We start from the raw sequence: 57,671 nt of genomic DNA, 5'->3' as shown, positions 1-57,671 counted from the left end.
AGTGCCCGGTGGTCCTCCGGCTCGATCCGCCCCACACATGGGGCGGAGCACTTGTCGATGTATCCCAGCAGGCAGGGGCGTCCGCTGGCCTGCGCGCGCTTGAAGACGCCGGCGCTGCAGCTGCGGACCGGGAAGACCCGGAGCAGGGTGTCCATGGTTTCGCGGATGGCACCGGCAGTGTAGGGGCCGAAGTAGCGGGTGCCTTTGCGCTTGTCCCCCCGCATGACCTGTACCCGGGGGTACTTCTCGCTCATGGTCACGGCAAGGTAGGGATAGGTTTTGTCATCCCGGAACACCACATTGAAGCGCGGCTTGAATTCTTTGATCCAGGTGTATTCGAGCTGCAGCGACTCCAGTTCGCTGCCAACCACGGTCCACTCGACGCTGCTGGCCGCGTGGACCATGGCGTAGGTCTTGGGCAGCAGCCCGGCCGGGTTGGCGAAATAGGAGTTCAGCCGGGACCGGAGGCTTTTCGCTTTGCCGACATAGATGACCCGGCCGTGCGGATCACGGAACCGGTAGACGCCCGGGTTGGTGGGGATTTCACCGGTTTTGGGCCGGTAACTTGCTGGATTTGCCACCTATCAAGTCTACTGAGTCGCGCCGGGTCTCCCTGCCAGGCGGCTATTCTGCGGCCTTGCTCTGGTTGTAGCTGGTGGAGCGCTGCTGGCCGCTGAGTTCGGCAATGGCATCCATGATCCGGTCCGTGACTTCCCGGCGGGCAGGAAGGGAGTGGTCCGGCCCGGTCTTGTCGAAGTACAGCGGCTCCCCCACTTTCATGGTGAAGTGCTGCGGCCTGACCCCCTTTTCGCCGGCACGCTGGAGCTCCTCGGTGCCGATCAGGCCCACGGGAATCACGGGCGCCCCGGTGGTGAGCGCCAGCCAGCCGACCCCGGTGCGTCCCCGGTAGAGGATGCCGTCACGGGAACGGGTTCCCTCCGGGTAGATTCCGATGCCGCGGCCTGCTTCAAGGATGTCCAGGAGCGTCTTGAGCGCCTGGACACTGGCGGCCTGTTCGCCGCGCTCCACCGGGATGGAGCCCACGGATTCGAAGAACGCCTTCATGACCTTGCCCTTGACGCCGCCGGTGGTGAAGTATTCGGCTTTGGCAAAGAAAGCGACCGGTCTGGGCATCAGTGCCTGCACGATCACGCTGTCGAAGAAGGACAGGTGGTTGGGAGCCACGATGAAGGGGCCGTCGGAGGGGACGTTTTCCAGTCCGACGACGGTGGGCCGGCAGGTGCCGGCAATCAGGTTGCGCGTGGTCCAGCGGACGGCATCAAACATTTCCATCGTTGCTCACCCCGCTCATTGCCGCAGCGTGGACAGCCTGCAGCCGCTCGATGACGTCGACCAATTCCCCGTGGGTACTGACGACGGCCACAGAGCCGGCTTCCTCCAGTTCGCCGTCCGGCGCGAATCCCCATGCGACGCCGATGCAGTCCAGTCCGTTGGCGATTGCGCCGGACACGTCCTGGGCGCGGTCCCCCACCATGATGGCGTGCTGCGTGTCCAGGTCCCGCAGGGCGGCGGCGATGATTTGGGTCTTGCCCAGCGGGACGCCGTCCACTGCCGCTTCGTCATCGGCGGATCCGTGGATGCCGTGGAAGAATCCGTCGATGCCATGGTGTGCCAGTACTTTGTGCGCCAGGCGCTGGGGCTTTTGCGTGGCTACTGCCACAGGCTGTCCCGCGGCGGCGAAGGATTCAAGGATCGCGCGGATGCCCGGATACAGCCGGCTCTGGGCTATTCCCGTGGACACATAGTGCTCGCGGTACCGGCGGACCACCTCTTCCAGGCGGTCCGCCGGGACCTTTGCCACGTTGAGCAGGGAATCGCTCAGCTTGGGGCCGATCATCGCATCGAGCAGGTCCTGGCCGGGAACCGGGAGTCCCAGTCCACGGAGGGCTGAGGCAATTCCCTCGGTTATTCCACCTGCAGGGTCGACAAGAGTGCCGTCCAGGTCAAAGATCACGGGCACTGTTGTTGAAGTCACCGGGTTAGTTTCTCACGACAGCAGGAGTGCCTGAAACTCGCATTCCCCGGGAGGAATACTTCACCGGAATTTCCCCCGCTTAGCCGAGTATTTCGGCCAGGAATTTCCCCGTATGGCTGGTGCTGGACTTTGCCACCTGCTCCGGGGTGCCGGCGGCGACAATCTGGCCGCCGCCCGAACCGCCGTCGGGTCCCAGGTCAACCAGCCAGTCGGCACTCTTGATGACGTCGAGGTTGTGCTCGATGGTGATCACGGTATTGCCCTTGTCCACCAGCCCCTGCAGGACCATGAGCAGCTTGCGGATGTCCTCGAAGTGCAGGCCCGTGGTGGGCTCGTCCAGGACATAGATGCTGCGCCCGTTGGACCGCTTCTGGAGTTCCGCCGCGAGCTTGACGCGCTGGGCTTCACCGCCGGAGAGGGTGGTTGCAGGCTGTCCCAGGCGGACATATCCCAGTCCCACGTCAACCAGGGTATTCAGGTGCCGTGCGATGGGCGAGAATGCCGCGAAGAACTCGGCGCCCTCTTCGATGGGCATGTTGAGGACGTCGGCGATGGTCTTGCCCTTGTAGTGCACCTCGAGCGTCTCCCGGTTGTAGCGTGCGCCGTGGCACACTTCGCAGGGGACGTAGACGTCAGGGAGGAAGTTCATTTCGATCTTCAGCGTGCCGTCGCCGGAGCATGCTTCGCAGCGGCCGCCCTTGACGTTGAACGAGAAGCGGCCGGGCAGGTAGCCGCGGACCTTGGCCTCGGTGGTCTCGGCGAAGAGCTTGCGGATGTTGTCGAAGACGCCCGTATAGGTGGCTGGGTTGGAGCGGGGGGTGCGGCCGATGGGGCTTTGGTCCACGTGGACCACCTTGTCCAGGTGCTCCAGTCCCTGGACCGTCTTGTGCCGCCCGGCCACCTGCTTGGCGCCGTTGAGCTTGTTCGCCAGCACCTTGTAGAGAATTTCGTTGACGAGCGTTGACTTGCCCGAACCGCTTACGCCGGTCACCGCGGTGAAGAGCCCCAGCGGGAAGGCGGCGTCGACGTTGACGAGGTTGTTCTCCCGTGCGCCAACCACCTTGATCTCGCGCTTCTTGTCGTACTTGCGGCGCTTTTTGGGCACCGCGATGGCCTTGCGGCCGGACAGGTAGTCGCCGGTCAGTGATTCCCTGTTGTCCAGCAGTTCCTTGTACGTTCCCGAGTGGACCACCTGTCCACCGTGCTCGCCGGCGCCGGGCCCGATGTCGACGACCCAGTCCGCTACATGGATGGTGTCCTCGTCATGTTCGACCACGATGAGGGTGTTGCCCATGTCGCGGAGCCGGGTGAGGGTTTCGATGAGCCGGCGGTTGTCGCGCTGGTGCAGGCCAATGGAGGGTTCGTCGAGGACATAGAGGACGCCAACCAGGCCGGAACCGATCTGGGTGGCCAGCCGGATGCGCTGGGCTTCGCCGCCGGAGAGGGTGGCGGACGGGCGCTCGAGGTTGAGGTATTCGAGGCCCACGTCCAGCAGGAAGGTCAGGCGGGCCTGGATCTCCTTGAGGACCTGGTGGGCGATCTGCGCTTCGCGCCCGGTCAGGACCAGGTTGTTGAGGAACTCCGCGCAGTCCCGCATGGGCAGGGCCGCAACCTCGGCAATGGACTTGCCGTTGATCAGCACCGACAGGGATGCCGGGTTGAGCCGCGCGCCGTTGCAGGCGGGGCACGGAACCTGCCGCATGTATTCCTCGTACCGGTCGCGGGCCCAGTCGGAATCGGTCTCGCCATGCTTGCGGTGGACGTACTGGATGGCACCTTCAAAACCGGTGCTGTATTTGCGTTCGCGGCCGAAGCGGTTGCGGTACTGCACCACCACCTTGTGGTCCTTGCCGTGCAGGATGGTCTGGCGCACGTCCTTGCCCAGCTTCTCCCACGGCGTGGCCATGGAGAAGCCCACTTCCTTTGCCAGGCCTTCCAGGAGCCGGTTCCAGTACTCGGTGGTGGCGGTGCCCATTGACCAGGGCGCGATGGCGCCCTCCGACAGGGACAGCTCCGGGTTGGGAACGATGAGTTCCTCGTCCACCTCGAGGCGGGTGCCGATGCCGCTGCAGGCGGCGCAGGCGCCGAAGGGGTTGTTGAACGAGAAGGAGCGGGGCTCGATTTCGTCGATGGCGAGCGGGTGCTCGTTGGGGCATGCGAGGTTCTCGGAGAACGCCCGGATCCTTCCGGGGTCGTCGGCCTCAAGGTCGACGAACTCCGCCAGCACCCGGCCTTCAGCCAGTCCCAGGGCGGTCTCGATGGAATCGGTGAGCCGCTGGCTGATGCCTTCCTTGACTACAAGGCGGTCCACCACCACTTCGATGGTGTGCTTGAACTGCTTGCCCAGCTTGGGGGGATCGCTCAACTGGACCAGGTTGCCGTCCACCCGCGCGCGGGAGTATCCCTTTGCACTGAGTTCCTTGAAGAGGTCAACGAACTCGCCCTTGCGTCCGCGCACCACCGGCGCCAGGACCTGGAAGCGGGTTCCCTCGTCGAGTTCAAGAAGCTGGTCCACGATCTGCTGCGGTGTCTGCTTGGACACGGGTTCGCCACAGACGGGGCAGTGCGGCCTGCCGACACGGGCCCACAGCAGGCGCATGTAGTCGTAGATCTCGGTGATGGTGCCTACGGTGGACCGCGGGTTCTTGCTGGTGGATTTCTGGTCGATGGAGACCGCCGGGGAGAGGCCTTCGATGAAGTCGACGTCGGGCTTGTCCACCTGGCCAAGGAACTGCCGTGCATAGGCGGACAGCGATTCGACATAGCGTCTCTGGCCCTCGGCGAAGATCGTGTCGAACGCGAGCGAGGACTTGCCGGATCCGGACAGGCCGGTGAAGACGATCATGGCATCACGCGGCAGGTCGAGGTCCACGTTGCGCAGGTTGTGCTCCCGCGCGCCCTTCACCACGAGGCGGGAGAGGTCCGGGCGCTGCGGTGCGGCAGCGGAGGGGACAACGGGGGAAGCGGAGGGGGCAGGGGTTTCTTCAGCTACGGCTTTAGGCACCCCATTATGCTAATCGAAAACTTTTTCGAACACTTACGGTTCCGCCATCAGGGAACATCGTAGGCGGCCGCCAGGATCTTCACTGCCTCGGCGAAACTGGCCCCTTGGGATTTGGCGGCGGCGGCGTAGGCGGAAGCCGCGGCCGACAGGCCTCCCAGCCGCTCATCCCGTGCGGCGACCACCGTCCCGTTGCGGCCGCGGGTGGTAACGATGCCGGCAGCCTCCAGTTCCTTGTACGCCCTGGCCACGGTGTGCGGGGCGACGTCCAGCTTCTCCGCGAGGGCCCGCACGGCAGGCAGCCTGGTGCCCGGTGCCAGCGCGCCGCTGTCTGCCAGGTGGATGACCTGGAGCCGCAGCTGCTCAAACAACGCAACAGTGCTGGCCGGGTTGGGCCGCCAGGAACCGGGGAAGCCGGCGCCGTTACTCACAGGCCACCCTCCAGAACGCCGGCCCGGCCGTCACGTTCGGCGAACTGCGCGTTGTACAGCCTTGCGTAGTAGCTGTTGGCAGCAAGGAGGCTTCCATGCGTGCCTTGCTCGACGATGCGTCCATGGTCCATGACGAGAATTAGATCAGCGTTCCGGATGGTGGACAAACGGTGCGCAATCACGAAACTGGTCCGTCCTTGGCGGAGCCGCTGCATCGCCTGCCTGATGAGCAGCTCGGTCCTGGAATCCACGGAGCTGGTGGCTTCATCCAGGACCAGCACGCTGCGCCCGGCAAGCTGTGCCCTGGCGATGGTGATGAGCTGGCGCTGCCCCTGGCTGAGCGGCTCCCCGCTGTTCTCCAGCATCGTTGCGTAGCCGTGTGGCAGGGATCTGATGAAACGGTCCGCGTAGGTGGCTTCGGCGGCGGCAACGATGGCAGCATCCGTGGCACCGGTCAGGCCATAAGCGATGTTTTCCCGGATTGTCCCCGCAAAGAGCCAGGAATCCTGAAGCACTACGCCGAACCGGGCCCGCAGCTGGTCACGGGGAATGTCGGCGATGTCCCTCCCGCCCATGGTGATCCGTCCGGAGGAAGGTTCCAGGAACCGCATGAGCAGGTTCACCACAGTGCTCTTGCCCGCGCCGGTGTGTCCTACGATGGCCACTGCCTGGCCGGGCTCCACCGTGAAGGTGAGGTTGCGGACCGCCGGGACGGAGCCCGGGTAGCCGAACGTGACGTCGTGGAAGGCCATGCGCCCTGCTGCAGCCACGCCGGTTGCCTTGCCCGGGGGCTCCTGCGGGTCTTCGCCGGCGTCCAGGAGCACGAAAACCCGTGCTGCGGATGCGGCGCAGGACTGCATCACGTTCAGCAGCCCGCCGATCTGCCCCACCGGCTGGGTGAACAACCGGCTGAACTGAATGAATGCCTGGACTCCGCCAATGGTCATGGTTCCGGCGATGACCTGCAGCGCCCCCACCACGGCAACAGCAATGTAGTTAAGGTTGGACATCAGCACCATCAGCGGCTGGACCACCCCGGCTGAGTATTGGGCTTTGGCCGCTGCCCGGGCAAGGCGGCCGTTGCTGGCCCTGAACACCTCCGCCGCCTGTGCCTGCCGGCCAAAAGCCTTGATGACTTCATGCCCGCTGACGAATTCCTCCACGTGTGCGTTGAGCTCGCCCGTTTCCTTCCACTGCCTGGCGAAGTGCTCCTGGGACCGCCTGGCCACCAGGACGGTGATCCAGGTGGAGACCGGAACGCTGGCAATGGCAATGGCCGCCAGCAACGGCGAGATCCACAGCATCATGGCCAGGGAACCGCACAGCATCAGAACGGACACGATGAGCTGGGTCAGGACCTGGTTCAGGGCCTGTGCAATGTTGTCGATGTCATTCGTGGCCCTGCTCAGGACGTCACCACGGGAGCGTTGCCGGAAATAGGTCGAAGGGAGGCGGTGCAGCTTGTCCTCAACTGCTGCACGCAGGCCGTACATGAGTCCCTGGACTGCGCGTGCGGTCAGCGCGCCCTGGATCCAGTTAAACAGGGAGGCAAAGACGTACATGACGGCCACGGCGGCCAGCAGGATTCCGAGGCGCTGGTCAAGGCTTCCCTGGAAGATGCCATCCACCACCACGTCAGTGGCGTCGCCCAGGTACTTTGGGGCGGCAACGTTGAGAGTCGCGAAGGCGCAGGTTGCCGCCACCGCACCGAGCATCTGCAGTCGGAAGGGGCGCAGCAGTCCAAGGAGCCTGCCGGCCGTCGGCCAGAACCTGTGCTCCGTCTCCCCTGCTTCTTCCACCGCCGTCACGGCGTGCCGTCCAGCGCGAGCTGGGACTCGGCGATTTCCCGGTACGTGGCGGACGTTTCCAGCAGCTCCTGGTGCGTTCCCTGCGCCACCAGCCGGCCGTCGTCGAGCACCAGGATGCGGTCCGCGTCCTCCACGGCGGAAAGGCGCTCGGCAACAATGATGACCGTTGCGTCGGCGAGCCCCTGCTCCAGGGCCTGCCGCAGCCTCGTATCGGTGTCGTAGTCCAGTGCGGAGAAGCTGTCGTCAAAGAGGTACAGGGGTGCCTTTCGCAACAGGGCCCTTGCGATGCAGAGCCGCTGCCGCTGCCCGCCTGAGAGGCTGGCACCGCCCTGGCCCACCGGGGTTGCAAGTCCAAGCGGGAGGTCGCGCATGAACCGCATGGTCTGGGCCGCCTCCAGGACGGCCCAGAGTTCCCCATCCGTGGCGTCAGGGGCCGCCATCCTCAGGTTGTCTGCGATGGTTCCGGTAAACAGGTGGGAGTGCTGGGGCACGATGGCCATGGCAGCGCGGAGCTGGTCCAGGGGCAGGTCCCGGATGTCGTGGCCGGCCAGGGTGATGCTGCCTTTGGTCGCCTCAAGGAAACGTGGAATCAGGTTCAGCAGCGTGGTCTTGCCGCTTCCGGTGGAGCCAACGATTGCGGTGGTAGTGCCGGGAGCCGCGGTGAAGGTGATATCCGCCAGCACGGGCGCTTCTGCTCCCGGATAGGAGAAGGCAACACCCTGGAACGCCAGCGTTGCCGGCTGCTTTGGCAGGCCGGCCACGGGCTTCGCCGGCGCGGCGGCGCTGTGGCCGGCCGGACTGGGGACGGACGGCTCGGTCTCCAGGACCGCCTGGATGCGTTCGGCGCAGACTGCGGCACGCGGCGCCGTCATCAGGACGTACATGGACATCATGATCGCCAGCAGGATTTGCATAATATAGGCAATGAATGCCGTCAGCGCGCCAAGGTTCATCAGTCCAGCCTGGATGCGGTGCCCACCGAACCATACGATGGCAACCGAGCTGGTGTTGACCACCAGCATGATCATGGGCAACATCCCCGCCACCAGGAGCGCGGACTGCAGGTTGTTGGCGGTTAATCCCGCGTTGGTCTCCGCGAACCGCCGGATCTCATGGTCCTGGCGGACAAAGGCGCGGATGACGTCCGCACCGATGATCTGCTCGCGCAGGATCCCCCCCGACCGGTCGAGCAGGTCCTGGCCCTCACGATAGAGCGGAATCAGGCGCCGGACGATCAGGTACATGATCAGCAGGAGCAGGGGCACGATGACGATCACCACCAGGGACAACGCCATATCCTGCTGTACGGCCAGGGCGATGCCGCCGATGCCCATGGCGGGCCCTGCGAAGAGCATGGTGAAGACAAGTACAGCGAAAGCCTGGATCTGCTGCACATCGTTCGTTGCCCGGGTGGTCAGGCTTTGCGTTCCGAACAGGGCCACGTCCTGGGAGGACAGTGACTGGATCCGGGTGAAAACCTCGGCCCGCAGACGGTGCCCCGTCCTCATGGCCACCACCGCACCAAGGTAGCCCGCCGCAATGGCGGATGCCGCCTGCACCACGGCAATAACGGCCATGAGCACGCCAAGTCGCGCGATCACCTCCGGTTTGCCCGCAACGATCCCATCGTCGATGATGGCCGCGTTCACCGTGGGCAGCAGCAGGTTTGCCGCTGCCTGGACCAGCTGGAGGAAAACGATCGCCCCAACGTACGCGTATTGACCGGCAAGCTGCCGCCTCATGAGTCCGACCAGCAAAATACCCCCTGTAAATGCCTGGGCCGCAGAGGGGGCCAGCGGCTTGACCCCTAAACCACAGTCGTCATTGTAAGCCAGATCACTTTCCGCTGCTGTCACAGCCTGTGACCGGCTGGAAAACCATGCGGCGGGCTCGCGCTCAGCCCGCTTTGCGCCCCACGGCGAATATCCGGCGGAACGGAAAAACGGTGCCATGGACACCGCGGGGATAGGCATCCCGCAGGGCGGCCGCGTATTCGGCTTCGAAACGCGTGGCGTCGTTATCTTCGAGGACGGCCATGACGGGCCGCAGTGCCGTGCCCCGGACCCATTCCAGCACCGGGTCCGGCCCGGGCAGGACCTGATGGTAGGTGGTTTCCCACGCGTCCGCCGCACAGCCGGCGTCGAGCAGGATGCCCAGGTAGTCCCCCGGCTCCCCCACTGACTCGCCGCCCCGCAGCACCCCGTCCAGCTTCGCTGCCCACCGGTGCGACCCCGCGAGCTCCCGCATGAGCGAGTGCGAGGGGGCATTGAAGTTTCCGGGCACCTGCATGGCAAACCAGGCCCCCGGCCGTAGAACTTCCAGCCATTTCCGCATCATGTCCTGGTGGCCCGGAACCCACTGCAGGGCTGCATTGGTGACCACAACGTCCGTCTCCGGAGCCGGCATCCAGTCGGCAATGTCCGCCTGCTCGAACTGAAGGGAGGAACCTTCCTCCACCAGGGCTGCCGCCTTTGCCAGCATCTCCGCGGAGGAATCCACACCCAGGACCTGGGCGCCGGGCCAGCGTTCAGCCAGGGTGGCCGTGAGGTTCCCCGGTCCGCAGCCCAGGTCGACCACCCGTGCGGGAGCGTCGGCATGGATCCGGGCTGTGAGATCGAAGAACGGCCGGTTCCGGTAGTCGCCGAACTGGACGTACTTCGCGGGGTCCCATTTCATAAAATTCTCCAGCTTCTGACGCACACACGGGCAAGGCGTAGCCTAACCCGCAACGGACTCCTGATCCGCCCGCAACGTGGCACTAAGGTTGAAGTCAATGAAACTCGTTGACCAGCTGAGCGATCTGTCCGCCCCCGTCCAATCCGCCGCCGTCGACCCCGACGCCCTTTACACCCGGTTTGTGGAGTGGACGGAAAGCCGGGGCCTGTCGCTGTACCCGGCACAGGACGAGGCCATCATGGAGCTGGCGACGGGGGCGAACGTCATTCTGGCCACGCCCACCGGGTCAGGGAAATCCCTGGTGGCCATCGCGGCGCACTTCCAGGCGATGGCGCAGGGCCGGCGAAGCTACTACACGGCGCCGATCAAAGCCCTGGTGTCCGAAAAATTCTTCGCGCTCTGTGAGATCTTCGGAGCAGAGAACGTAGGCATGATCACCGGTGACTCCGGGGTGAACCAGGATGCTCCCATCATCTGCTGCACCGCAGAGATCCTTGCCAACATCGCGCTGCGCGAAGGTTCCGCAGCCGAACTGGGCGCCGTGATCATGGACGAGTTCCACTTCTACTCCGACCCGCAGCGGGGCTGGGCCTGGCAGGTCCCCCTGCTGGAGCTTCCACAGGCGCAGTTCCTGCTGATGTCCGCCACCCTGGGCGATGTCACCCGGTTCGAAACGGGGCTCACGGAGCTGACCGGCCGCGCCACCACTACCGTCAGCTCCGCCGAACGGCCCATTCCGCTGCATTACTACTACCACCAGACTCCCGTCCACGAGACGCTGGAGGAGTTGTTGTCCACCCGGCAGGTGCCCGTCTACGTGGTGCACTTCAGCCAGCTCGAAGCGATCGACCGCGCCCAGAACCTGATGAGCATCAACGTCTGCACCCGGGAGGAGAAGGACAGGATCGCGGAGCTGATTGCCAACTTCCGCTTCGCCGCCGGGTTCGGCAAGACGCTTAACCGCCTGGTGCGCCACGGGATCGGCGTGCACCACGCCGGAATGCTGCCCAAGTACCGCCGGCTGGTGGAGCAGCTGGCGCAGGCGGGGCTGCTGAAGGTTATTTGCGGCACGGACACGCTGGGGGTGGGGATCAACGTTCCCATCCGCACGGTGCTGCTCACGGCTTTGAGCAAGTACGACGGCGTCCGCACCCGCCTGCTCAACTCACGCGAGTTCCACCAGATTGCGGGCCGGGCCGGGCGGGCGGGCTACGACACCGCCGGGACGGTGGTGGTTCAGGCACCCGAGCATGTAATCGAGAACGTCAAGGCGATGGCCAAGGCCACCGCCAAGTTCGGGGACGATCAAAAGAAGCTGCGCCAGGTGGTGAAGAAGAAGCCGCCCGAGGGTTTTGTTTCCTGGGGTGAGCCGACGTTCAAGCGGCTGGTGGAATCGGTGCCGGATCCGCTGACGTCCAGCTTCACGGTGACACACGCCATGCTGATGAACCTGATGGAACGGCCGGGCGACCCGTTCGCGGCGGCACGGCGGCTGCTCACGGAGAACCACGAGCCGCGGTCCTCCCAGCTGCGGCTGATGAAGAAGGCCCTGGGCATTTACCGGGAACTGCTGGCCGCCGAGGTCATCGAACGGATCCCGCCGGAGGAACAGGGCACCGACGGCCGCACGGTCCGGCTGACCGTCCACCTGCAGCCGAACTTCGCCCTGAACCAGCCGCTCTCCCCCTTCGCACTTGCCGCACTGGAGCTCCTTGACCCGGAGTCGCCGTCGTACGCCCTGGACGTGGTGTCCGTGATCGAGGCGACCCTGGAGAAACCGCGGCAGATCCTGTCGGCCCAGCAGAAGAAGGCGCGCGGCGAGGCGGTGGCGGCCATGAAAGCCGACGGCATCGACTACGACCAGCGGATGGCCATGCTGGACGAGGTCACCTACCCCCAGCCGCTCGCCGGGATCCTGGGCGAAGCGTTCGAGGTGTACCGGAAGGCCGCGCCGTGGGTGGGAGACTTCGAACTCGCGCCCAAGTCGGTGGTCCGCGACATGTACGAGCGGGCCATGAACTTTGGCGAATTCGTCCAGTTCTACGGCCTGGCCCGGTCCGAAGGAATCGTGCTGCGGTACCTGGCCGATGCCTTCAAGGCGCTGCGCCAGACAGTCCCGCAGGACATGCTTCGTGAGGACCTGGCGGACCTGACGGCCTGGCTGGGTGAGCTGGTGCGGCAGGTGGACTCCAGCCTCCTGGACGAATGGGAGGAACTGGCTTCCGGGGCGGCGCCGACACCCCACGACGCACCGCCGCCTCCACCGCCGTCGCTCACCTCAAATATCCGTGCGTTCCGGGTGATGGTGCGCAACGAGATGTTCCGGCGCGTGGAACTTTTCGCGGACGAGGACGCCGCCGCCCTGGGAGAGCTCGACGGCGGTTCCGGCTGGGGTTCAGAACGCTGGGAAGACGCTTTGGACGACTACTTCGACGAACACGACGATATTGGGACAGGGCCGGATGCCCGCGGGCCGGGCCTGCTCATCATCACCGAGGAACCCGGATCCTGGAAGGTCCGCCAGATTTTCGATGACCCGGCGGCCAACCACGACTGGGGCATCTCGGCTGAGGTGGATCTTGCCGCATCCGATGCCACCGGAACAGCGGTGGTCAGGGTGACGGACGTCAACCGGCTCTGACGCCGGCGGTAAGCTCGAACAATGAGTGTAATCCGCCCCGCAACCCCGAATGACGTGCCCGCCATCCTCCGGATGATCCATGAACTGGCCCATTACGAGAAGGAACCCGACGCTGTCCGGAACACCCCGGAACGGCTGGAGCAGGTGCTCTTCGGCGAAAACCCCGCCGTCTTCGCGGCCATGGCCGAAAACGCGGGGGGCGAGGTGCAGGGCTTCGCACTGTGGTTCCTGAACTACTCCACCTGGGAGGGCGTGCACGGGATCTACCTCGAAGACCTGTACGTCAGTCCGGAAGCCCGCGGCGAAGGACACGGCAAGGCCCTGCTGCAGCACCTTGCGGCCATCGCCGTTGAGAACGGCTACGCACGGGTGGAATGGAGCGTGCTGGACTGGAACGAGCCTTCCATCAATTTCTATCGCCGCCTCGGCGCCCTCCCCATGGATGGCTGGTCCACCTTCAGGCTGACTGGAGAAGCGCTGGACCAGTTCGGCCGGGCACCGTCCCGCATGTCCCTTCCCGCTTCCTCCCGTGGCTGACGCGCGGCAGGGCCAGGCGATCGTGGCCGGGCATGAGATCAGGGCCCGGCATGAGTTCCGTGGCATGCGCACCGTGGAGCACTGCTTCACAGTCCCCCTGGACCATTTCGCTTCAGTGGACGGCTCCGCGGAAACCATCACCGTTTTTGCCCGGGAGTATGTCTCAGCTGCACACAGCGAGGAGGCCGCCTCACAGTTGCCGTGGCTCCTCTTCCTGCAGGGCGGCCCCGGCGGCCGCGGCAACAGATGGGGTTCCCTGGGCGGATGGGGCAAGGCGGCAGCACAGGACTTCCGCATCCTGATGCTTGACCAGCGCGGCACCGGGCTTTCCACGCCCCTCGACCGGACCACCCTGCCCGTCCGCGGAACCGCAGCGGAGCAGGCCGCCTACCTGCAGCACTTCCGGGCCGACTCGATCGTGGCGGACGCGGAACTGATCCGCCAGGCGCTGGAATCACCGCCCTGGACCATCTACGGCCAGAGCTACGGGGGCTTCTGCGCGCTCACCTACCTGTCCTTTGCGCCGGAGGGCCTGCGGGAAGTGCTGATCACGGGCGGGCTCGCCCCACTCACCGGCAGCGCGGATGACGTGTACCGCGCAACCTACCAGCGGGTGGCTGCCCGCAACGATGAGTACTTCCGCTGGTATCCCGAGGACAGGGAGGCTGTGGAGCGGATCGCCCGCCACCTCCGCTCCACGCCCGAATTCCTGCCCGACGGCGGGCCCCTCACCGTGGAACGGTTCCAGATGGCCGGCGCGTTCCTGGGCGGCAACACGCGCGTGGACAGCCTCCACTACCTGCTCGAGGACGCCTTTGTGGAAACGCCCGCAGGACCCCGGCTCTCCGACGCGTTCCTCGAGCAGCTCCACAGCGTGGTTTCCCGCCGCTCCAATCCGCTGTACGCGCTGATGCACGAATCCATCTACGGCCAGGGCGGGGCAACCAATTGGTCCGCCTGGCGGATGCTCGGCGAGAACCCGTGGTTCCGGCCGGACGCCGATCCCCTGCTGCTGACCGGCGAGATGGTGTACCCGTGGTTCTTCGAGCAGGACCCCGCCCTCCGGCCGCTGCGGGACGTGGCGGAACTGCTGGCCGCCAAGCAGGACTGGGCGCCGCTGTACAGCCCTGAGGCATTGACGGCGAACACTGTTCCCGTGGCAGCAGCGGTTTACTCAGACGACATCTACGTGGACCGGGACCTTTCCCTGCGGACTGCAGCGGCCGTGCGCGGGCTGCAGGTCTGGGAGACGGCCGACTTCCATCACGACGGAATCGCCGACGACGGTGAACGGATCTTTGCGCGCCTGCTGGGCATGGTGCGGTCAGGCGGCCGCTGACTGCCGGCGTGACAGGCGGGTGACGACCGCCGCGGCCAGGACCGCCGCCCCGATGGCTCCGCCCAACAGGTTCAGGCCAAGGTAGCCGGCGAAGCCCAGGACCAGCCCGGACAGGGCACCGCCAACCGCACCCGCGGCGCCCATCAGCATGTCGGAGACACCCTGGACCGCCACCCGGGCGTCCTGCCCCACGCTTTCGGCCAGCAGGGTGGAGCCTGAGATCGTTGCCGCGGACCAGCCCACGCCCAGCAGCACCAGCCCCACGGCAACTGCCGCAGTGGAGGACTGGCCGAACCCGGCAACAACCACGGCCGCGATCAGCACGGTGAAACCGATCATGATGGTCTCCACCCTGCCGGCCCTGTCGGTCAGCCAGCCCATGAGCGGGGAGAGCGCAAACATCCCGGCGATGTGCAGTGAAATGGTGAAGCCGATGATGACCAGCACGTCCCCTTCGGCAACGTGCCCTGCATGTGGTCCCGGTCCTTCCACCAGGTGCTGGAGGTGCAGCGGCGTCATGGACATCACGCCGACCATCACCGCATGCGCGGCCACGACGCCGGTCACCGCCAGCAGGGCTGTCCGCGAGCTCCGGATGGCGCGCAGGCCGCGGCTGAGCGAGCCCCGGGCAGCCGCCGCTGCGGGCACGGCGGCAGGGGCAGGGACGGCAGTGGCAGGGGCGGCAGGAACCCCGGCCGGCGCTCCTCCTGCGGGTGCTTGCCCTGCAAGCGGGACAACACCGGCAGCGTTGGTCCCGGCACGTTGGCGGGCCAGCAGCAGCGGGTCCGGGCGAAGGCCGGTGAACAGGATCACCGTTGCAATAAGGAGCCCGGCGCCGGAAATCACGAACGGGCCCGCGACCGGCGGCAGCCCCAGCGCTGCTCCCACGGCTGCACCTGGCTGGATCAGGTTGGGCCCGGCCACCGCGCCCACGGTCACCGCCCAGACCACGGTGGACAAGGCCCGCCCGCGGTGCTCGGCCGCGGCGAGGTCGACGGCGGCAAACCTTGCCTGAAGGCTGGCCGCCGTGCCCACGCCGATGCCCGCGGACCCCAGGAGCAACAGGACGAAGAGGCCGAACACAACAGCCAGCACCATCAGCACGGCGCCTGCCAAAGCCGCCGAGAGACCGGCCACCTGGCCGGCCCGGCGTCCACGCCGCTCGGCAAGCGACGCCAGGGGCAGCGCCGCCGCGGAGGCCCCAAGGGTCATGACCGTCGCCACGGCACCGGCCCACGCGCTGGAACCGGAAAGCTCCACGGCCAGGATCGAGCCGATGGACACCGTTGATCCAGTCCCAAGTCCACTGAAGACCTGGGCCACGCTCAAAAGCACGACAGTGCGCCGCTGCACGTGGCGCACGTCCTGCTCCAACACAAGGGTGCGGGCCATGTTCAGAGCATAGTCCCGCGGCGGCGGGCGCCACAGGGGGTTTGGTCCGCTGCCTCCTAAAGGGGTTTAAAAGGCGGGATCCCGGCCGCGCAGGCGGCCGGGATCTTCCGGATTGAATGAGCGGGGCGGGCGCCTACTCGGCGTCGCTGTGGCTCTTGCGCGCGTCTTCCTCGAGCCGGGGATCGATCTTGGCAGCCTGGGCCTTGGAGCTGAGCAGGCTGGCGACCACGGCGATGATGATGGTGCCCACGATCACGGCCAGGGAGACAAAGGTGGGGATCTCCGGAGCCCATTCGATGTGCTGTCCGCCGTTGATGAAGGGCAATTCGTTGACGTGCATGGCGTGCAGGACAAGCTTGACGCCGATGAACGCAAGGATGAAGGACAGTGCGTGCTTCAGGTAAATCAGCCGGTTCATCAGGCCGCCGAGCAGGAAGTACAGCTGCCGCAGGCCCATCAGGGCGAACAGGTTGGCCGTGAAGACAATGAAGGGGCTCTGGGTCAGGCCGAAGATGGCGGGAATGGAGTCCACCGCGAACAGCAGGTCCGTAAGGCCGATGGTGATGAAGACGATCACCATGGGAGTGAAGACCTTCTTGCCGTTGACCGTGGTGCGCAGTTTGCCGCCGTCGAACTTTTCGGACATGGGGATGACCTTGCGGATCCTGGCGATCAGCGGGTTCTCCCGGTCCTCTTCCTCTTCGCCTTCATCCTGGGCCTGCTTCCAGGCCGTCCACAGCAGGAACGCACCGAAGATGTAGAACACCCAGCTGAACTGCTCGATGACGATGGCGCCGAGCATGATGAAGATGCCGCGCAGGATCAGGGCGATGATGATTCCCACCATCAGCACTTCCTGCTGGTATTTCCGGGGGACCGAGAACCTGGCCATGATGATGATGAACACGAACAGGTTGTCGATGCTGAGGCTGTATTCCGTGACCCAGCCAGCCACGAACTGGCTGCCGAACTCCGGACCCGTGAAAGCAAACATGGCACCGGCGAAGGCCAGGGCCAAGGTGACGTAGAAGGCCACCCACAGACCGGCTTCCTTCATGGACGGTTCGTGCGGGCGCCGGACCACCAGGAGGAGATCGATCAGGAGAATCAGGCCGAGGACGACAAACGAGCCAACCTCGAACCAAACGGGCAAATCAAGCACAGGGCAGCCTTTCGCAGGGTACACAAGAATGGTGTAAGTCTCTCCGGCCAGCCTGTGCACTTGGTGCTGATGTGGCGGCCCGCTACGCCCGGCGGGGCAACTGTGCCCTGCGTGTTGACGATCGTAGCGCTTGGGATACTCCCCTACGTGGCTTTAACTGTACCCCAGCCAGGTGGCGGCACGCGCCCGGAGGTCCGGCAGGCACCGTGGCGCAACAGCTTGGATAACGTTTTCCCCCAAACCGTTGACGACCCGCAATTCCGGTTGGAATAATTTCGCTGGAGCCAGAAAACGCTTTCTCACTCTGTCAGATGTCCGTCCCAAAAATCAAGGTTGGTCAATGAAGACTCCTCATCGCACTGGCGTGGCGGTCAAAGCCCTCGCCACCGCCGCCGCGCTGGCCATGCTGGCCAGCGGCTGCTCATCCTCCCCGTCGGCCTCGGGCGACAGTGGAGGAAACGTCACCGTCCGCTTCACGTGGTGGGGGAACGACCTGCGGAACAAACAGACACAACAGGTGATTGATGCATTCCAGGCGTCGCACCCCAACATCAAGATCCAGGCTGAGCCCGGAGTCTGGAGCAGTTACTGGGACAAACTGGCCACCACCACCGCGGCCAACGATTCGCCCGACGTCATCCAGATGGACCAGGCCTACATCGCCGAGTACGGCGGCCGCGGCGCACTGCTGGACCTGTCGAAGCAGGGGAACATCGACACGTCCAAAATTGACCAGGACGCGCTCAAATCCGGTCAGGTCAGCGGCAAACAGTACGGCCTGAGTACCGGCCAGAATGCCAAGGCCGTGATGATCAACACCAAGATGTTCCAGGACTACGGAGTTCCAATCCCGGACGACAAGACCTGGACCTGGGACGACTACACGAGGACCGCCGCCCAGATCGCAGCGGCCGCGGGCAAGGCCGGCCAGACCAATTACGGCAGTTCCTACTCCTTGACCGACTCCGACCTGAACACCTGGGCCATGCAGCACGGCGAGTCACTGTACTCGGAGGACGGAGGCCTGGGCTTCAAGGAAGACACCGCCACGTCCTTCTTCCAGAACGTGCTGAACCTGCGCAACCAAAGTGCGGCCCCTCCGGCCAACATTGCCACCGAGGATATCAGCGCCCCCGTGGAACAGACCCTGTTCGCCACCGGCAAGACGGCCATGTCCTGGTGGTGGACCAACCAGGTGAACGCGCTCCAGTCAGCGTTGAAGACGGACGTAAAGATCCTCCGCGCGCCCAGCTCCACCGGCAGCGCCAAGGAGAACGGCATGTCCTACAAGCCGTCCATGTTCTGGTCGGTTTCCTCGCGCAGCAAGCACCCGAAGGAAGCCGCCGAAGTGGTCAATTACATGCTCAATAACCTGGACGCGGCCAAGACCATCCTGACCGAGCGCGGTTTCCCCACCAACTCTGAGGTCCAGACCGCGATCGACCCGCTGCTTACACCCGCGGACAAGGCGGCCGCGGCGTTCCTGAAGGACATCAAGCCGGATCTGAAGAGTGGTCCGCCGGTGCCTCCCACCGGTTCCTCCGGGGTGCAGGCGCTGATCCAGCGGTACAGCACCGATGTGCTGTTTGACCGTAAATCCCCCGCTGATGCAGCCAAGGGCCTGATGCAGGAAGCAAAGGGAATGATCGACTCGGCCAGGAAGTAAAGGCCGCAGCATCGCTGGGAAAAGCATGACGGCGGGCACCCGGGTGGGTGCCCGTCGTTATGCGACGCCGAGCCTGCGTGGAGATGCCGGGCCTGCGTGGAAGCGCACCGTCCCTAGGCGTGGCCGGCGGCCTGCATCTGGCGCAGTTCTTTCTTCAGTTCGCTGACTTCGTCGCGGATCCGGGCTGCCACTTCGAACTGCAGTTCGGCCGCGGCGCCATGCATCTGTTCCGTCAGCTGCTCGATCAGGCCCACCAGGTCCTCGGCCGGTGCGGCGGCGAGGCCATCGGCACGTACCTGTGCGCCGCCCTTCGCACCGGACTTGGCGCGTTTGGCACCCTTGGCCAGGCGGTTGTTCTTCAGCAGTTCCTGGGTGTCGGCGTCTTCCTTGGCCAGCTGGTCAGTGATGTCCGCGATCTTCTTCCGCAGCGGCTGCGGGTCCACGCCGTGTTCCTTGTTGTATGCCACCTGGATGGCGCGCCGCCGGTTGGTCTCGTCGATGGCGTTGGCCATGGAGTCGGTGATGCGGTCCGCGTACATGTGCACCTGGCCGGATACGTTGCGGGCGGCACGTCCGATGGTCTGGATGAGGGACGTGGACGAGCGCAGGAAGCCTTCCTTGTCCGCGTCCAGGATGCTGACCAGGGACACTTCGGGAAGATCGAGGCCCTCGCGGAGAAGGTTGATGCCTACCAGGACGTCGAAGGAACCCATGCGCAGTTCGCGCAGGAGCTCCACCCGCCGCAGGGTGTCCACGTCGGAGTGCAGGTATTCAACCTTGACGCCGTGGCCCAGCAGGTAGTCCGTGAGGTCCTCGGCCATGCGTTTGGTCAGCGTGGTCACCAGGACCCGTTCGTCCTTCTCCACCCGGGTCTTGATTTCACCGAGCAAATCGTCGATCTGGCCCTTGGTGGGCTTCACCACCACCTCCGGGTCAACCAGGCCGGTGGGGCGGATGATCTGCTGGACGAACCCGTCCGCCTTGCCCAACTCGTACTTGCCGGGCGTGGCGGAAAGGTAGACGGTCTGTCCCACCCGTTCCAGGAACTCGTCCCACTTCAGGGGCCGGTTGTCCATGGCGGACGGCAGGCGGAAGCCAAAGTCCACCAGGTTCCGTTTGCGGGACATGTCGCCTTCGTACATGGCGCCGATCTGGGGAATGGTCACGTGGGACTCATCCACCACCAGCAGGAAGTCGTCCGGGAAGTAGTCCAGGAGGCAATGGGGCGCGGTGCCAGGCCCGCGGCCATCGATGTGGGATGAATAATTCTCGATGCCGTTGCAGAAACCCATCTGCTGCATCATCTCGAGGTCATAGGTGGTGCGCATGCGCAGCCGCTGGGCCTCCACCAGCTTGTTCTGGCTTTCCAGCACCTTCAACCGGTCGGCCAGTTCATCCTCGATCCGCTTGATGGCCCGTGCCATCCGTTCCGGCCCGGCGACGTAGTGCGAGGCCGGGAACACGTACATCTCTTGTTCGTCCCGGATGACTTCGCCGGTCAGTGGATGGAGAGTCTGGATGTTCTCGATTTCGTCCCCGAAGAATTCAATCCGGATGGCCAGTTCCTCATACATGGGAATGATTTCCACGGTGTCGCCGCGTACCCGGAAGGTCCCGCGGTGGAAGTCCATGTCGTTGCGGGCGTACTGCATGGCGACGAACTTGCGGAGGAGGTGGTCCCGGTTCATCTCCGCGCCTTTTCGCAGGGTCACCATGCCCGCGATGTATTCTTCGGGGGTTCCCAGGCCGTAGATGCAGGAAACGGTGGCCACGACGATCACGTCGCGGCGCGTCAGCAGCGCGTTCGTGGCAGAGTGGCGGAGCCGTTCGACTTCCTCGTTGATGGAGGAGTCCTTCTCGATGAAGGTGTCCGTCTGGGCCACATACGCTTCGGGCTGGTAGTAGTCGTAGTAGGAGACGAAGTATTCCACCGCGTTATTGGGCAGCAGCTCGCGGAACTCGTTGGCCAGCTGGGCGGCGAGGGTCTTGTTCTGGACCATCACCAGGGTGGGGCGCTGCACCTGTTCGATGAGCCAGGCGGTGGTGGCACTCTTGCCGGTACCCGTGGCACCGAGCAGGACAACGTCCTTCTCACCGTTGTTGATGCGCTCCGTCAGCTCGGCGATGGCGGCCGGCTGGTCGCCCGCGGGCTTGAATTCGCTGATGACTTCGAAGGGCGCTACAACACGGTTGATCTCCTGCGCAAGGCTCATGGATCTAATCTACAGCCGGGCACCGACAGTGAACGGTCCCGTCCGTTACAGGCGAACAGCCGTCCGTCCAAGTTCCTGCTTCAGGAGGCGTACGACGGCGGCACCCACCCGGTTGCCTCCGCCCAGGCGGACATCCGCGGCCACGCCACGTCCGTGAACCAGGGTTCCTTGGCTTCGGCATATCCGTTCGTGGTGCCCGAACCGGCAAAGCGTGCTGCCAGCCCGGCCTTGTGTGCCGCGTAAAGCTTGAGCGCCGAGGGATCGCTCCGCAGCCAGTCCCGGAACATCAGGGCGTAACGCCAACCGGCCGAGCCGGCCGCCCGGACATGCACGTTCACGGCACGGCACGGGTCTGCGTTGGCGTGGAACCGCTTCAGCCATTCGGACTGATCGGCAGCGCTGGGTTTCGGGGTGTCGGATTCGATCCCCCGCACCGCGGGGAAACCGGCAGCTGCCAGGAGCGGTGCGATCCTGGCCGCTGCCTCCAGGTCCGGCACCGCCACCTGCAGGTCAATGACATCCTTGGCGGCCAGGCCCGGAACGGAGGTGGAGCCGATGTGGTCCACGGCCAGGATGAGTCCGGGTGCGGTCGCCGCCAGCCGGGCCGCGATCCTCGTGGCCTGCTGCGCCCATTCCGGCCGGTACGGCTCCAGCACCGGTCCCCCGTCCCGCGGGGCGCGGGACCCTGCCGCCAGGTTGCGGGCAAAAGGCACCAGCCGCCCGTCCCAAAGCCTGTCCACCTGGTCAAGCAGCTGCTGCACTGTCCCTAAGTTGTCTAGGACGATGTCGGCAGCGGCCAGCCGTGCCTCGCGCGTGGCCTGTGCGGCCATCCGTGAACGCGCCGCTTCCGCGGTCATGCCGCGCAGCTCCTGCATGCGCTTCAGCCGCACGTCTTCGGGGGCGTCCACTACCAGCACCAGGTGGAAGGCACTCCCCTGCCCCGTCTCCACCAACAGGGGGATGTCCTGGACCACAATCGCGTCGTCCGGCGCCGCTGCCGTGATGGCCGCGGCGCGGGCGCGGACCAGGGGGTGGACGATGGCGTTCAGCGCAGCCAGCCGATCCTGGTTGCCGAACACCGCCGCGCCGAGCCGTGCCCGGTCGAGCCGCCCGTCGCCGTCGAGCATCTCGGCGCCAAACTCCTCCACAATCCGGTGCAATCCCTCGGTTCCGGGCTCCACCACTTCCCGCGCCAGGGCATCAGCGTCCACCAGCACGGCGCCCCGTTCCTGCAACCGCGCGGCCACTACGGATTTCCCTGATGCGATCCCGCCCGTCAGTCCAATTTTCAGCACGCCGCCAGCCTACTAGCCCGGGCAGCCGTGTTCAGTGAAGGTGGGACAGGGTCCGGGTGGGCCTAGACTGGGGCGGATGCAAGAGCAAGACAGCCGGGCCACCTCGTACACCACGCTCGCGGCCGGCCAGGACTTCCGGCACGAACTCGAAATCAAACGCTCCCGGTTCATCACCGTCCTGCGCAGGGCCGGGACCGAGGAGGAGGCCCGTGACCTGGTGGCGGTGCTCCGCCGCGGATTCCACGACGCCCGCCATCACTGCTCGGCGTTCGTCATCGGGCCGGACCGCAGCATCCAGCGCTCCAGCGATGACGGTGAGCCCGCCGGGACCGCCGGCATCCCTATGCTCGAAGCCCTGCTGAAGCGTGAAACAGCGCCCGGGGTGACCGACCTTAGCGACATCAGTGCCGTCGTCGTGCGCTATTTCGGCGGCGTCCTGCTCGGCGCCGGCGGCCTGGTCCGGGCCTATTCCGAGTCGGTCTCCGCAGCCCTGGAGCTGGCACCCCTGGTGCGCCGCAGCCGGCTCCGGATCTGTTCGGCCGCCGTACCGCACGCGGCTGCGGGCCGGCTGGAGAACGATCTGCGTGCCGCGGGCCAAGTCATGGCAGAAACCAGTTACCAGGACCGGCACACGGTGCTGCGCATTGCCGTGCCGGACCATGCTGCCGCGATTGCCGCCGCAAGCGACCGCATCCTGCAGCTCACTGCGGGGTCCGCTACGCTCACTCCCAATGAAACGGAATGGGTGGATGAACGCCTCACCTGATGTGAGCCTGGTGGACGTTGACGAAACTGTAGCGGACCAACTGCTCCAGCTGGCCAAACGCGATGCCTCCCCGGATGAGGTGGCGCCCCCGCTGGGCGGCCCCGGCTGGAACCTGGAGCGCACCGCCTGGTTCTACAGCTACCACCACGCTGCCGCCGGCGGGCTGGACGGACCCGCTGCGGAAAAGTCCTGGGCCGTCTTCAGCGGCGGGCGGGTTGCCGGCTCGGTGCGACTCAAGCGCGTCACCAGTGCGGGCACCCCGTCCGCCGAGACTGGTATCTGGCTGGGCCGGAGCTTCCGGGCGCGCGGGATCGGAGGTGCAGCCCTGCATCTGGTGCTGGAAGAGGCCCGCAGGGCTGGCCTGTCCCGGGTAACCGCCCGCACTTTGGCGGGCAACGCCGGCGCCCAGCGCCTTCTCGCCTCAGCCGGCGCCCAGCTTATCTTCGACGACGACGGGACTGTTCGCGCCGTCGTCGAACTTTAAGGACAGACCGGCTGCAGCACGAAGCCGGCGCACCACATTAAACGCAACAGACCCCCTGCCAATGGCAGGGGGTCTGTTGCGTTGGCCCGGAATCCGGACCGGCGGCAATTAGTTGCCGGTCAGCTTCTCGCGCAGGGCAGCAAGTGCCTCGTCCGAAGCCAGGGTGCCGGCACCGGTGTCGGTGGCAGCAGGCTCGGAGGAGTAGCTGGTGGTGCCGGAATCGTTGTCGCCGGACGTTGCAGCTGCAGCGTCGTCGGCAGCATGCTGGGCAACCTGCTTCTTGTGGGCTTCCCAGCGGGCCTGGGCGTCAGCGTACTGCTGCTCCCAGGCTGCGCGCTGGTTCTCGTAGCCTTCAAGCCACTCGTTGGACTCGGGATCGAAGCCCTCGGGGTACTTGTAGTTGCCCTCTTCGTCGTACTCTGCGGCCATGCCGTACAGAGCCGGATCGAATTCGGTGCTGTCGGCGTCGACGCCCTCGTTGGCCTGCTTGAGGGACAGCGAGATGCGGCGGCGCTCCAGGTCGATGTCGATGACCTTGACGAACAGTTCGTCGCCAACGGAGACAACCTGCTCGGCCAGCTCCACGTGGCGGACAGCCAGCTCGGAGATGTGGACCAGGCCTTCGATGCCGTCTTCGACGCGGACGAACGCACCGAACGGAACCAGCTTGGTGACCTTACCCGGAACAACCTGGCCCAGGGCGTGGGTGCGGGCGAAGGTCTGCCACGGATCTTCCTGCGTAGCCTTGAGCGACAGGGAGACGCGCTCGCGGTCCAGGTCCACCTCGAGAACCTCGACGGTGACTTCCTGGCCAACTTCGACAACCTCGGACGGGTGGTCGATGTGCTTCCAGGACAGCTCGGAAACGTGAACCAGGCCGTCTACGCCGCCCAGGTCCACGAATGCACCGAAGTTGACGATGGAGGAAACAACGCCGGGACGGACCTGGCCCTTTTCCAGCTTGTTGAGGAAGGTGGAGCGGACCTCGGACTGGGTCTGCTCGAGCCATGCACGGCGGGACAGGACCACGTTGTTGCGGTTCTTGTCCAGCTCGATGATCTTGGCTTCGATCTGCTGGCCGATGTACGGAGCCAGGTCGCGCACACGGCGCATCTCGACGAGGGATGCGGGCAGGAAGCCGCGCAGGCCGATGTCGAGGATAAGACCACCCTTGACAACCTCGATGACGGTACCGGTGACGACACCGTCTTCTTCCTTGACCTTCTCGATGTCGCCCCAGGCGCGCTCGTACTGCGCGCGCTTCTTGGAGAGGATCAGACGGCCTTCTTTGTCTTCCTTGGTGAGCACCAGGGCTTCGACCTGATCGCCAACGGAGACAACGTCTCCGGGGTCAACGTCGTGCTTGATGGAAAGCTCGCGGGAGGGGATGACACCTTCGGTCTTGTAACCGATGTCGAGCAGGACTTCGTCGCGGTCGACCTTGACGACGGTACCTTCGACGAGGTCTCCGTCGTTGAAGTACTTGATGGTGGCGTCGACAGCTGCGAGGAAGTCCTCAGCGGTACCGATGTCGTTAATCGCGACTACGGGGGTACCGGGCTTCTCGGTGGAGGTGATGGTCATGTAGTAGGGGCTCCGTTGTGGATAGTTAGTCGGTCAGGCAAACCGGCGCGCCCGCGTTATGGAACGCAGGCGCGATTCGCGGTGAATCCGACGGATCCTCCGGGTCATCCTGATTTTGTGGATTGCTTTCAATGCAGCCCCTAAGGGGCCGCAAGTGCATGCACGTGGTACACGCCCGTTTATTCTAGTCGCTGCCCGCAATTCGGGTCAAAGCGGGCGTGCAGGACACGGGAGGAGATCAGAAGTGGGTCAGGCAGTGTGTTGCCCGTTCCACCGCGAACATCTGCTGCGCCTTGAATGCTGCGCCGGGAGTTGCCTCGCAGACCTTGCCTGCCGCCTTGAGCGTCACGGGGCTGATTCCGCCGAGGTAGATCGAGGACAGCGCCGAGACATCCAGCGCCAGGTCGGCCTTCTCTCCCGCGGCCACAGGTTCGACGGCGGCCTGGCCGCCTTTGACCTCCAGGGCGAAAGTTCCTGCCGTGAGGCCCAGCGGGTCCTCCACGTCGAGGACCAGCCGGCCGTCAACCGGGTAGTGCCGCGCCGAGAGGGCCTGCGGGACGTCCAGGATCCGGAGCCAGAGCATGTCGCGGCTGTCGGAGGCGTCGATGCAGCGTGGATCCACCAGCGCCCACGCCAGCGGATCATCCACCGGCGCTTCATTCCACGAAATGCGTTCAACGAGGTCGATGGCAGCCAAATACTGCCAGAGCTCCAAGTAGGCGTGATCCGTGGCAGCCAGGAGGTCCACCACTTCCACCGTGGCGGGCGTGGTGTCCCAGCCGGCGAACTTGTAGGAGACGTACCCGTCCACCCTGCCGTCCGGCCCGTAGTGGAGCGCTGCCTTGATGGCAGGGTCTTCCTTCCCGTCACGGCCCAGCGACCCCGATGCCAACTGCCGGTACCATTCCTGGCGGCCGAGGGATCCGGGAGTGTGGCGGTGCACCCGGGCGAAGACTGTGGGGGCAACGTCGAGCAGGACTTTGGGATCGGCCACCTCTACGGTCCCCGTGGCCTGGTGGCGCAGGTTGAACCGGGCCGTTGTGTCCACCTTGACAGTGCGTTCCATGCTGGCGACGCCATAGCCGAACCGTCCGTAGATGCTTCCCTCGGATGCAGTGAGCGCGGCCACTGCAATGCCGTCATCCTTGGCTGCCTGCAGGTCCCCGGTCATCATGCGGCGCAGCAGGCCTCGCCGGCGGTGGGAGGTCCGAACGGTAACGGCGGTGACCATTTGGGCTTCAAGCATCCGGCCAAACCCGATGTTAAGGGTCTTTCGGAACGTTCCGAAGGTGGCCACAGGAACCTCGGCCGGGAGCGAGTGCTGCGCTGGCGTTCCCGTCTGGTAGGCGCCCGTGAAGATCCTGCCGTCTGCCTCGTAGGTGGCCATTGAACGCGCCACATGCTCGGGAGTGCGGGTCGAGTCGTGGAAGCCGAAGGCAACTGCTCGCGCCCATGCCTCCGCCTCTGCGTACCCGTCCCTGCCTTTGGACACAGCGGGAAAGCGCCGGATTTCATAGTTTCCGCTCAGATCACCCATTTACCCGAGCCTAGTCAATGCATCCGGCCGCTGACCAGCATAAACGTCCTCTCTTCCCAAGAGCGCGCCGCCGAGCCTAGTGGCCGGCGTCGTACCAGCTGGGCCCGACGCCGATCTGGACTTCCAGGGGCACGCTGAGGTTGGCAGCCGCCGCCATCTGGTCGGTGACGAGTTTCTCCACCGCGGCCCGCTCCCCGGCGGCAACTTCCAGGACCAGTTCGTCGTGAACTTGGAGCAGCATCCGGGATTTCAGGCCCTGGGCCTGCAGTTCGGCGTGGACACCCAGCATGGCGCGCTTGATGATGTCCGCCGCGGAGCCCTGGATGGGGCTGTTGAGGGCAATGCGCTCTGCGTTCTCGCGCAGCTGGCGGTCCGTGCTGGTGAGGTCCGGAAGGTAGCGGCGGCGTCCCTCGATGGTGGCGGTATAGCCGTCCACCCTGGCCTGGTCCACCACGCCCCGGAGGTAGTCGCGGACGGCGCCGAAGCGGTCGAAGTAGTCCTTCATGAGGGTCCGGGCCTCGTCAACGGAGATCTCCAGCTGCTTGGACAGGCCGAAGGAGGTCAAACCGTAGGCAAGGCCGTAGGACATGGCCTTCACCTTTGAGCGCATGGCGCTGGTGACCTGGTCCGTGGGGACGTGGAAAATGTTGGAGCCGACGAAGCGGTGCAGGTCCTCGCCGTCCTTGTACGCCTGGATCAGGCCGGCGTCCCCGGAAAGGTGCGCCATGATGCGCATCTCGATCTGGGAGTAGTCGGCGGACAACAGGCATTCGTAGCCGTCGCTGACCACGAAGATGCCGCGAACGCGGCGGCCTTCCTCGCTGCGGATGGGGATGTTCTGCAGGTTGGGGTTGTTGGAGGAGATCCGGCCGGTGGCTGCCACGTTCTGTGCATAGGTGGTGTGGATCCGGCCGTCTTCCGCCACGGACTTCTTCAACGACTCGATCATCTGCCGCAGCTTGGCGGCCTCCCGGTGGGCCATGAGCTGCACCAGGAACTCGTGCCCGGTCTTTTCCAGGAGGTTCTTCAGGGACGCAGCGTCCGTGGTGTAGCCGGACTTGATCTTCTTGGTCTTGGGGAGCTGGAGTTCCTCGAACAGGACGGTCTGCAGCTGCTTGGGCGAGCCCAGGTTGACTTCGTGGCCGATGGCCGCGAACGCCTGTTCCTGCGCCTGGTCGATGACCCGGGCAAGGTCGGCAAGTTGCTCGTCCATTTTGTCCATGTCGATGGCGATGCCGGCGAGCTCCATGTCCGCAAGGACGCGGCTGACCGGCAGCTCGAGGGTGGACAGCAGTTCCTCCGCCCGGCGTTCCTTGAGCTCGTCCTCGAAGTAGCGGCTCAGGGCCAGCACCACCGCGCCTGCCTGGACCAGGGAGTCGGCGGCAGCGTTGTCGTCGCCGTCGAACGACAGTTCCAGCTGCCCGGCTTTCGCCGTGGCGGCCGGGATTCCCACACTGAGATGGTGCTGGGCAAGTTCTGCCAGTTCGTAGGTGCGGCGGTCCGGCTGGATGAGGTAGCCGGAGATGGAGGTGTCATCCACTACGCCTTCCAGCTCAAGGCCGCGGGCCGTAAGTGCCTTGAGCGCAGCCTTGAAGCCGTGCATCACTTTGGGTGCCTCGGGGTCGCGCAGCCAGGCGGCCAGCGCATTCTCGGTCTCCGCGTCCTGGCCGGCGAGGTCGACGTAGACAGCGGCATCACCGCGCACGATGGCCAGAGCGGCCGCGTCTTCACCGATCCGGCCGGGCACGAGGTCCACGGCGAGGGCGGTCCGCTGACCCGCACCGGCTGCCAGGAAAGCGGCAAGTTCCGCGGCAGTGGCCGGCGTGGTGTAGTCCGGGGTTTCGATGCTTTCGCGTTCGGCAGCGGGAGCGTCAGTGTCGCCGTAGAGGGCAAACAACCGGCCGCGGATGGCCTTGAATTCCAGCTGGTCGAAGAGATCTTCAATCGCGGCCTGGTCGGGGCGCGGCTGGTAGAGGTCCTCCAGCGTGACGGGCAGGTCCAGATCCGTGTGGAGCTGGTTCAGCCGACGGTTGCGTTTCACAGCGTCGACATTCTCCCGCAGGGCGTCGCCCACCTTGCCGCCGATGGAGTCAAGGTGTTCCAGGACGCCTTCCAGCCCGCCGTACTGGTTGATCCATTTGGCCGCGGTCTTGGGCCCGACACCGGGCACGCCGGGGAGGTTGTCCGCGGTCTCCCCCACCAGGGCCGCAAGGTCGGAGTAGCGGGACGGGCTGACGAAGTACTTCGCTTCAATGGCGGCAGCGTCCATCCGGGGGATGTCGCTGACGCCCTTCCGGGGGTAGAGCACGAACACGTTGTCCGTGATGAGCTGGAAGGCGTCCCGGTCGCCGGAGACCAGCAGGACCTCGAATCCGGCCTTCTCACCCATCGCGGCAAGGGTGGCCAGGATGTCGTCGGCCTCGTAGCCGGGCATCTTGATGGTCTTGATGCCCCAGGCCTCCATGACCTGCGCGATGAGGTCGATCTGGCCGCTCATCTCGCGGGGCGTTTCGTTCCGGCCGCCCTTGTACTCGCTGTACTCGGTCTTCCGGTGGGTGGATTCGTCCGAGACATCGAACGCAACAGCGACGTGGGTGGGCTGCTGCTCCTTGATGAGGTTGATCAACATGGAGGTGAAGCCATGGATGGCGTTGGTGTGCTGGCCGTTGGAGGTGGAGAACTTGTCCGCGGGCAGGGCGAAGAAGGCGCGGAACGCCATGGAGTGGCCGTCGAGGACCAGCAGCCGCGGCTGGCCGGTGATGGGAATGACGGGTGCTTCCGTGGCTGAAACAGACCCACCGGCAGCGGGGGCGGCGACCTTTGCAGCGGGCCGGGGCGTGGAGGACGAAAGCTGCGCGGCAGCCTCCTCTTCGATGGCCGAAGACGGGAAAGGGGCCGGTTTGGTTGTTTCACTCACAGGTGCCAGCCTAGTTGCCATGACAGACAATTTCACGCCGGGTGCTTTCGCCGAAGAGCTTGCAGCCGCCGGAATTCCCGACCACATGCACGGCTGGCTGGGGAGGTTTGGCGTCGGCGCCTTGGTGGTCAAGATGGGCATCCATTTCCTGGAGATGGGCCCGGAACGCACCGTTGCCACCATGCCCGTGGAGGGGAACACGCAGGTGGCAGGAATCCTGCATGGCGGGGCGCATGTGGTGCTGGCGGAGACGTTGGGCTCGTTCGCTGCGGGAATGCATGCGGGGCCAGGCCGGCACGCCGTAGGCATTGAGGTCAACGCGACCCACCACCGGTCCATCGCGAAGGGCCTGGTCACGGGTACCTGCACGGCGATCCATCTGGGGCGCACGCTGGCCACCCATGAGATCGTCATGACCGACGGCCAGGGACGGCGCCTGTCAACGGCACGGATCACCAACATGCTCAGGGACAACGCCGGCTGACGCGGCGGGCGTCAGGGCTGCGGACTTGTCCTTCCGGGCATCAGGTAGCGCAGCTCGACGATCCCCCTGCCCAGGGTGCTGGAGGCAGCCAACTCAAGCGGCGGCGTCGGGCCTTTCATCGGCAACAGCCGCTTCCCGCCGCCCAGCACCACCGGTATGACGGAGAGGATGATCTCATCCAGCAGCCCGGCGTCCGCGAACTGGGCGGCCAGGTTGCCGCCGCCCACCACCCAGATATTGCGGTCCGCGGCAGCGCTGCGGAAGTCCGTGACGAATTCCTGGATGTCGCCGCGGACGAACGTGATGTCCGCCCCGTCCGGGGCACGGTATTCGTGATGCGTGAAGACGTAGCTGGGCGTACCGGTGTAGGGCCACTTGCCGGGCTCATGTTCCATTAGCCAGGCGTAGGTTTCCCCGCCCATGACGATGCAGCCCACACCGGCCATAAACCCGTTGTAACTCTCTGCACCGCCCTCGAAGCCGTCGAACTGCAGGAGCCAGCCGAGGTCGTCGGTGGAGGTGGCGATGAAGCCATCTATGGACGCGGCCACAAAGTATTGGATGCGCGGCATGGCCCCAGCCTAGACAAGCGCCCCGGCCCAGCCAAGGGGCCAATCCCATCCAACAGCCCCGCACCTGCCCAGGCTGGACGGCCCGGAGCTGCTACTTGGAGAAGTACGGAATGATCAGGTACAGGCCCACCAGGACGGCCAGGCCGCACAGGCCGAAGCAGGCGTAGGCGAAGGAGCGCTTCAGGCCCGGAGAGGTCTGTTCCGCGTCACCGGCGATGGCCGTCAGCCGGACGCCGAGGGAGTAAAGGGTGACCACTGTTGCGGAAGCTATCAGGGTGGCGCCGGCAACGGCCAGGAGTTCCAACCACTTCATCGCCGATTCTCCTTGGGGTCGTTGGCTTTTGCATCGGCCTTGGCTTTTGCCTTGGCTTCGGCCCGGGCGCGGGCCATGGCCTTCTTCTTGGCGAACCGGACGGCCTGGCCGGCTTCCTCCACCTCGACGGCATTCTGGTGGCTCACCGAGGACTTGCGTGAGTAGAAGAACATGAAGAGCACTGCGCCGGTGCCGGCGATGGCGGCAATGAGGACGCCCACGACGCCTGTCATGACCAGCAGGGCGGTCAGGGCACCGACGATCCCGGCGGCCGGCAGGGTGAAGAGCCAGCCCAGGGCGATCTTGCCCACCATGTTCCAGCGGACTGTGGTTCCGCGGCGTCCCATTCCGGAGCCGATGACGGAACCGGAAGCCACCTGGGTGGTGGAAAGGGCGAAGCCCAGGTGGGATGAGGCGAGAATGGCTGAGGCTGTGCTGGACTCGGCTGCGAAACCCTGGGCGGGCTTGACCTCGGTCAGACCCGAACCCATGGTGCGGATGATCCGCCAGCCGCCGGCGTAGGTGCCGATGGCGATGGCCAGGGCGCAGGCGGTGATGACCCAGAGCTGCGGACCGGATCCGGGCGTCTGGGTTCCGGCGGCGATCAGGACCAGCGTGATGATGCCCATGGTCTTCTGGGCGTCATTGGTGCCGTGCGCCAGTGCCACAAGGCTGGACGTGAAGATCTGTCCGGTGCGGAAACCACCGCGCTTCTGGGTGAGCTTGCTGCCCGTCTCGGGGTCATGGCGTGAGGTGAGGGCGTAGGCAAGGCGTGTGCACACGTATGCGGCAAGGCCTGCAATAACCGGGGCGAAGATGGCCGGCAGAATGACCTTCTGCAGCAGCGTCTCAAGATTGACGGAGCTGAACCCGGCACCGACGATTGCGGCGCCGATCAATCCGCCGAACAGGGCGTGGGAAGAGCTGGACGGCAACCCCTTCAGCCACGTGATCATGTTCCACAGCACGGCTCCCATGAGACCGGCGAAGATGATCTCGGGAGTGATCTGGACACCGCCGGATCCCTCACGGATGATGCCGCCGGATACCGTCTTGGCCACCTCGGTGGAAAGGAAGGCGCCCACCAGGTTCAGGACGGCTGCCAGGGCCACCGCGGTTTTCGGTTTGATGGCGCCGGTCGCGATGGGCGTTGCCATGGCGTTCGCGGTGTCGTGGAAGCCGTTCGTGAAGTCGAAAAATAGTGCCAGTGCGATGACCAGCGCCACCATGAAGGTGATATCCACCTGTTGCCCAATCTGCAGAGTCGACGTTCAGCAGTTTCTCTTACCCGGCTGCCTTGCACAGCATAGTTCACCAGCTGTTTGCTTGGAATGACTTGCGGCGACGGCACAACCGGCGGGAAACCTTATCGATCGTACGCGTCCCGGGCATGAGGTCAAAACACGGACCGGGACAGGAAAGAGCGGAGCAGGCCCAGTTCTGCGGGCGTGATTCCCTGGCGCGGATGCGGTGACACCGTGAGGATGCGCCTGCCCAGGAAACGCGCCCATGATTGTGCTTCAGCCTCGAAGCCCAGCTGGTCGTCCACCCATGCGACGGCGTCGGGCCCGGTATTTTCGACGTCCTCCTGGATGGCCCGGAGCTTCCACCAGCCGGTCCCGCCGGCCGCCCCGTCCGCGGCAAGGTATGGCCAGCTGCTGCCTTTAATTCCGACGGCGGGGCAAAGGTATTGGGGCGCCAGCTCCTCCCAGCTGGTAAGCCAGACACAACGCAGCCCGGGCGTCAGGGCAAGGGAGTTGAGCCCGGCCACGAGTTCGGCGGCGAAAGTCACGGGCAGCAGTCCAGCGTCGGCGTGCTGCCAGGCGGACCCCCAGCCGGTGGTTCCGCCCGGGCCGAATGGACAGACCACGCCGTCGACATCCAGATAAAGCGTCCGCCCCACGCTGCACCTAAAAGGCTTCAGCCCTGGTGGAACTGCGGCGGCCTGGAGCCGGCACCCAGTTGCGGGGCTATTTTTTCCTCAAGGGCCGCAACGGTGGCGTCCGGCAGGACGATGAGCCCGTCCAGTTCGCGGCGTGCCCGCTTGTAGGCTGCCTGCCGTTCGGCCGGGGTAGCCGCGTGGTTCTCCGCAATCATCAGGAGTTTCCGCGCAGTGGCCAGCCGTTCGCGTTCGGGTCCGCTGAACGTGCTGTCCCTGATTCGCCTGGCTTCACGCTCGGCCACGTCCAGGGCCACCGCGAAGTTGTTGACCGCCTGCCGGTATGCGTCCAGGCCGGACAGCGATGTCAGGTGTTCGGCGGAAGGGGGGCGTTGCCCGTCGGCTTCCCGTTTGGCGCGCAGGAAGGCCACCGTGAGCGGTTCCCGCACGTCCGTCATCATGGGAAAATCGATGAGCTTGCCCACGTCGAGCTCATAATCAAGCCATCGCCGGTTGCTGGCGTCGTGGGTGTCCATCAGTGACTGCACCTCGGCCACCGATGCCCTTTCGGCTTCTCGTGCCTGGTTCCGGAGGTTGTCCAGTTCAGCCCTGCGCCGGTACCTGCGTTCGGCGCCGCGCCGCCAGCCGCCCGCCCAGCGGCCGGCCAGCGCCATCAGTGGGAACACCATCCACCATTTGTCGGACAGGAACTCCATAAGGGGCCTCACGCATTAATCCTCCCAGCCCGGAGGCCCGGCCTCAAGGCAAAGCGCAGATCCAGGCGGGCGGCCGGGAGGCAGGGCCCTGCCAAGCCGCAGGCCCCTCGCCGCTCAAGGTGCCGGCGCGGGCTGGGCCGCGTTGACGTTGACCAGCCACGCGACGCCGTACCGGTCGGTGCACATGCCAAAGACGTCACCCCACGGTGACTGTTCCATGGGGACAGTCACCGCTCCCCCATCAGCGGTCAACTTTTCGTAGTAGCCGCGCAGCTCCACCTCGTCATCACCGCTAACGGAGATGGAAATTGCGGAACCCGGGTGGTACTCCATGCTGTCGGGGGTGTCAGCGCCCATGATCACCAGGCCCTGGGTGGTGGTCAGCATGCCGTGCATGATCTTTTCCGCTTCCGCCGGATCCTCGCTGGCCTGGAAGTCGCCAAAAGTACTGAGTGTCAGCTCGCCGCCGAACACCGACTGGTAGAAGTTCATTGCCTCACGGGCATTGTCCCTGAAACTGATGTAGGGGTTGAGGATCGTTGGCATGGGGAGCTCTCCTTCACAGGGGCCGGAACTGCGCCGGCCGGAACGTGGGCAGACAACATCCTGCCCCATCCCGCGGCAACCCGGTAGGGGAAGTCTCCCCTGTTCACCCCGTATTTCAGGACGCCTGCCGTGGGCATATGGTGCGGCGGGGCGCGCGGGAACGTAGGCTCGGGGACATGGCCAGATTCTTTGACGTTCATCCCCAGGACCCCCAGCCGCGCGCCATCTCGCAGGCGGTGAACATCATCCGGGACGGCGGCCTGATCGCCTACCCCACGGATTCCTGCTACGCGTTAGGAGCGCAGATGGGCAACCGGGAGGCCCTGGACCGGATCAGGAGCATCCGGCACCTGGACGACAAGCACCACTTCACCCTGGTCTGCCGGGATTTCGCGCAGCTGGGCCAGTTCGTGAACATCGGCAATGATGTCTTCCGCAGCATCAAGGCCGTTACTCCGGGCAGCTATACCTTCATCCTGCCTGCCACCAGGGAGGTTCCCAAGCGCCTTCTCCACCCGAAGAAAAAGACTGTCGGAGTGCGGATTCCTGACAACCGCGTTGTCCAGGCGCTCCTGGCCGAACTGGGCGAGCCGCTGCTGTCCAGCACGCTGCTGCTGCCGGATGAGGAAGAGCCGCTGACTGTTGGCTGGGAGATCAAGGAGCGGCTGGACCACCAGGTGGACGCCGTGATCGATGCCGGAGACTGCGGCGCCGAGCCCACCACCGTGGTCGACTTCTCCAGCGGGGTGGCCGAGGTTGTCCGGCGCGGCATGGGCGATCCGTCCCGCTTCGAATAGCCCGCCCGCCTGCCCTGTCCGGGTCCGGGCCCCGGCTGGCCGTCACGGGGCACTTTGCGGCCGGCCGCCGTCGGGAATCACGACGACGGCCGGCGTGTCCGCGCCAAAGTGCCCCTTGTTGGGGCGCAATGGTGAGTCCTGCTTGGCTCAGTCCTGTTAGGTTCAGTCCTGTTTGCGGGCCCGGCTGGGCTGGACCCGGGGCGGCTCGCCCGGCATCTTCGGGTAGTCCGGTGGAAAAGGCATTTCCCCCAGGCCGGCTTTGCAGTCGCGGTCCCACCACTCCAGCAGGGTGTCGATGGTGCCCGGATGGGCGCTGAAATCCGCCCAGGGGTCCCCCACGGTCTTCAAGCGTTCGGGAACCGTCAGGATGGTGAAGTTCTTTGGATCGGCGTTCTCCAGCTCCTCCCACGTGATGGGGCAGGACACGGGAGCGTGAGGCAGCGCGCGGGGGCTGTAGGCGCCGGCGATGGTGCGGTCGCGGTTGGCCTGGTTGAAGTCCAGGAACACCCGCCGGCCGCGTTCTTCCTTCCACCATGCTGTGGTCACCTTGTCCGGGATGCGGCGCTCCACTTCCCTTGCCGCCGCGATCACTGCATGCCGGACGTCGAGGAACTCGCGCGTTGCTTCGATGGGTGCATAGACATGGAGTCCGCGGTTTCCGGAGGTCTTGATGAAGCAGGCCAGACCCGCCTCGGCCAGGACATCCTTAAGCACCAGCGCGGCGGGGACGGCGTCGTCGAAGTCGGTTCCCGGCTGCGGGTCAAGATCGATGCGCAGCTGGTCCGGGTTGTCCGTGTTTTCCGCCCGGGACGGCCAGGGGTGGAACACCACGGTGTTCATCTGCGCGGCCCAGACGGCTGCAGCAGGCTCGTCGAACACCAATTGCGGGTGTGACCGTGCGCTGGGGTAGACGACCTTAACGGAGCGGATGAAATCCGGCGTGCCCTTGGGCGGATTCTTGGAGAAGAACTGCTCACCCTCGATGGTGCCGGAGAACCTCTGCAGCGACACGGGCCGGTCCCCGTTGGCGGCGATGAACGCGTCCCCCACGTCGCAGATGTAGTTGACCAGGTCCAGCTTGGTAAGGCCCAGGTCCGGCCAGAGGACGCGGCTGGGACTGGAAATGCGCATGTCACGCGGCCCGTTGGGACCCTGCACTGTGATGGTGGTCTGTTCGCTCGCCATGGGGACAACGTACACCCAGCCACGGGCAGGAACCGGAACATCATGCCTGACTCCCGCGGACCAGGCAGGACTCCGGCATGATGGTTCCATGCCCGCAGCCGATCAGCAGTTCACCGTCACCGTTGGTGACACCACCTTTTCCGCCGCGTATGCCCGCCCCGCAGATCCCACCGCCACTGTGGTGGTGGCACACGGTGCGGGTGCAGGGATGGATCATCCGTTCCTCCGCGGATTCACTGATGCCCTGAACGGCCTGGGACTGGCCACGCTCCGCTTCAACTTTCCGTACCGTGAGGCAGGGCGGAAATTCCCTGACCGCCCTCCGGCCGCCATCGCCGCCTGGCGGGCTGCCATGGATACGGCCCGCGCCCGGGGCCGATGCGAACGGTGACAGCGGCCCGGTCTGGGCGGCGGGCAAGTCGTTCGGCGGCAGGATGGCGTCCATGGCTGTCGCCGACGGAATGGAGGCCTCCGGCCTGGTGTATCTGGGCTACCCCCTGCATGCCCCCGGAAAGCCGGAAAAGCTGCGTGATGAGCACCTGTACGGAATCACTACACCGATGCTGTTCCTGCAGGGAACCCGCGACACCTTTGCAACGCCCGGCATCCTGGCGGACGTCGTGGCCCGGATCGGGCCCAACGCCGTGCTGCAGTGGGTGGAGGGTGGTGACCACTCGTTCGCGGTGGCGGGGAAGAAGCGGGACGCCGATGAGGTGGGTGCGTCCCTGGCAGCCCCCGTGGCAGTGTTCATCGCAGCGCAGGCATCGAGTCGCTAGGCAGCGTCCTCGTGCCACCAGCCTTCCCAGGCAGCCGAGGTGAGCCGGCCTTCCGGAAATGAGCCCGTATCGCTGGTGCGGAAAGCAGCGGCGTCGCTGCGGTGCCCGTCCAGCAGGAGGTTGAGGCTGTTCAAGAGAAACATGGCGTACGTCCTTCCGTAGGTGGATGCGGACTGCGTCGTCCGCGTGGGAATGAGCCTAGGCCAGCGATGTTTCAGCACGTCGACAGGACGTTTCGGCCGTGTATCGGACTTTTCACTCCCGGGTCCAGCCACTGGGAAGAACGCCTATTTGCGCTGCTTGGTGCGTGCCGTGGCGGGGGCCGACAAAGGGTCCTCCGGCCACGGATGCCTGGGGTAGCGGCCCCGCATTTCCGCACGCACCTGCGTGTACGGGCCGGACCAGAACGAGGTCAGGTCATCCGTCACGGCGAGGGGCCGGCGCGCCGGGGACAGCAGGTGGAACAGGACCGGAACACGGCCGCCCACCAGTTTTGGGGACTCAGCCAGCCCGAAGCACTCCTGCAGTTTCACCGCAACCACGGGCGCTGCGGCGTCGTCCCCTGGTTCCGGATAGTCGATCCTGACCCGGGAACCGCTGGGGACCTTAAGGTTCTCCGGCGCAAGCTCGTCCAGCCGCCCAGCCTCGGGCCAGGGCAGCAGCCGGTGCAAAGGGTGCGCCAGGTCAACCGAGGTGACCGGTTTCCCGGCGGCAAGGTCCCCCAGCTCGGGTCCCAGCCACTCTTCCAGCCGGTCCAGCAGCACCACGTCCGACACATCAGGCCAAGGCGCTCCCAACTCCCGGTGCAGGAAGGCGAGGCGGCGCCGGAAGGACGCCGCCGCCGTCGACCATGACAAGACTGCAAGTCCGCCGGACTGCAGCGCAGCCGCCACCGCCCTCCTGCCCTGTCCAGCGCTGGGCCGCACTGGTGTGGTGGAAAGCACGATCGATCCCAGCCGCCTGGTCCTGCGCGCGCTGAGCCGGCCTCCAGTGAATCCCGCGTCCACGGTATCAGTCAGCAGATGCGATGCCGCCGTTTCGGCAATGCCAAGGGAAATGGGGGCGGCGGCACGGATGACGGCGCCGGTGCCGGCCGCGTCCCTGCCTTCCGCCCGGGTTACGTCGGCCACGGCGATCCACTCATGGCCTGACAGGGTGCTGCCCACCGGCAGGCCTGCCCTGGTCCCGGAGGACAGCAGGTACTGTTCCGCGCCGTCGCTGCCGGGGGCACGGCGGGCCACGCGGTCAGGAAAGGCGAGGGCGACGACGGCCCCAACAGCATCGCCTCCAGTGGCGGGAAGGGCGGGAACTGCCGCCGCGCCGTCCTGTTGCCGCCGTGCCAGTGCGGCCAGCCGTCTCGACTCCTCCGCCCACCGCTTTCCCGCCGCGCCTGTGTCGCCACGGAGCTGGGCCAGAAGGCGGGGCAGGTCCGCTCCGGGCGCCCGGTGGTCCCCGGACAGTGCGGCCACCACGTCGGCAGCAAACTGGTGGCCGGTGGCGGTGCCGCCGTCGAGCAAAGCTCTTGCAAGCCGCGGATCGGCGGGGATGCGGGCGAGGGCCCGGCCAGCTGCCGTCACCAAGCCTGCATCGGTGACGGCGCCCAGCTCCCGGAGCACCTCCACTGCGTCGTCCATGGCCTGGCGCGGCGGCGGGTCTGGCAAGGCGATCCCGTTCCCACCGGGTGCGCCCCAGCAGGCGAGGACCAGGGCGGCGCCGGTCAGGTCCGCCACGTTGATTTCCGGCGTTACGTGAGCGGGAGCCGCTCCATAGGCCTGCGGGGAATAGCAGCGCACCACGGTTCCCGGACCCTGCCGCGCGGCGCGCCCTGCGCGCTGGTCTGCGGAGGCCCGTGAGCAGGAGACGGTAACCAATCCGCTCATGCCCCGGCCGGCGTCCCGCCGCGGTTCCCGGGCCAGACCGGAGTCGATGACCAGCCGGACGCCGGGCACTGTGAGGGAAGACTCGGCAAGATCCGTGGAGACGATGATCCGCGGAAGAGCCCCGGGACCGCGCCCCGACACTGCCCTGTCCTGCTCCGCCGGGCCCACCTGGCCGTGAAGTTCCAGCACGTCCACCTGGCTGCCCACCCGACTGCGCAGCGTGGCTGCAACCTGGGAAACCTCCCTGGCACCCGGCAGGAACACGAGTGCGTCCACGGACCTGTCGGCAGCAAGAGCATGGACATGGGCGTCCGCGGCGGTGGCGGCGACGTGGTCCAGGAAGGCGCGCGCCACACCCCTTGCATCCAGCCGCGGGGTGGGCGCCGGCAAGCATTGCACTTCCAGCGGATGGTTTACGGAAGGGCAGTCGACGACGGGTGCGGGGCCGCCGCCGTCGGCTTCCCCCAGCAGGGCGGCGAACCGGGGTGCGTCCAAGGTTGCGGACATGGCGACGACGGCGAGGTCACCCCGCAGCGCACGAACCTCCGCAATCATGCCGAGCAGAAGGTCCGTTTCCAGGCCGCGCTCGTGCACCTCATCCAGGACGACGGCGGAAGTGCCTTCCAGCCCGGGGTCTGCCAGCAGGCGGCGCAACAGGATCCCCGGGGTGACAAATTCGATCAGGGTGTCCGGGCCGGCCTGGCGTTCCCCGCGAACCGTGTACCCCACGCGCCCTGGCGGCCGGCTGCCATCGAGTGTTGAGAGGCGCCGGGCGGCGGCACGGGCGGCAACCCGCCGCGGCTGGGTGACCACCACCCGGCCCCGCCGGCCGTAAAGATTGGCCAGCAACGGCGGAACGAGCGTGGTTTTGCCCGTCCCCGGCGGTGCCTGCACCACGGCCGCGCCCGGCGAACCAGCGCTTTCCAGCGCGTTCCGCAGTACGGAAAGGGATCCTTCGAAGGCAAGTCCGGCTCCGATGGCGCCAAGGTCAAAGGCGCCGGCACCGGGGCGGACGTCAGGAGAAATCATCCGTCCATTCTGCCCTGACCGGGACGTTGTCCATTGCTGTGGTCAGGACTTGCCCGGACCCTTGCCCTTGCCTTTGGCTTCCTTCGCAGCCTCCGCCCGCTCCTGGCCCGGAGCTTCCGGGGCGGACTCTCCGGGCGCGGGGGCGGCCGGCGCCGGCGCGACGGCAGGGACGGCCGGTTCCACGGGAGCAACCTGGTCCTGCCCGGTGCCGGCGAGGGCAGGGACGGGCGTGACGGCGTCGGGCGCTGCGACAGGGGGCGCCGCCGCGGAGGCTGCCGCGACCTGTGTAGCCAGATCAGTCCGGACGGCCGACAGTGCGTTCTCGATGCTGCGGTACCGCGACGCGGAGAGCCGGCCATTGGCTGCCGCATCCCCCAGGTCCTTCTCGAGGGCATGCAGGGCGGCCAGCGCCCCGTCCATCCTGTTCTCGGCCGCGGCCTGGCTGATGCTCAGCACCCGGATCTGGAAACCCCGCAGGACGTTTTCGTCAGCATCGCCCGAACGGATGCCGGCTGCACCCCCAACCAGCGCAGCCGCAACAAGGGCGCAGCACAGGACGATCAGCGCGCGGGCTCCCGGACGGCCCTGCGGCACGGACTGCGCCGCGCCGGCCGCCACGGGCTGCACTTGTTCCATTGGTGGCTGCACCTTAAGCGGCATGCCGGCCCCGCAGCGGGGCGGTGCGGGCAGTCCGGACAGGGAGAACAGTCACAGGAGCGTACTCAGCTTCCGGGGGTGCCACGGGAGCGGTCCGCGCAGGCGAGGCGGGCCGGGCCAGGAGAAGCCGAAGGCCGGTTCGCAGGGCGGTGGCGATTAGCAGGCCGATGCCCACACCCAGGAGGACGTGGCCGGCGAGATGGTGCTGTGCCGCTCCCACGCCCCGGTCCGCCGCCACCGCAGCGCCCCCAACGGTCAGCATCAGTGACAGGGCCGTCCCGAAAATTGCGCCCATAGCTCCTGCTCCAATCCCATTTAATCAGCAAGCTTACTAGTAATGCTCAGCAAGCTTACTACTTGACGGGCCCAAGGCAAGCGTTCGACGAATTCCGGGCTGCTGACGGACCGCCACATCGTGGTGAAGTGCGTGGCCGAAGGCGGCGACCCGCGCAGTGCCAAGGCCGGCAACCTGGCCGAAGGCAAGCCGGTCACCATTGGAACCGACGACTCCGTTGAGGAAGCGATCCGCAATGACCGGCTTCTCCTGTTCCGGCTCAGCCTGCCGCTTCGAGCAGGCGTTCCGCCGGGCGGAGGCCGGCGTACCCGCCTTTGAAGAACACCAGCGGCTCCGCGTCGTTCCGGGCATCGAGGTGGCGTACCGCTGCCACCACGATGGTGTGGTCGCCGCCGTCGTACTCTTCATGGAGCTCGCAGTCGATCCAGGCGAGCGCGTCATCCAGCACGGGATTCCCCAGCGGTGAGCGGGCATGGCTGACGCCCGCGAACTTATCCGTGCCAGAACGGGCGAACTGCCCCGCCAGGTGCTGGTGTTCCGCCGGGAGGATGTTCACGGTAAACGAGCCTGCCCTTCGCAGCGCGGGCCAGGTGGTTGATGTGCGGGCCGGGCTGAACGTGACCAGCGCCGGCTCCAGCGACAGGGACGCGAAGGACTGGCAGGTGAAGCCGGCGGGCCCGTCCGCAGTGGTCGCCGTAATGACCGTCAAGCCGCTGGCAAATGTTCCAAAAATATCCCGAAGCCGGCGCGGAGCAAGATCTGAAGTGACTGACATGGAAAGTGGCCTCTCATCTGGATCGTTACCTCACCAAACCATCAGCGATTCAACTCCTTCAAGCCGCCTGAAATGTGCCGACCCGGGACGCAACGAATTGTCACGCCCGTACTTTCGGCGTCATGGGCGCCCCGCTGTGCGGGGCGGGATTGTCGTTGTTTGACGCAACAGAATGAGGTGTCCGGTGATCAGGACGGCCCCGCAGGCTGCTGCTGCAGGTCCAGGGCGGCGAGCAGGCGGCGGACCGAGCCGCCCAGGTTCCAGTCGGCGGCCAGCTGCTCCAGTTCCGCCCGCCGGTCCCCCGTCACGGGCTGCAGGCGGGCGCCCGCTTCTTCAAGGGTGGGCAGCTCCAGGTTACGCACCAGCCGGACGACGGCGGGGGCTGCTTCCAGGTAGGCGGCGGCTGCTGAGAGTTTGGCCCGGACAGGCGCGGATACGCCCGTGCCCGGCTCCTCCGCGGCGGCCAGCAGGCGTTCGAGGGTTCCATATTTCAGCAGCAGGGACGCGGCCGTCTTCTCTCCGATCCCGGCCACGCCGGGCAAGCCGTCGGAGGCGTCTCCCCGGAGGGTGGCATAGTCTGCGTACTGCTGGGGCAGGACCTTGTACTTGGCCACCACCGTTTCTTCCGTGATGACTTCGAGGTTCTTCATGCCGCGGGCGGTGTAGATCACCCGGACGGCCCGCTCGTCGTCGCATACCTGGAACAGGTCGCGGTCGCCTGTAACCACGTCCACCGGGAAGCCGGCATGGCTCGCGTAGGTGCCTACGACGTCGTCGGCCTCGTGGTGCGCCGCGCCCACAATGGCGATCCCGGCCAACTCCAGTACGCGGCGGATCATGGGCAGCTGGGCCTGGAGGCCCTCGGGCACCACTTCGACGTCGGTCCCGCCCGGAACTGCTTCGTCCACACGGTGGGCTTTGTAGGTGGGGAGCAAGTCCACCCGCCATTGCGGACGCCAGTCATCGTCCCAGCAGGCCACCAGGTGGGTGGCATGGTAGTCGGTGCTGAGCCGGGCGATCATGTCCAGCAACCCGCGGACGGCGTTGACCGGGGTGCCGTCGGGACGGCGGATGGTGTCCGGCAGGCCGTAGAAGGCGCGGAAGTACAGGGAGGCAGTGTCGAGCAGCATGAGGCGCTGGGGCATACCTTGATCCTGACATGGAAATGGCCGGCGGGGCAGCAGCCGGACCCGGCGCCGTGGCGGCTGGAAGGACCGCATGGTGACTTCCAGCCCCGGCAGGCCGCGGCCGGCCTCTATTAAGGTCCTGCAGACTGCCCCTGGCACATCCCCATGATCGGGTTGCTGACCGACCGCGATCGACCGCCGTGTTGTCGTTGACCCTCCGAAGCCCGTACGTAACGATAACGGGATGACATCCAGTATCGAAGGCAGGGAATTCGGGCATGGCTCGCCGGAAACCATCAACGACAACGGCGCGTGGTGCTGGTTCCAGGACGAGCGGGCCCTGGTGGACCCCGTCAACAAGACGCTGTTGGTGGGTTCCGTAGCCGCTCCGGAGGGCCCGGACGGCGAGCGCCGCGGCGGCAACATTGAAGTCGCCGTCCTGGACCTGGCCTCCGGGAGCAGCACAGTCCACGTCCTGCACCACAGGCTGGAGCCTGACGACCATGATGCCCCGGCGCTGCTGGTCAGGCCGGACGGCCGCTACCTTGCTATGTACGCCAGGCACAAGACTGACAACTACTCCCGCTGGCGGATCTCCGTCCGGCCCCACGACGCCTCCGAATGGGGCCCCGAGGAGCGCTTCGACTGGACGGAGCTGGCCGCAGGGCGCGGCGCAACGTATTCCAACCTGCACCGGCTGAACGCGGAGTCGCGCGTGTACAACTTTGTCCGGGCCATCAACGACGATCCCACCCTGATGGTCTCCGGGGACGGCGGCAGTACCTGGAGTTTCGGCGGCAAGCTCTTCAGCCGGCCCAAAGTGGGCTATGTCAACGGCTACACCCGCTACTACGGCAACGGCACCGACCGCATTGACCTCATCACCACCGACCACCACCCGCGTGACTACAACAACAGCATTTATCACGGCTACATCCGGGACAATGCGCTGCACGACGCCGAAGGGCGGGTGGTGGGCAAGCCGCTGATTGGCTCACCCGGCGTCGACCAGGCCTCCCTGACCACCATCTTCGAAGCCGGCACCGAACTGGACGGGGACGTCCTCACCCACGGCTGGACGGTTGACCTGCGGGGGCGGGATGGACACCTGGCCGCGATCATCAGTTGCCGGGCCAACGACGTCAACGGCGCCCTTGAACGCGAGCAGATGCTCGACGTCGATGATCACCGCCTGCTGTACGCGCGCTTCGACGGAACGCGCTGGCGGCTGAACCATCTCGCCGTCGCGGGGCCCGGCCTGCTCCCCCACGAGCAGGACTACACCGGGCTGGGGGCGGTGGACCCCTACGATTTGGACCGGGTGTACATTTCCACTCCGGTGGATCCCCGGACCGGCAGCACCACGGCACATTACGAAATCTACCGCGGCTGCACCCGGGATGAAGGCGCGTCGTGGGAGTGGGAGGCAATAACGGCGAACTCAGCGGTGGACAACCTCCGCCCCATCGTTCCGCCGGGGGACTCTTCCGTCCACGCCGTCTGCTGGTTCCGGGGCATCATGCGTTCGTCCCAGGCGTATGAAACGGAAGTGGTGGTGCTGCGCTGAGCAGTCACCACCCGGTGTCAGGGCTGCTCGCCGAGCGGCGGGCGGTCTATCACGCGGGGAATGTACTCGAGCAGCTGGAGGCGTCCGTCGAAGATCCTGCTGTCCACCAGATCCAGGGCGACGTCCGGGTAGCCGTCGTAGATCCGTTCGCGTCCCGTGCGCCCGGTGATCAGGGGGAAGACCACCAGGCGGAACCGGTCCACGAGGTTTGCTGCGACCAGGGAACGGCAGAGGCTGAGGCTGCCGAGTGTACTCAAGGGCCCGGGATGGGTCTGTTTCATCTGCCTGACGGCCTGGACCGCGTCCCCGGCAACCAGTTCGGAGTTCGGCCACCGGAGGGGTGCTTTCAGGGTGGAGGAGAACACCACCTTGGGAACGGCGGCAAGGCCTGTCAAGGTGGAGCTTTCGTCCTGCGAGTATCCTGTGCCTCCGGCGGCAGCGTCCTCTGACATCCCTGACATGAGGCGGTAGGTGTTCGCCCCCAGCAGGAACGTATAGTCCTTCCCGGCCTCCTGCTGGAGCCAGGCCAGGTATTCCGGACCCTCAAGGCCCCACCAGCCCGGCCACCCCTCACCGGACGCGAAGCCGTCCAGGGTGATGATCAGGTCCACCATCAGCTGGCTCATGGCGCCCATGCTATTCCCGGCCCTGGCGCCCGGCAAGGGACCGGTCAGAACCAGTCGCCGTCGGCGTAGGCGCTGCGGACGTGCGCACGCAGGTACTCCCCCACCACGGCTGCCCCAAGGTCGCCCACCTCCGGCGCCACCACCCGGCCGTCCACCCGCCGCGCCATCCGCTGGATGAACCGCTCCAGGCCGGGGTCGTTGCCCAGCCGGAAGAATGTGGTCTGGACACCGGACCGGCCCAGGCGGTCCAGTTCGGCAATGGTGGCACGGATGGTCTCCGCATCCGGCGGCCAGTTGAACCAGGAGTCCCCATCCGGCAACAGGTGCGCGGTGGGCTCGCCATCGGTGACTACCAGCAGGACGGGCTGCATGGATGGATGGCTTCGGAAGAAACGGCCCGCCAGCAGCAAACCATGGTGCAGGTTGGTGCCCTGCTCGCGGAGCGCCGGCAGGGCAGTGAGTTCGGCGATGTCCATGGACTGCGCGTAGCGGCCGAAGGTGATCAGCTGCAGCCGGTCGCCGCGGAAGCGTGTGGAGACCAGGTGGTGCAGTGCGAGCGCGGTCCGCTTCATCGGAACCCACCGCCCCTCGGCAGCCATGGAGAAGGACACGTCCACCAGCAGGGCAACCGCCGCCTGCGTGCGTGCCTCCGTCTCCGCCACTTCGATGTCGCCGACGGCGAGGCGCAGTCCGCGGCCCGGGTCACCGCCGTCGGCCATGATGCGCCGGATGGCGTTGGTCATGGTGCGGGTGACGTCCCAGGGCTCGCGGTCACCGAACTCCCACTGCCGGCTTGAGCCCGTCTGTTCCCCGGCGGCCCCCGCCATTCTGGTGTCCCGGTTTCCCTGCCGCCCGGAGAGCTGCCTTGCGGTATCCCGGAGCAGTGATTTCCCCAGCCGCCGCATGGCCTGCGGAGACAGCCGCAGGTCGCCATCGGTGCCGCGGCGCAGGTAGCCGCCGTCCTGCATGGCGCGCTCGATTTCGGCGAGGGTACGGGCGCTCACGGCGGCGTTTTCACCGAGCTGGCGTGCCAGGGCATCGAGGTCCAGGTCATCAAGCCGGGAGCCGTTGTAGGACTGGGAGAGTTGCTCGGACAGTTCGTCGAGCTCGGCGATGTCCTGCAGCACACCGGTCCCGTCACCCAGCCCCAGGCCCTCCTTCCCTTCGAAGCGTTCCGATCCCGTCCAGTCCTCGCCGGGACGCAGTGCCTGCAGGGTGGCGTCCAGCTCACTGAGCTGCGCCATCAGTTCCGGCGAGCCGAATGCCTGGGCGGACAACCGCATCAGCTCGTCACGCTGCTCAGGGGACATGGACTGCAGGAGCCGCTGGGCCGCCGCGGCGCGCTGGGCCAGGGCATCCACCAATTCCTCCACGGATTGCGGATTCTCCGGAAAGTACTGGCCATGCCTGGCCATGAACTCCTGGAAGTCGGCGTCCGTGTCTTCGCCCCGCCGGTGTTTGCCCAGCAGCTCATTGAGGTCCCGAAGCATCGCGTTCACTGCTTCGCGGTCCTCATCGGTGGCGCTCTCCAGCGCCTGCTTCATGCCGGCGAAACGCTGTTCAAGGACCTCCCGGCCCAGCAGGTCCTTGATCCGGTCGTACGCTTCCCTCGCGGTTTGCGACTGCCAGTCGTAGGACGCAAGCTCGTTGACGGCCGCCGCCGTGGAGGGCGGGAGGTTCTGCAGCTGCATCTCCCGGAAGGCGCGGTCCGTGTCATCCATCATGGCGTCCCGGGCCAGCTGCTTGCGTTCCTCCAGCACGGCGGTGTCCAGGAGTTTCTTCACTTCATCCAGGGTGCCGTCCAGCCGGTGGCGGCTGAGCAGGTCACGCCGCCGCTCCTGGACGCGCCGGGCGAGGTCGTCCAGCCCGTCGCGGTCCCGCCCGCCGCGCCGCAGGAACTCCTGGAGGGCATGGCGCGGCGAGTAGCCTGCCATCACGTCTTCGGCGACGGCGTCAAGCGCCTCGGCCAGGTCAACCGGCGGGGCCAGCGGGTCCGGGCCGCCGGTGTACCGGCCGTACCTGGCGGACCGCTTGTGGATGGCCATGGTGCCTCCTGAGGCTAGCCGTAAATGGTTTCCTCGTCGTCGGATTCCTTGGAGATCCGACGGCCGAGGTACAGGCCTTCGAGCGCCAGTTCGACGGCGGCTGCGAGCTGTCCGTCATTTGTGGCGCCCAGGCGCCGCCCAATTTCGTCGTAGAGGCCCGAGCCGTTCAGGGACGGGAGGTTGCCCAGGAACTCCTGCGCGGTCACCTGTTCCCCGGTGGTGACGGTCCGGTGCCCGTCGAGGGCGGCCACGAGCGGGCCCATGTCCAGGCCCTGGAAGTGCGCCCTGACAGCTTCGGCGGTGGCGGTGCGCAGGAGGTGGTCGAGGACGCCCTGTTCGCGTCCTTCCTCGCCCGATTCGAACTCGATTTTGCCCGTCAGGACTTCCACGGCCGGCTCGAGGTCGATAATCCGGGCCACCGCCTGCTCCTCGCCCCGCAGGCTTGCCCGGCGCAGCGCAGCGGCGGCCACCGTCTCAGCCCCGGCGATGGCGAATCGGGCGGAAACGCCGGAAGTCTGGTTGATGGCCGGGGACTGCCGCAGCGCGCGGGTGTAGCGGGCCAGGATCTCCAGGATGAAGGGCGGGACGTCCGCCACCAGCCGGCCCTCCTGCAGGATGACGGAGACCTCGTCCTCCAGTTCGATCGGGTAGTGGGTCCGGATCTCCGCACCAAAGCGGTCCTTCAGCGGCGTGATGATGCGGCCGCGGTTGGTGTAGTCCTCCGGGTTCGCGGACGCGACAACCAGCACGTCCAACGGCAGCCGCAGCACGTAGCCGCGGATCTGGATGTCCCGTTCCTCCATGACGTTGAGCATCGCCACCTGGATGCGCTCGGCAAGGTCCGGGAGCTCGTTGATGGCGATGATGCCGCGGTTGGAGCGGGGAATGAGCCCGTAGTGGATGGTCTCGGGATCTCCCAGGCGGCGGCCCTCGGCCACCCGCATCGGATCGACGTCGCCCACCAGGTCGGCCACCGACGTGTCCGGCGTGGCCAGCTTTTCCACGTATCGCTCGGACCGGTGCCGCCAGGCGATGCGCAGCCGGTCGCCCTCGGTCAGGACCCGGGCACGTGACTGTTCGGTCATCGGTTCGAAGGGGTGCTCGTTCAGCTCAGAGCCCTCGATGACGGGAGACCACTCATCCAGCAGCCCGGCCAGGGTCCGCAGCAGGCGGGTCTTGCCCTGTCCCCGCTCACCAAGCAGGACGATGTCGTGTCCGGCGATGAGGGCCCGCTCGAGCTGCGGGATCACAGTCCGGCTGAAGCCGAACAAACCGGGCCAGGGGTCCCGCCCCGCGGCCAGGGCGGCGAGCAGATTGTGGCGGATTTCGTGGCGCAGGTCCTTGTGGACATACCCTGCGGCACGCAGTTCACCAACGGTAAAAATATCGGGGCGGTCAGTCACCCCTCTACGGTAAGCCCCGCCCTGCGGCTAATCGAGAGATTCCTCCAGATTCCTCTGTTCGGCGATTATTCCGGTCCGGATGGGTTGGGTCCAACCAGCGGGCACCGGCACCCTCACTGGGCGTCGGGATGTCCCTGCGCGGCGGCCGCCGCAGGGGCCGCCTGTTCAAGGTGGGCGCCGATGTGCTCCAGCAGGTAGTGCTGTCCCAGCACGGTGGGGTGGTCGCCGTCCGGGCCGATGAGATCGTCAAAATCATCGCTGATCCAGCCCTCGGCGATGGGGTCCACGAACTCACCGCCCGCCTGCCGGGCAGCGGCCCTGAGCTGGTCGCTGATGTCCACCAGGGCGGGATCGGGGGTTTCAGAGTACGACGGCGGGCCCACCACAATGAGCTTCGCTGCCGGCGCCAAGGCTTCCGCACGGTCCATCGCCGCCAAGGCGGCGTCACCAATATCTGCGGGCGCATGGCCCAGGTCATTCTCCGACCCGAAAAAGACGACGATGCCGGTATCCGGGGTCACGAAGCTTTCAACCTCGGTGCCGAAAGTACCGTCAAGGTCACCGGTGCTGAGGTAACCGCTGCCGTTCTCGGCGGCATTAACCACCTCCAGGCCGGCGCCCAGCGGGTCTTTGCGCAGTAACGCCGGCCACGCCTGCTGGGGCGACGTGCCGTGGCCGGTGCTCAGCGAGTCCCCCACAACCACAACGCGGACCGGAGGTGCGGCTGTGACCGGTGGCTGTGTCTGGGCGGTACTCCCTGACGTTACGGCCAGGACCAGGCCAACCGCACCCGCAGCTATTACCCGGCGGGGAAGCCGGTGCACGGGATGGCCCTGCGGCAGCACGCCGTGATGCATCGGTCCACCTCCTGCCTGCACGTCGTCACGGGACGGATGGCGGCGGCTGCGCGCCGCCATCCGTCCTCTGTCCGTGTCCCATCGTAGGCAATGGTGGGAATACTGTAGGGCCAAGGTGACCAGGATCAAAGGATGCACAGCCACTGCACAGGAACTTTAGGGGCGTTAGGTACCCCCGGTGCGCGCGCCAACTGGGCATCCGCTTTACGCGGTTGCCTGCGGGCTACGCTTTACCTGTGTATCGGCAAACCATCGGGTGGGACCCCGCAACCAGCCTTTCCGAGCAGGCACCCGGCGTCTATTTGGCGGAAGGGTCGGCCTCCAACTGGATTGTGGTCCGGGACGGGAAGGGGTTCATCCTCGTTGACAGCGGTTATCCCGGTGACCGCCGCCACGTCCTTGCCTCGCTCCGCTACCTGGGCCTGGAACCCGCGGACGCCTTGGCCCTGCTGGTCACGCACGGCCACGTGGACCATACGGGCTCCGCGGCCTTCTTCTCCGAGTCCTATGGAACCCCGGTCCTGTGCGCCCCCGGTGAGCTGGCGCACGTGCAGGGGAAGGAAAAGCACCAGGTCACCCTGGGGCAGGTCCTCATCCGGGCGTGGCGGCCGCGGGTGTTCCGCTGGATGGTGCACGCCATCAGGGCGGGCGCATTGGCGGCAAGGCCCGCCACGCGGGCGGAGGCGTGGGACGCCGCCACGCTCCGGGCCCTGCCTGGCAGGCCTGTGGCCATCTCCGTACCCGGACATACGCCCGGCAATGCGGCAATCCTGCTTCCGGAAGCCGGCGCCATCGCCGTCGGTGATTCGTTTGTCAGCGGCCACCCGATCAGCCGGACGTCCGGTCCGCAGATGCTGCATCCGATGTATCACGCAGATCCGGGCGCGGCGCTCGCCGCAGTGCGGAACCTGGCCGGCGTCGACGCCTCGGTTGTCCTGCCGGGCCATGGGCCTGCCCTGCGCATCGCGCTGGCCGAGGCGGCAGGCAGAGTGACCGGCCGGCCGCGGACACGTTCCCGCGCATCCCGGCGAACCCGCCGCACCGGGCTCAAGGGCGCAAGCTAGAACTTTCCGTAGCGGGCCCGGGCCATGGAATACACGCCGTAACAAATGAGCCCGGCGGCGATGGCGGCCAGGAGGAACACTCCGTACGGCTGCGCTCCGAGGGTCTTCAGCCCGCCATCCAGCCCGGAGGACTTGGACGGATCGGCGGTTGCGGCGGCCACGATGATCAGCACACCGACGACGGCGAGCACTACGCCCTTCGCGGCGTAGCCGATGGTTCCGATCCATTCCACGGCTGTCCGGGCCTCGCCGGGGTCCTGCAGGTCTTTCATGAATTTCCGCGTGATGCCGCGATAGGCGTAATAGCCTCCGGCGCCGATGATTGCCAGCCCCACCGCGATCAACAGCACCACCCCTGCAGGCGCTCCCATCAGCTTTGCAGTGAAATCGCTGGCGGACTGGCTGGAGTTCTTGCTGCCGCCGGAGGCAAAGACGGCAAAGGTGAAGGCCAGGAACCCGAAGACAACAGCTTTGCCCACGGCGTTGGCGGCCTTTTTCAGCTTCTTCTTGGAGTCAGGCTCTGAGCGGGCCCCAAAAACGGCTTCGCTCAGCATCCACAGGGCAAGCGCAGCGCAGGCAACAGCTCCCACCCAAAGCAGGATCCCGCCGCCAGGTTTGGACGCCAGGGCTCCGATTGCTCCCGACTGGTCGGCTTCACCGCCCTGGCCCCTGTCCAGCTGCAATGCGATGACGCCGACCAGGATGTGGACCAGGCCGATGAAGACAAATCCGGTGCGGGCCAGAATACGGACCGCGGGGCTGCGGCTCGCCGATGCGGCCTCGGATACTGCCCTGTTCGCTCCCTGCGACGCGTTGCCCATGGCCGGCCCTTCCACTTTATGCAGTTGATCTCTCGGTCCCCCGGGCGGGGTCTCGTGCATGCCGGCCCCGCGGGATGATTCAGTGTAAATCCGTCCGCGCCCTCCCGACAGATCCCCCAAGTTCGGGCCACGGACGGATGACCACTAGAGTCGAAGCGGTGCATGCCGAACAGAACGTTGACCAGCTGACCGCCCTGAACCCAGACATGTTGGGCCTGCCCACAGAGTCGGCCGGCCACGGCGAAGACGGCTTCGTCCGCGTGCGCGGTGCCCGTGAGAACAACCTGCGCAACGTCAGCGTAGACGTGCCGCGGGACGCGATTGTGGCGTTCACGGGAGTGTCGGGCTCGGGCAAGTCGTCGCTGGCCTTTGGCACCATCTACGCGGAGGCGCAGCGCCGCTTTTTCGAGTCGGTGGCGCCCTATGCCCGCCGGCTGATCCAGCAGGGCCACAACCCCAAGGTGGAGCAGATCACCGGGCTGCCGCCCGCCGTCGCACTCCAACAACGGCGCGGCACCGCCACTTCCCGGTCCACCGTGGGGACCGTGACCACCCTCTCCAATTCGCTGCGCATGCTGTTCTCCCGCGCCGGCAGCTATCCCGGCGGCGCTGCCCCGCTGGATTCGGATGCCTTCTCCCCCAACACCGCGCCAGGCGCCTGCCCCGAATGCCACGGCCTGGGAACCGCCCACACGGTCACCGAAGCATCACTGGTTCCGGACACGTCCCTCAGCATCCGAGACGGCGCGATCGCCGCCTGGCCCGGTGCCTGGCAGGGCAAGAACCTGCGCGACATCCTGACCCACCTGGGCTACGACGTGGACGTTCCCTGGCGGACGTTGCCCCGCGAACAGCGGGACTGGATCCTCTTTACCGGGGACCAGCCCGTGGTGGAAGTGACGCCGCAGCGGGACCGCGTGGCCAAACCGTACAAGGGCCGGTTCTGGAGTGCCAAAAGCTACGTGATGCACACACTGACTGACTCGAAAAGCCCCGCGATGCGGGAGAAGGTGCTGCGCTTCATGGAAACGGGACCGTGTCCGCAGTGCGATGGCACCGGGCTTCGGCCCGAGGCCCTTGCGGTGACCTTCGCCGGGCACACCATTGCCGGACTCAATGCCGTGCCCATGACCGAACTGGCGGAGATCATCCGCCCCACCACCCTGCTGGCCACGGCAGGCACGGCGTCGCGGAAGCAGTCCTCTGAGTCCAATGAAGTGGCCGTGGCCATCACCCGCGACCTGCTGCAGCGCATCAACGTCCTGCTTGACCTTGGCCTGGGCTACCTGGCGCTGGGCCGGGCCACGCCAACGCTCTCGCCGGGCGAGATGCAGCGTCTCCGGATTGCCACCCAGCTTCGGTCCGGGCTGTTCGGGGTGATCTATGTGCTGGACGAACCGTCAGCCGGGCTTCACCCCGCTGATGCCGAACCCCTCCTTGCGGTGCTGGACCAGTTGAAGGCCTCGGGAAATTCGGTGTTCGTGGTGGAACACAACATGGACGTGGTCCGCCGCGCCGACTGGCTGGTGGACGTGGGTCCCCGCGCCGGCGAGGACGGCGGGCAAGTGCTGTACAGCGGGCCCGTCCAGGGCCTGGACGCCGTGCCAGGGTCAGTGACACGGCCGTTCCTGTTCCCCGGGAACCCAGCAGGGTCAAGGGCCGACGGCGGCAGCGGCACGGGTGCGGTGCGGGAGGCTGCTGGATGGCTGGAACTGCGCGGCATCAGCCGCCACAACCTGCGGAACCTGGATGCGGCCTTTCCGCTCGGTGTCCTGACGGCTGTCACGGGCGTATCAGGGTCCGGTAAGTCCACCCTGGTGAGCAAGGTTCTCGCGGATATTGCCGGCACCTCCCGGCAGGCCAGTGATGACAGCCGGGTGGCACGTGACGAGCCGGACATTGACATGGACGAAGACGGCGGCCCGGGCAGCGTGGGGCACGTTGCCGGCCTGGAGCGGATCGACCGTACGGTCAAGGTGGACCAGAAACCCATTGGGCGCACACCCCGTTCCAATCTGGCCACCTACACCGGGCTCTTTGATGCGGTTCGCAAGGAGTTCGCTGCCACCGATGCCGCCAGGAGCCGCGGGTTCGGACCCGGGCGCTTTTCCTTCAACGTGGCCGGCGGACGGTGTGAGACGTGCCAGGGCGAGGGCTTTGTGGCCGTGGAGCTGCTCTTCCTTCCCGGAAGCTACGGACCCTGCCCGGAATGCAACGGATCGCGCTACAACCCGGAAACCCTGGAGGTCACCTACCGGGGCAGAGATATAGCGGAGGTGCTGGGAATGACGGTCAATGCCGCGGCCGGTTTCCTGGCAGGGGTTCCCGCCGCGGCGCGTTCCCTGCAGACACTCCAGGAGGTAGGCCTGGGCTACCTCCGGCTGGGCCAGCCGGCCACCGAGCTTTCCGGCGGTGAGGCGCAGCGGATCAAGCTGGCCACTGAACTGCAGCGGGCCCGGCGCGGCCACACGCTCTACCTGCTGGACGAGCCCACCACGGGACTTCATCCGGCCGACGTCGAACTCCTGATGGCCCAGCTCAACCGCCTGGTGGACGCCGGCAACACGGTGATCGTCGTGGAACATGCCATGGACGTGGTGGCCGCCGCGGACTGGGTGATGGACCTGGGGCCTGCCGGTGGCGACGCCGGCGGTAAGCTCGTCGCCACCGGCAGCCCGGCCGCCGTCGCGCGTTCCGGCAGCAGCCGCACCGCGCCCTACCTGGCCGCCGCCCTCCGGGACCGTTACGCCGGGGCGGAACGGTAGCGGCTTTGGGCTCTTGCCCCGGCTCGTGGGCGGGCGTAGGACAGAGGAATGCGTTCCCACCAGGCGGTGCTTCCACACGACGTGCTTCGCGGCCGGGTGGCGGTGGTGACCGGCTCGAGCCGCGGTCTTGGATTCGCCATGGCCCGGGAACTGGGCCTGCACGGTGCGGCCGTAGTGCTGGCAGCAAGGTCGGACGACGCCGTTGCTGCCGCCGTCGAACGTCTGCGTGCTGACGGCATCGCGGCGTCCGGGAGGTGCTGCGACACCGCCGACCTCGCCGACGTGGAAGCACTCCGGGACGAGGCCATCAGCCGCGGGACGCTGGACATCTGGATCAACAACGCCGGCACGTCGGGCGTCTACGGGCCCACTGCGTCGACGCCCGTGGATGACTTCACCCGTGTGGTGCGGACCAACATCCTGGGCACATTCCACGGGGCCAGGGTGGCCCTGCCGGTGTTCCTGGCACAAGGCCACGGCGACCTGGTGAACCTCTATGGCCAGGGTGACCAGGGACCCGTGGCGCTGCAGAACGCGTATGCATCAAGCAAGCGGTGGGTCCGCCAGTTCACGGAGACGCTGCGGCTGGAAACCAAAGGTACGGGCGTGCGGGTGCACGGCATGAATCCCGGCCTGGTGGAAACGGACCTCCTGGGGCGGGTGGCGTCCCAGCCGGGGTTCGAGCACCGCCTCGGGGCCCTGCAGGTGGTGGTGGCACTGTGGGGGCAGAGCGCCGGGCAGGCGGCACGGCCCATCGTTGGTCTTGTGACATCCGACGCCGCGGAGTTCCGCTTCCTGACTAAAAGACGTCTGGTGACCCGCGGGTTACGGAACATACTGGGCGGACGCCTGCGCAGGACAAACAGGATGCCGCTGCAGGTCACCGTGGTGCATCCGGACCCGCAGCCCTGAGAGGGCGACCCTCCAGCGGCCTCCGTTAGGTAACCGAGACCTTGCCAATGCATGGTTGTGATGAGGAACACACTATGCTCGACAGCACCATCCGGACCGCGGGAAGAGGCACCATGAGCATCGATATTGAGGTTGGGTCCATCTGCAGCACCGGGGATTCGGCGCGTTTCGGCGCCGCAGCTGACGTTATCGCAACCGCCATGGCCGTCACCATGCAAAGCGTCCTGGAACGCCACGTGGCCTACAACTGGGTCTGGACCGATGAGATCCGCTGCAGGGGGTGCAACGCCAGCCTGCCAATACCATTCCTTGCGAGCACACGTGCCAATGCGGACCGCGTTTTTGCGGCCCACCGCTCAGCGGAAGTGGAAGCGCTCCTTGCTATGGGTTCGGGTCTTCTGAACCGGCGCTGACAGGGACGCAGAAGCGGAATCCTCTGCGCTTGACCACCCCTCCGGCCAAGCGTATACCGAAGGTATCATCACGCCGGCGCCGCTGGGCCCCGCATGGAGCCGGCTGCCCCTTGGTCTCGAATGCAGGAAAGTTGGAGTTCCAATGGGTACTGACCGTTTCGACGTGCTCCGCGAACAGGTCCGTGGGCGGGTCCTTGAAGAAGATGACCCGGAGTACGACATCGCCCGCAGCGTGTACAACGGCATGATCGACCGCCGCCCCGCTGCGGTGCTGCGGGCAAGCCAGGTGGCAGACGTCATCGCGGCCGTCCGCTTTGCACGAGGCCTCGGAATCGAGGTCGCCGTACGAGGAGGCGGACACAGCGCACCCGGATTTGGAACCGTTGACGGCGGCCTGGTCCTTGACTTCTCAGCGCTCCGCGGCGTCAGGGTGGACCCCGTTGCGAGGACCGCCCGGGTGGAACCGGGTGCCACCTGGGCCGACTACAACCATGCAACACATGCCTTTGGGCTGGCGAGCACGGGCGGCATCATTGGTTCCACTGGTGTTTCCGGCCTGACCCTGGGCGGCGGCATCGGCTACCTCACCCGCAAGTACGGCCTCGCATGCGACAACCTGCTGTCAGCCGACGTCGTCCTGGCAGACGGCACGTTCCTCACCGCAAGTGAAGCAGCTAACGTGGATCTCTTCTGGGCGCTCCGCGGCGGAAGCGGCAACTTCGGCGCTGTGACCTCGCTGGAGTTCCGCCTTCACCCCGTGGACATGGTCCACGTGGGATTGATGTTCTTCGACGCTGCCCTCGGCGCGGACATCGGGGCTGCGTATCGGGACTGGATAGCCGCCGAACCAGAGGAAATGGGCGCCTTCCTGGGGTTCCACCAAGGTCCACCGGTCCCCTTCCTGCCGGAGGAATGGCATGGGCGGCCCGTGGCGGTTATCGCCGGCATGTGGACGGGCGATCTTGACGCCGGGCCCGCACACTGGCAGAGCATGCTGGACGCCGGCCCCGCACTCGGCAGCTTCTTTGCTCCCATGCCCTATCCAGCACTCAACATCATGTTCGATGGACTCAGCGGTGTCCCCGGGCTGCAGGGATATTGGAAGGCCGATTTCCTGCGGACCCTCAGTGACGACGCGCTGCGGGTCGCGGTGCAGTACTCGCCAGGCATCCCCAGCGTGCACTCAGCCAACCACTTCTACCCGATCGATGGGGCAGTGCAGCGGGTGGCACCCGAGGCGACTGCATTCGCCCACCGTGACGTGAATTTCGCCCCCGTCATCGCGGCTCAGTGGCCCGATTCCGCGGACAATGAGGCGAACATCGCCTGGGTGCGGAATTACTGGGCTGCTCTGCACGAGTACTCCGAGCCTGGCGGATACCTCAATTTCCAGGACGCGGACGACCAGTCCCGGATCGAGGACACCCTTGGATCCAACTATGCACGCCTGACGGAAATCAAGGCGAAATACGACCCCGACAACTTCTTCCACGTCAACCAAAACATCTCCCCTGCGCCGGCGGCCGCTGCCCCGGCCACCGCCGCGACGCCGCCCGCAGGCATGGAATCCACCCTTGAAGCAGCAGCCCAGCCCAGCATCCCCCCGGAGGCGGCGCCCACGGTCTGACCCACTGGCGCCAAGCGGAACGGGACGTGGCCGGAGGACGCGCTGTCCGCCGTCGTACGCCCTTTTCCGTTGCTGCAGGCAAATATCTGTTCCGCTCTGGACTCTTGGCCGGGGGCACACCAGACTGTCTACAACAGTTGGCCACCGGGCCCGAATTGTCTGCGCTTCAATGCCCGCGGAAATGGACGGCTGCATTTATTGGGGTTTTACCGTGAGACATTCTTCACGGCATTGAAAGGACCTGGCCATGCCGGACTTTGCACCGTTCTTCCCGCTGATCGCCATTATTTTGGGCGTGCTTGTTGCCATTGTTTTTATCTGGGTGGCAACAAAGCTGATGTGGAAGGTGGCAGAGCCCAACGAGGCCCTGATCATCTCCGGGCTGACCCGTGGAACCCTGGAAACCAGGGCGGGAATGGATTTCAAGATTGTCACCGGCAAGGGCGCCCTGGTCCTTCCCGGCCTGCAGACGGTACGGCCATTGTCACTCACGTTGAATGAAACCGAACTCAAAGTTTCCTGCGTCACCTCGCAGGGCATCCAGGTCATTGTTGAAGGCGTGGTGATTTACAAGATCGGCGACGCGCCGCCCTTTATCGCCAATGCAGCCCGCCGGTTTCTGGGCCAGCAGCCCAAAATGCAGAGCCAGGTGTACAACGTCTTTGAAGGCCACCTCCGCTCCATTATCGGCAGCATGACGGTGGAAGAAATCATCCGGGAACGGGACAAGCTGGGGTCGCAGGTGCGCAGCGCCAGCGGCGTGGAAATGGAAAAGCTGGGCCTGGTGGTGGATTCGCTCCAGATCAAAGACCTGCAGGACCCCACCGGCTACATCCAGAACATCGCAAAGCCCCACATCGCCCAGGTGAAGATGGAGGCCCGGATCGCCGAGGCCACCCGCAACCGGGAAGCGGCGGAGAAGGAGGCGGAAGCCGCGGCCCTGATCGCAGACGCACAGAGCGTCTCGGCAATCCGGCAGTCGGTGGCGCAGGCCAACGCGGAACGGGCCAGGGCAAACGCCGCCCAGGCCGGGCCGCTGGCTGAGGCCACGGCGCGGCAGCAGGTGGTGGTCCAGGAAACCGAAGTTGCCAAACT

Annotated in this window: 48 protein-coding genes and 1 pseudogene (2 of these 49 cut by a window edge); 16 read left to right on the top strand and 33 right to left on the bottom strand. The window is 66.2% G+C overall.

The window, feature by feature from the left end:
• The 8 genes from uvrC to ASG86_RS10705 all read right to left on the bottom strand — a co-directional run.
• Positions 1-581, bottom strand: partial view of an excinuclease ABC subunit UvrC gene (gene uvrC, locus ASG86_RS10740; protein ID WP_056333691.1) — the 5' portion only. Its footprint begins 1,435 nt before the window's first position; the window shows 581 of its 2,016 coding nt (coding positions 1-581); it begins with the start codon at positions 579-581; its stop codon lies beyond the left edge, outside the window.
• A gap of 43 nt (positions 582-624) precedes the next feature.
• Positions 625-1,293, bottom strand: a complete 669-nt coding sequence (locus ASG86_RS10735; protein WP_056333689.1) for a lysophospholipid acyltransferase family protein — start codon at positions 1,291-1,293, stop codon at positions 625-627.
• Entirely contained in the window at positions 1,280-1,996 is a 717-nt protein-coding gene (locus ASG86_RS10730) for an HAD hydrolase-like protein (RefSeq protein WP_056333686.1), read from the bottom strand. The genes ASG86_RS10735 and ASG86_RS10730 overlap by 14 nt, the downstream gene beginning before the upstream one ends.
• A gap of 79 nt (positions 1,997-2,075) precedes the next feature.
• Positions 2,076-5,000 (bottom strand): excinuclease ABC subunit UvrA, encoded by a 2,925-nt coding sequence (uvrA, locus tag ASG86_RS10725; RefSeq protein ID WP_056333683.1) that lies wholly within the window; start codon positions 4,998-5,000, stop codon positions 2,076-2,078.
• A gap of 47 nt (positions 5,001-5,047) precedes the next feature.
• The gene (locus tag ASG86_RS10720) at positions 5,048-5,428 is read right to left on the bottom strand and encodes a GntR family transcriptional regulator (RefSeq protein ID WP_056333679.1); all 381 of its coding nucleotides are present in this window, start codon (positions 5,426-5,428) and stop codon (positions 5,048-5,050) included.
• Positions 5,425-7,236 carry an ABC transporter ATP-binding protein gene (locus ASG86_RS10715; protein WP_056333674.1) on the bottom strand — a complete coding sequence of 604 codons (1,812 nt, stop codon included), beginning with the start codon at positions 7,234-7,236 and terminating at the stop codon, positions 5,425-5,427. The genes ASG86_RS10720 and ASG86_RS10715 overlap by 4 nt, the downstream gene beginning before the upstream one ends.
• A complete protein-coding gene (locus tag ASG86_RS10710) occupies positions 7,233-8,978 on the bottom strand; it encodes an ABC transporter ATP-binding protein (protein WP_156386173.1) in 1,746 nt (581 codons plus the stop codon). Before ASG86_RS10710 ends, ASG86_RS10715 begins: the two co-directional genes overlap by 4 nt.
• A 154-nt stretch (positions 8,979-9,132) precedes the next feature.
• Positions 9,133-9,912, bottom strand: a complete 780-nt coding sequence (locus tag ASG86_RS10705; RefSeq protein ID WP_056333668.1) for a trans-aconitate 2-methyltransferase — start codon at positions 9,910-9,912, stop codon at positions 9,133-9,135.
• Between the two features lie 97 nt (positions 9,913-10,009).
• On the opposite strand from ASG86_RS10705, the gene ASG86_RS10700 reads away from it, so the two are divergent.
• From ASG86_RS10700 to ASG86_RS10690, 3 genes are all read left to right on the top strand, one after another.
• A complete protein-coding gene (locus tag ASG86_RS10700; RefSeq protein WP_056333665.1) occupies positions 10,010-12,553 on the top strand; it encodes a DEAD/DEAH box helicase in 2,544 nt (847 codons plus the stop codon).
• 21 nt (positions 12,554-12,574) lie between these two features.
• On the top strand, positions 12,575-13,090 hold the full coding sequence (locus tag ASG86_RS10695; protein WP_056333662.1) for a GNAT family N-acetyltransferase: 516 nt from the start codon (positions 12,575-12,577) through the stop codon (positions 13,088-13,090).
• Positions 13,091-13,154: 64 nt separating this feature from the next.
• The gene (locus ASG86_RS10690) at positions 13,155-14,429 is read left to right on the top strand and encodes an alpha/beta fold hydrolase (protein WP_082566768.1); all 1,275 of its coding nucleotides are present in this window, start codon (positions 13,155-13,157) and stop codon (positions 14,427-14,429) included.
• Here ASG86_RS10690 and ASG86_RS10685 read toward each other — a convergent pair.
• The gene (locus ASG86_RS10685; RefSeq protein WP_056333657.1) at positions 14,415-15,821 is read right to left on the bottom strand and encodes an MFS transporter; all 1,407 of its coding nucleotides are present in this window, start codon (positions 15,819-15,821) and stop codon (positions 14,415-14,417) included. The two genes, ASG86_RS10690 and ASG86_RS10685, sit on opposite strands and share 15 nt — an antisense overlap.
• 133 nt (positions 15,822-15,954) lie before the next feature.
• Positions 15,955-16,983 carry a TerC family protein gene (locus ASG86_RS10680; protein WP_056333654.1) on the bottom strand — a complete coding sequence of 343 codons (1,029 nt, stop codon included), beginning with the start codon at positions 16,981-16,983 and terminating at the stop codon, positions 15,955-15,957.
• Between the two features lie 340 nt (positions 16,984-17,323).
• Between ASG86_RS10680 and ASG86_RS10675 the strand changes: the two genes are divergently transcribed.
• A complete protein-coding gene (locus ASG86_RS10675) occupies positions 17,324-18,649 on the top strand; it encodes an ABC transporter substrate-binding protein (protein ID WP_056333651.1) in 1,326 nt (441 codons plus the stop codon).
• 113 nt (positions 18,650-18,762) lie between these two features.
• Here the strand turns inward: ASG86_RS10675 and uvrB are convergent, their stop codons facing one another.
• Both uvrB and coaE read right to left on the bottom strand, forming a co-directional pair.
• Positions 18,763-20,862, bottom strand: a complete 2,100-nt coding sequence (gene uvrB / locus ASG86_RS10670; RefSeq protein WP_056333649.1) for an excinuclease ABC subunit UvrB — start codon at positions 20,860-20,862, stop codon at positions 18,763-18,765.
• A gap of 80 nt (positions 20,863-20,942) precedes the next feature.
• Positions 20,943-22,157, bottom strand: coding sequence for a dephospho-CoA kinase (gene coaE / locus ASG86_RS10665; protein ID WP_056333646.1), 1,215 nt, complete (start codon positions 22,155-22,157; stop codon positions 20,943-20,945).
• Between the two features lie 76 nt (positions 22,158-22,233).
• Between coaE and ASG86_RS10660 the strand changes: the two genes are divergently transcribed.
• The gene (locus tag ASG86_RS10660; RefSeq protein ID WP_056333643.1) at positions 22,234-22,923 is read left to right on the top strand and encodes an IMPACT family protein; all 690 of its coding nucleotides are present in this window, start codon (positions 22,234-22,236) and stop codon (positions 22,921-22,923) included.
• Positions 22,907-23,407: a GNAT family N-acetyltransferase gene (locus ASG86_RS10655; protein WP_056333640.1), complete on the top strand. Its 501-nt coding sequence runs from the start codon at positions 22,907-22,909 to the stop codon at positions 23,405-23,407. The genes ASG86_RS10660 and ASG86_RS10655 overlap by 17 nt, the downstream gene beginning before the upstream one ends.
• A gap of 108 nt (positions 23,408-23,515) precedes the next feature.
• On the opposite strand, the gene rpsA is transcribed toward ASG86_RS10655, so the two are convergent.
• From rpsA to polA, 3 genes are all read right to left on the bottom strand, one after another.
• A complete protein-coding gene (gene rpsA, locus ASG86_RS10650) occupies positions 23,516-24,991 on the bottom strand; it encodes a 30S ribosomal protein S1 (protein WP_056333637.1) in 1,476 nt (491 codons plus the stop codon).
• 238 nt (positions 24,992-25,229) lie between these two features.
• Positions 25,230-26,528, bottom strand: coding sequence for a GNAT family N-acetyltransferase (locus tag ASG86_RS10645; protein WP_056333634.1), 1,299 nt, complete (start codon positions 26,526-26,528; stop codon positions 25,230-25,232).
• 76 nt (positions 26,529-26,604) lie between these two features.
• Positions 26,605-29,247 (bottom strand): DNA polymerase I, encoded by a 2,643-nt coding sequence (gene polA / locus ASG86_RS10640; protein WP_056333631.1) that lies wholly within the window; start codon positions 29,245-29,247, stop codon positions 26,605-26,607.
• Positions 29,248-29,464: 217 nt separating this feature from the next.
• Between polA and ASG86_RS10635 the strand changes: the two genes are divergently transcribed.
• Positions 29,465-29,929 carry a hotdog fold thioesterase gene (locus ASG86_RS10635; protein WP_082566757.1) on the top strand — a complete coding sequence of 155 codons (465 nt, stop codon included), beginning with the start codon at positions 29,465-29,467 and terminating at the stop codon, positions 29,927-29,929.
• A gap of 11 nt (positions 29,930-29,940) precedes the next feature.
• Here ASG86_RS10635 and ASG86_RS10630 read toward each other — a convergent pair whose 3' ends face one another.
• From ASG86_RS10630 to ASG86_RS10605, 6 genes are all read right to left on the bottom strand, one after another.
• Positions 29,941-30,501, bottom strand: coding sequence for a dihydrofolate reductase family protein (locus ASG86_RS10630; RefSeq protein WP_056333625.1), 561 nt, complete (start codon positions 30,499-30,501; stop codon positions 29,941-29,943).
• Positions 30,502-30,592: 91 nt separating this feature from the next.
• Positions 30,593-30,814, bottom strand: a complete 222-nt coding sequence (locus ASG86_RS10625; RefSeq protein WP_056333622.1) for a hypothetical protein — start codon at positions 30,812-30,814, stop codon at positions 30,593-30,595.
• Positions 30,811-32,058 carry an inorganic phosphate transporter gene (locus tag ASG86_RS10620; RefSeq protein ID WP_056333619.1) on the bottom strand — a complete coding sequence of 416 codons (1,248 nt, stop codon included), beginning with the start codon at positions 32,056-32,058 and terminating at the stop codon, positions 30,811-30,813. Before ASG86_RS10620 ends, ASG86_RS10625 begins: the two co-directional genes overlap by 4 nt.
• A 152-nt stretch (positions 32,059-32,210) precedes the next feature.
• Positions 32,211-32,717: an HAD domain-containing protein gene (locus tag ASG86_RS10615; RefSeq protein ID WP_056333617.1), complete on the bottom strand. Its 507-nt coding sequence runs from the start codon at positions 32,715-32,717 to the stop codon at positions 32,211-32,213.
• A gap of 17 nt (positions 32,718-32,734) precedes the next feature.
• On the bottom strand, positions 32,735-33,421 hold the full coding sequence (locus ASG86_RS10610; RefSeq protein WP_056333614.1) for a hypothetical protein: 687 nt from the start codon (positions 33,419-33,421) through the stop codon (positions 32,735-32,737).
• 102 nt (positions 33,422-33,523) lie between these two features.
• Positions 33,524-33,955 (bottom strand): VOC family protein, encoded by a 432-nt coding sequence (locus ASG86_RS10605; RefSeq protein WP_056333611.1) that lies wholly within the window; start codon positions 33,953-33,955, stop codon positions 33,524-33,526.
• Positions 33,956-34,131: 176 nt separating this feature from the next.
• Between ASG86_RS10605 and ASG86_RS10600 the strand changes: the two genes are divergently transcribed.
• The gene (locus ASG86_RS10600) at positions 34,132-34,752 is read left to right on the top strand and encodes an L-threonylcarbamoyladenylate synthase (RefSeq protein ID WP_056333608.1); all 621 of its coding nucleotides are present in this window, start codon (positions 34,132-34,134) and stop codon (positions 34,750-34,752) included.
• 162 nt (positions 34,753-34,914) lie between these two features.
• Here ASG86_RS10600 and ligD read toward each other — a convergent pair whose 3' ends face one another.
• On the bottom strand, positions 34,915-35,937 hold the full coding sequence (gene ligD, locus ASG86_RS10595) for a non-homologous end-joining DNA ligase (protein ID WP_200946245.1): 1,023 nt from the start codon (positions 35,935-35,937) through the stop codon (positions 34,915-34,917).
• Between the two features lie 88 nt (positions 35,938-36,025).
• Between ligD and ASG86_RS10590 the strand changes: the two are divergent.
• Positions 36,026-36,713: pseudogene (locus ASG86_RS10590) on the top strand (alpha/beta hydrolase family protein).
• Here ASG86_RS10590 and ASG86_RS20775 read toward each other — a convergent pair.
• From ASG86_RS20775 to ASG86_RS10560, 6 genes are all read right to left on the bottom strand, one after another.
• On the bottom strand, positions 36,710-36,856 hold the full coding sequence (locus ASG86_RS20775) for a hypothetical protein (protein ID WP_200946243.1): 147 nt from the start codon (positions 36,854-36,856) through the stop codon (positions 36,710-36,712). The pseudogene ASG86_RS10590 and the gene ASG86_RS20775 sit on opposite strands and share 4 nt — an antisense overlap.
• 144 nt (positions 36,857-37,000) lie before the next feature.
• Entirely contained in the window at positions 37,001-39,622 is a 2,622-nt protein-coding gene (gene hrpB, locus ASG86_RS10585) for an ATP-dependent helicase HrpB (protein WP_056333605.1), read from the bottom strand.
• 42 nt (positions 39,623-39,664) lie between these two features.
• Positions 39,665-40,258: a hypothetical protein gene (locus ASG86_RS10580; RefSeq protein WP_235565160.1), complete on the bottom strand. Its 594-nt coding sequence runs from the start codon at positions 40,256-40,258 to the stop codon at positions 39,665-39,667.
• Between the two features lie 13 nt (positions 40,259-40,271).
• Positions 40,272-40,574 (bottom strand): hypothetical protein, encoded by a 303-nt coding sequence (locus ASG86_RS10575; protein ID WP_056333599.1) that lies wholly within the window; start codon positions 40,572-40,574, stop codon positions 40,272-40,274.
• 259 nt (positions 40,575-40,833) lie between these two features.
• The gene (locus ASG86_RS10565; protein ID WP_056333594.1) at positions 40,834-41,349 is read right to left on the bottom strand and encodes a flavin reductase family protein; all 516 of its coding nucleotides are present in this window, start codon (positions 41,347-41,349) and stop codon (positions 40,834-40,836) included.
• A 188-nt stretch (positions 41,350-41,537) separates the two neighbouring features.
• Positions 41,538-42,494, bottom strand: a complete 957-nt coding sequence (locus ASG86_RS10560) for a 5'-3' exonuclease (protein WP_056333592.1) — start codon at positions 42,492-42,494, stop codon at positions 41,538-41,540.
• Positions 42,495-42,720: 226 nt separating this feature from the next.
• Here ASG86_RS10560 and ASG86_RS10555 point away from each other — a divergent pair, with 226 nt between their 5' ends.
• On the top strand, positions 42,721-44,043 hold the full coding sequence (locus ASG86_RS10555) for a BNR-4 repeat-containing protein (protein WP_056333590.1): 1,323 nt from the start codon (positions 42,721-42,723) through the stop codon (positions 44,041-44,043).
• Between the two features lie 17 nt (positions 44,044-44,060).
• Here ASG86_RS10555 and ASG86_RS10550 read toward each other — a convergent pair whose 3' ends face one another.
• From ASG86_RS10550 to ASG86_RS10535, 4 genes are all read right to left on the bottom strand, one after another.
• On the bottom strand, positions 44,061-44,678 hold the full coding sequence (locus ASG86_RS10550) for a dihydrofolate reductase family protein (protein ID WP_442854299.1): 618 nt from the start codon (positions 44,676-44,678) through the stop codon (positions 44,061-44,063).
• A 35-nt stretch (positions 44,679-44,713) separates the two neighbouring features.
• Complete coding sequence (locus ASG86_RS10545) at positions 44,714-46,714, bottom strand: vWA domain-containing protein (protein WP_056333587.1); 2,001 nt, start codon at positions 46,712-46,714, stop codon at positions 44,714-44,716.
• A gap of 14 nt (positions 46,715-46,728) precedes the next feature.
• Entirely contained in the window at positions 46,729-48,117 is a 1,389-nt protein-coding gene (locus tag ASG86_RS10540) for a sigma 54-interacting transcriptional regulator (RefSeq protein ID WP_056333584.1), read from the bottom strand.
• A 113-nt stretch (positions 48,118-48,230) separates the two neighbouring features.
• On the bottom strand, positions 48,231-48,974 hold the full coding sequence (locus tag ASG86_RS10535; protein WP_056333580.1) for an SGNH/GDSL hydrolase family protein: 744 nt from the start codon (positions 48,972-48,974) through the stop codon (positions 48,231-48,233).
• A gap of 236 nt (positions 48,975-49,210) precedes the next feature.
• Here ASG86_RS10535 and ASG86_RS10530 point away from each other — a divergent pair, with 236 nt between their 5' ends.
• Positions 49,211-50,038: an MBL fold metallo-hydrolase gene (locus ASG86_RS10530; protein WP_082566756.1), complete on the top strand. Its 828-nt coding sequence runs from the start codon at positions 49,211-49,213 to the stop codon at positions 50,036-50,038.
• Here ASG86_RS10530 and ASG86_RS10525 read toward each other — a convergent pair.
• Positions 50,035-50,859, bottom strand: coding sequence for a DUF1206 domain-containing protein (locus tag ASG86_RS10525; RefSeq protein WP_056333577.1), 825 nt, complete (start codon positions 50,857-50,859; stop codon positions 50,035-50,037). The genes ASG86_RS10530 and ASG86_RS10525 overlap by 4 nt on opposite strands.
• 206 nt (positions 50,860-51,065) lie before the next feature.
• Here ASG86_RS10525 and ASG86_RS10520 point away from each other — a divergent pair, with 206 nt between their 5' ends.
• The 5 genes from ASG86_RS10520 to ASG86_RS10500 form a co-directional block, all read left to right on the top strand.
• Positions 51,066-53,624 (top strand): excinuclease ABC subunit UvrA, encoded by a 2,559-nt coding sequence (locus ASG86_RS10520; protein WP_056333998.1) that lies wholly within the window; start codon positions 51,066-51,068, stop codon positions 53,622-53,624.
• A 48-nt stretch (positions 53,625-53,672) separates the two neighbouring features.
• A complete protein-coding gene (locus ASG86_RS10515; RefSeq protein ID WP_056333574.1) occupies positions 53,673-54,536 on the top strand; it encodes an SDR family NAD(P)-dependent oxidoreductase in 864 nt (287 codons plus the stop codon).
• A 74-nt stretch (positions 54,537-54,610) separates the two neighbouring features.
• On the top strand, positions 54,611-54,949 hold the full coding sequence (locus tag ASG86_RS10510) for a hypothetical protein (RefSeq protein WP_056333571.1): 339 nt from the start codon (positions 54,611-54,613) through the stop codon (positions 54,947-54,949).
• Between the two features lie 142 nt (positions 54,950-55,091).
• Complete coding sequence (locus tag ASG86_RS10505; protein ID WP_056333569.1) at positions 55,092-56,576, top strand: FAD-binding oxidoreductase; 1,485 nt, start codon at positions 55,092-55,094, stop codon at positions 56,574-56,576.
• Between the two features lie 247 nt (positions 56,577-56,823).
• Positions 56,824-57,671, top strand: partial view of a flotillin family protein gene (locus ASG86_RS10500; RefSeq protein WP_056333566.1) — the 5' portion only. It continues 586 nt past the right edge of the window; only the first 848 of its 1,434 coding nucleotides appear in the window; the start codon lies at positions 56,824-56,826; its stop codon lies beyond the right edge, outside the window.

The organism is Arthrobacter sp. Soil764, assembly GCF_001428075.1.
In the GTDB taxonomy this organism is placed as follows: Bacteria; Actinomycetota; Actinomycetes; order Actinomycetales; family Micrococcaceae; genus Arthrobacter.
This window is presented reverse-complemented; position numbering and strand designations above follow the sequence as displayed.

What these genes read in the sequence shown, in the direction of transcription:
- ASG86_RS10700 (WP_056333665.1), top strand. Translation starts at nt 10,010, where the DNA reads ATGAAACTCGTTGACCAGCTGAGCGATCTGTCCGCCCCCGTCCAATCC.
- ASG86_RS10555 (WP_056333590.1), top strand. Translation starts at nt 42,721, where the DNA reads ATGACATCCAGTATCGAAGGCAGGGAATTCGGGCATGGCTCGCCGGAA.
- ASG86_RS10575 (WP_056333599.1), bottom strand. Translation starts at nt 40,574, where the DNA reads ATGGGCGCAATTTTCGGGACGGCCCTGTCACTGATGCTGACCGTTGGG.
- ASG86_RS10535 (WP_056333580.1), bottom strand. Translation starts at nt 48,974, where the DNA reads ATGCATCACGGCGTGCTGCCGCAGGGCCATCCCGTGCACCGGCTTCCC.
- ASG86_RS10600 (WP_056333608.1), top strand. Translation starts at nt 34,132, where the DNA reads ATGGCCAGATTCTTTGACGTTCATCCCCAGGACCCCCAGCCGCGCGCC.
- ASG86_RS10635 (WP_082566757.1), top strand. Translation starts at nt 29,465, where the DNA reads ATGACAGACAATTTCACGCCGGGTGCTTTCGCCGAAGAGCTTGCAGCC.
- uvrB (WP_056333649.1), bottom strand. Translation starts at nt 20,862, where the DNA reads ATGAGCCTTGCGCAGGAGATCAACCGTGTTGTAGCGCCCTTCGAAGTC.
- ASG86_RS10525 (WP_056333577.1), bottom strand. Translation starts at nt 50,859, where the DNA reads ATGGGCAACGCGTCGCAGGGAGCGAACAGGGCAGTATCCGAGGCCGCA.
- ASG86_RS10520 (WP_056333998.1), top strand. Translation starts at nt 51,066, where the DNA reads ATGTTGGGCCTGCCCACAGAGTCGGCCGGCCACGGCGAAGACGGCTTC.
- ASG86_RS10560 (WP_056333592.1), bottom strand. Translation starts at nt 42,494, where the DNA reads ATGCCCCAGCGCCTCATGCTGCTCGACACTGCCTCCCTGTACTTCCGC.
- rpsA (WP_056333637.1), bottom strand. Translation starts at nt 24,991, where the DNA reads ATGACCATCACCTCCACCGAGAAGCCCGGTACCCCCGTAGTCGCGATT.
- ASG86_RS10580 (WP_235565160.1), bottom strand. Translation starts at nt 40,258, where the DNA reads ATGGAACAAGTGCAGCCCGTGGCGGCCGGCGCGGCGCAGTCCGTGCCG.
- ASG86_RS10545 (WP_056333587.1), bottom strand. Translation starts at nt 46,714, where the DNA reads ATGGCCATCCACAAGCGGTCCGCCAGGTACGGCCGGTACACCGGCGGC.
- hrpB (WP_056333605.1), bottom strand. Translation starts at nt 39,622, where the DNA reads ATGATTTCTCCTGACGTCCGCCCCGGTGCCGGCGCCTTTGACCTTGGC.
- ASG86_RS10660 (WP_056333643.1), top strand. Translation starts at nt 22,234, where the DNA reads ATGCAAGAGCAAGACAGCCGGGCCACCTCGTACACCACGCTCGCGGCC.
- ASG86_RS10690 (WP_082566768.1), top strand. Translation starts at nt 13,155, where the DNA reads ATGCGCACCGTGGAGCACTGCTTCACAGTCCCCCTGGACCATTTCGCT.
- ASG86_RS10705 (WP_056333668.1), bottom strand. Translation starts at nt 9,912, where the DNA reads ATGAAATGGGACCCCGCGAAGTACGTCCAGTTCGGCGACTACCGGAAC.
- ASG86_RS10630 (WP_056333625.1), bottom strand. Translation starts at nt 30,501, where the DNA reads ATGCCGCGCATCCAATACTTTGTGGCCGCGTCCATAGATGGCTTCATC.
- ASG86_RS10565 (WP_056333594.1), bottom strand. Translation starts at nt 41,349, where the DNA reads ATGTCAGTCACTTCAGATCTTGCTCCGCGCCGGCTTCGGGATATTTTT.
- ASG86_RS20775 (WP_200946243.1), bottom strand. Translation starts at nt 36,856, where the DNA reads ATGTTTCTCTTGAACAGCCTCAACCTCCTGCTGGACGGGCACCGCAGC.
- ASG86_RS10510 (WP_056333571.1), top strand. Translation starts at nt 54,611, where the DNA reads ATGCTCGACAGCACCATCCGGACCGCGGGAAGAGGCACCATGAGCATC.
- ASG86_RS10710 (WP_156386173.1), bottom strand. Translation starts at nt 8,978, where the DNA reads ATGAGGCGGCAGCTTGCCGGTCAATACGCGTACGTTGGGGCGATCGTT.
- ASG86_RS10685 (WP_056333657.1), bottom strand. Translation starts at nt 15,821, where the DNA reads ATGGCCCGCACCCTTGTGTTGGAGCAGGACGTGCGCCACGTGCAGCGG.
- ASG86_RS10505 (WP_056333569.1), top strand. Translation starts at nt 55,092, where the DNA reads ATGGGTACTGACCGTTTCGACGTGCTCCGCGAACAGGTCCGTGGGCGG.
- ligD (WP_200946245.1), bottom strand. Translation starts at nt 35,937, where the DNA reads ATGGCGAGCGAACAGACCACCATCACAGTGCAGGGTCCCAACGGGCCG.
- ASG86_RS10655 (WP_056333640.1), top strand. Translation starts at nt 22,907, where the DNA reads ATGAACGCCTCACCTGATGTGAGCCTGGTGGACGTTGACGAAACTGTA.
- ASG86_RS10550 (WP_442854299.1), bottom strand. Translation starts at nt 44,678, where the DNA reads ATGGGCGCCATGAGCCAGCTGATGGTGGACCTGATCATCACCCTGGAC.
- ASG86_RS10605 (WP_056333611.1), bottom strand. Translation starts at nt 33,955, where the DNA reads ATGCCAACGATCCTCAACCCCTACATCAGTTTCAGGGACAATGCCCGT.
- polA (WP_056333631.1), bottom strand. Translation starts at nt 29,247, where the DNA reads ATGGCGTTCCGCGCCTTCTTCGCCCTGCCCGCGGACAAGTTCTCCACC.
- ASG86_RS10675 (WP_056333651.1), top strand. Translation starts at nt 17,324, where the DNA reads ATGAAGACTCCTCATCGCACTGGCGTGGCGGTCAAAGCCCTCGCCACC.
- ASG86_RS10625 (WP_056333622.1), bottom strand. Translation starts at nt 30,814, where the DNA reads ATGAAGTGGTTGGAACTCCTGGCCGTTGCCGGCGCCACCCTGATAGCT.
- ASG86_RS10645 (WP_056333634.1), bottom strand. Translation starts at nt 26,528, where the DNA reads ATGGGTGATCTGAGCGGAAACTATGAAATCCGGCGCTTTCCCGCTGTG.
- ASG86_RS10735 (WP_056333689.1), bottom strand. Translation starts at nt 1,293, where the DNA reads ATGGAAATGTTTGATGCCGTCCGCTGGACCACGCGCAACCTGATTGCC.
- ASG86_RS10515 (WP_056333574.1), top strand. Translation starts at nt 53,673, where the DNA reads ATGCGTTCCCACCAGGCGGTGCTTCCACACGACGTGCTTCGCGGCCGG.
- ASG86_RS10695 (WP_056333662.1), top strand. Translation starts at nt 12,575, where the DNA reads ATGAGTGTAATCCGCCCCGCAACCCCGAATGACGTGCCCGCCATCCTC.